Genomic DNA, 56,675 nt, shown 5'->3' with positions numbered 1-56,675 from the left:
GCCGGCCTCGGCAATCGCGATCTGGGCGAAATGGTCGGGCTCGACATTCCGGTCGAGCCGCTCAAGGGCCAGATCCTGGTGACGGAGCGCACCGCGCCGCTCTTCACCATGCCGACGCATGTCGTGCGCCAGACCGACGAAGGCTCCATCATGATCGGCGACAGCCATGAGGATGAGGGCTTCGACACCACCTCCAAGCCGCGTGTCATGGCGGATATCGCGGCCCGCGCGCTGCGCGCCTTCCCGTTTCTGAAAGATCTGCGCGTCGTGCGCTCATGGGCGGCGTTGCGGGTGATGAGCCCCGACGGCCATCCGATCTATCAGCAATCCGAAACCCATCCCGGCGCCTTCAGCGTCAATTGCCATTCCGGCGTCACGCTCGCCGGCGCCCATGCCATGGCGCTCGCCCCGATGATCGCCCGCGGACGGCTCGACGACGATATGGCCGCCTTTTCTGCAAGGAGATTCAATGTTCAAGCGCGCTGAGGAGACGGGCGCTCCCGCTCTCTCCTTCACCTTCGAAGGCAAGCCCCTGAAGGCCCGCAGCGGCGACACGATCGCAGCGGCCCTTCTCGCGGCCGACGAACGCATTTTCCGCACCACGCCGGTCACCGAGACGCCCCGCGGCCCCTTCTGCCTGATGGGCGTGTGCTTCGACTGCCTCGTCGAGATCGACGGCGTGCCGAACCGCCAGGCCTGCATGGTTCAGGTCGAAGAGGGCATGCAGGTGCGCCGCCAGTCGGGCAGCGCGGAGGTGATTTCCTGATGAGCGCGACGACGAAAAACCGCTACGACGTCGCCATCATCGGCGCCGGTCCCGCCGGCATGGCCGCGGCCGTCGAAGTCACCAAAGCCGGGCTTTCCGCAATCGTTCTCGACGAACAGCCGGCGCCCGGCGGCCAGATCTATCGCGGCATCGAGACGAGCGATGAGAAGCGCACCAAAATCCTTGGGCCCGATTATGCCGCCGGCCGCGACATCGCGAGGGCCTTCCGCGACAGCCGCGCCGAATATCTTCCCGGCGCCACCGTCTGGAACATCGACAGCGCCCTCGGCATCGACGTGTCGCTCGGCCAAGGCTCCAAACACATTCAGGCCGGCGCCATCGTGGTGGCAACGGGCGCCATCGAGCGGCCGACGCCGATGCCGGGCTGGACGCTTCCGGGCGTCACCACGGCCGGCGCTCTGCAGATCCTCTTGAAAGCGAACGGCGTCGTCTCCGACGATGTCGTCTTCGTCGGCTCCGGTCCGCTCCTGTCGCTGATCGCCGCGCAGATGCTGAAGGCCGGCGTCAAGCCGCGTGCGATCGTCGAGACGGTGCCGCAGAGCCGCTACGTGGCCGCGCTCAAGCATCTTCCGGCCGCCCTCGGCGCCGCATCCTATCTCCTGAAGGGGATGGCGATGATGCTGTCGCTGCGCCGTGCCGGCGTGCCGATCTACCGCGATGCGACCGGCATCCGCATCGAGGGCAATGGCAAGGCGGAGGCCGTGACTTTCACCAGCGGCGGCAAATCCCACCGTCTCGAAACCACCTCCGTCGCCCTCCACCAGGGCATCGTGCCGAACCAGCAGGTCACGCGCCTCCTGCGCTGCGAGCACGAATGGAACAAGAGCCAGCATTGCTTCGTGCCGAAGGTCGACGAGTATTTCGAGACGACCATGGCCGACGTCTATGTGGCAGGCGACGGTGCGGGCATCGGCGGCGCGGTTGCAGCCAGGCTGCGCGGGCGTCTCGCGGGCCTCAGGATCGCGGAAAAGGCCGGTCGCGGCAACGCCCAGGAGCGGCGCTCCGTCACCGATGCGCTCATGCGCGAGGCGAAGATCCGGCCGCTTCTGGAAACCCTTTATGCGCCCTCGCCGGAAATTCTCGCCCCCGCCGACGAGACGCTCGTCTGCCGCTGCGAGGAGGTGACGGCTGGCGACATCCGCAAGGCCGTCGATCTCGGCGCGCCGGGCCCCAACCAGGTGAAATCCTTCCTGAGAAGCGGCATGGGCCCCTGTCAGGGCCGCATGTGCGGGCTCGCCGTCAGCGAGATCATCGCCAGCCGGCGCGGCGAACCGATCTCGGAGATCGGCTATTACCGCATCCGCCCGCCGCTGAAGCCGCTCCTTTTGTCGGAGCTCGCAGCGCTCGAAAGCGAGGAAGCCGTTCCGGTCGATCTCGCCGACGAATCCGCAGCCCTACACTGAGGATATGACCGTGACCGGCACGCCTATGGCGGATCTCATCGTCGTCGGCGGCGGCCTCCACGGCTGCTCGGCCGCGCTGCACGCCGCCAAACGCGGCCTGTCGGTGATCGTCATCGAAAAGGACAATGCCGGCCGCCATGCCTCCGGCGTCAATGCCGGCGGCGTGCGCCGCCTTGGGCGGAATTATGCGGAGGTGCCGATCTCGGTGCGCTCGATGGAGATCTGGCACCGGATCGAGGATCTCGTCGACGACGATTGCGGCTTTCAGCGCTGCCCGCAGATCAAGGTGGCGGAGACCGAAGCGGAGCTCGAAACGCTCGCAAAACGTGCCGCCGATCTCCGCGAACTGGGCTTCACCCACGAAGTCATCGTCGATCAGCAGGAATTGCGGCGCCTCCTCCCCGCCGTCGCCCCGCATTGCGTCGGCGGCCTCGCAAGCCTCGATGACGGCTTCGCCATCCCCTACAACACGACCTTCGCCTTTCAGCGCAAGGCGCGCGCGCTCGGCGTCCAGTTCTTCGAGAAGACGCATGTCGAGAACGTGCGCCGCGACGGGAAGGACTGGCACGTCGACACCTCGGCCGGCACGTTTAAGGGACGCAATCTCCTCAACTGCGCCGGCGCCTGGGCGGGCGAAATCGCCAGACAGCTCGGCGAGCATGCCCCCATCGAGGCGATCGCCCCGATGATGATCGTGACGGCGCGCATGAAGCGCTTCTGCGATGCCGTCGTCGGCGGCTGTGGCCGCCCGCTGTCGTTCAAGCAGGCGGAAAACGGCACCGTCATCATCGGCGGCGGACGCCGCGGCTATCCCGATCCGAAGACCAACAAATCCGAGATGCGCTTCTCGCAACTGCGCTATTCGGCGGAGACGGCGATCGGCATTTTTCCGATCATGAAGAGTGCCACCATCGTCCGCTCCTGGGCCGGCATCGAGGGCCGCATGCCCGACGACATTCCCGTCATCGGTCCCTCCTCGACGCACGAAAACGCCTTCCACGCTTTCGGCTTTTCCGCCCATGGCTTCCAGCTCGGCCCGGCCGTGGGCGAACTCATGGCGGAACTGATCGCGACCGGCCATACCAACGCCCCGATCGCACCGTTCTCCATCACCCGCTTCGCCAATTCCTGAAGCGGGCCTCCCCCCCTCCAAAATCAAGCAAGGACACACAATGATCCAGCGTCACATCCAGACGAAGATCAACCACCGCGTCGTGGAGCATAACGGCGTTCTCTATTTCGGCGGCCTCGTCGCCGACGATATGAGCAAGGACATGAAGGGTCAGACGGAAGAGATCTGCAAGAAGATCGACGATCTTCTGGCCAAGGTCGGCTCCTCCAAGGAGAAGCTCCTGACGGCGATGATCTACATCTCCGACTTTTCCCAGAAGGACGGCATGAACGAGGCCTGGCTCGCCTGGCTGCCGGCCGAGCATCTGCCGACCCGCGCCACGATCGGCGTCGCCGAACTCGGCAAGGGCACGCTGATCGAGGTCGTCGTCTCCGCGGCGAAGTAAGCCAAGACCTGACGACGCGTGTCGCCGGCGACCGGCATCAGCCATCGCCTGGCGCCACGCTCTGCAACGGGTTTTCGCCTTCCCCCGGCGGGAACCCCGAGCGGCTCAGCCGCCGCTCCCTTCCTTTCTTCGAGAAATTCGCGCCTGCTCAGCGCTTGGCGGCCTGCGCCGCAGCCAGACGCAGAACCGAGGCGAGAAGGCTCCCTGAAGCCGACCGCCGCCCGCTTTTGGCATCTTTGGCGCTCTTGCCGGCCTTTTTCTCGCTCCGGCTCCGCTTCTCCGTCCCGCTTGCCTCGCGCGCGTCCCGCTTCGACGAATGCCGTCCGCTCTTCGCCGCCCGCCGTTTTGGCGGGGTGAGAAGGATGGCGATCAAAACGAACGGGATTCCGAGCGTGATCAGCTCGCCGAAGCTGAACGGTCGGTCGCGCCCGAGCGGCTGACGCGTGCCGAAGAGGTCGATGCCGGCCCCGCCGCCCGACCCGTCGAGCCCCTTGCCGACCGTATCGGCCATATGCGCACCGCGAAGCCCGATCGGTTTTTCCGGCGACAAGGTCGTGTCGCGGGCGGTCTGATGCTCCATCTCGGCGTTGAGCTCGGCGCCTGCGAGAAGCACGAAGACCGACACCCAGATCCACATCATGATGCCGATCACCGCCCCGAGCGATCCGTAGGTGGCGTTGTAATCGGCGAAATTCGCAATGTACCAGGAGAACAGGATCGAGGCTGCGATCCACACCATGGCGGTGATCGTTCCGCCCCAGGTCACCCAGCGCCAGCGCGACGGCCGTCGGCTCGGCCCGTAGCGATAGAGAATGCCGATCGAAAAGGCGGCAACGAGCAGCAGGATCGGCCACCGGATCGAGGCGATCAGCCAACCCTGATGCAAACCGAGATAGGCGAGCACGGCCGGCACCACGATCGTGGCACTCAAGAACAGGATGATGAGGATCAAAAAGCCGAGCGTGAAGGCGAGCGACACCATGTTGAGGACGAAGAAATTCCTTTTCTCCTTCTCCTCATAGGCGACGTTGAGCGCCTGAAACAGCGACTTCACGCCCTTATTGGCACTCCACAGCGACAAAGCGAGCGTGGTCAGAAACGCGAAGCTGAGCGAGGAGGATTTTGCCGTCACGAGCCGCGACAGCTCCTGCTGCAGGATATCCATGCCCGCCTGCGGCATCACCGCCTGCAGCGACTGCAGCTGTGAGGCGAGATTGGCGGGGTCGTTGTAGAGCCCGTAGATGGAGACGAGCGCGCCGAGCGCCGGGAAGGCGGCGAGGAGCAGATAGAAGGTGACGCCGCCCGCCACCAGCGAGACGCGGTCTTCGCCGATTTCCTGGCTCACACGCCAGAAAATGTCTTTCCAGCCCAGAAACGGTATCTGCGTCGGCTGGCGGGCATCGCGGCCGCGCGGATCGCGGGCATGCTGGTTGTGTGGTCTGTCGTTGTTCATGAATCCCTTGGCCGAATAATCGGCGGCCGGGGCGTTGGTTCCGCCCTATGGCCCGCTGGACAGGCAAGGGGACGGGGTGCGGGCGCCATGCGAGCGCCACAAATCGGCGCCCGGGCCGGCATCCCAAACAGACCCAAGACAAAATGGCGCTTTGCCAGTTTTCGCCTCGTCTGGCGTTCTGTCCTGGTTTCGCCCATATAGGCGCCCATGAACACGGCCTTTTTGAAAATGAACGGTCTCGCCAACGACTTCGTGGTCGTCGACACGCGTGCGGGAGGCGTGCGTCCGGCGCCTGAAATCATCAGGAAACTCGCCGACCGAAAAACGGGCGTCGGCTTCGACCAGTTCATCACTCTGGAGCGTTCGCCTTCAGGTGCCGACATCTTCATGCGCATCGACAATGCCGATGGCGGCGAGGTTGCGGCCTGCGGCAACGCCACGCGCTGCATCGCCTCCCTCGTCATGGCTGAGACGGGCAAGTCCCACGCCTCGATCGAAACCCGCGCCGGCCTCCTCCTCGCGGAAACGGCCGGAGAGGCGATTTCCGTCGATATGGGCGTGCCGAAATTCGACTGGCAATCGATCCCGCTCGCCGAGGAATTCCACGACACGCGTGCGATCGAACTGCAGATCGGCCCGGTCGACGCGCCGGTTCTGCACTCGCCCGCCGTCGTCAATGTCGGCAATCCGCACGCCGTCTTCTTCGTCGACGACGTCGACGCGCATCACATCGAGCGTTTCGGTCCGCTTCTGGAAAACCATCCGATCTTCCCGGAGCGGGCCAACATCACCGTCGCCCATGTGGAGACGCCGAACCGCATCCGCATCCGCACCTGGGAGCGCGGCGCCGGCCTCACGCGCGCCTGCGGCACCGGCGCCTGCGCCACGCTCGTCACCGCCGCCCGCACCGGCCGTTCGGCGCGCGAAGCGGTGATCGCCATGCCGGGCGGCGAACTCACCATCCGCTGGGACGAACGCGACCATATCTGGATGACCGGCCCGGCCGAAACGGAATTTGCCGGCACCTTCGATCCTGAGACGGGCGCCTGGCAGCGCGCCGAGGAGGCGGCCGAATGAGCCTCGACATCCTCACCTTCGGCTGCCGGCTCAACACCTATGAATCGGAAGTCATGCGCCGCGAGGCGGGCGAAGAGCTCTCCGACGCCATCATCGTCAACACCTGCGCCGTCACAGCTGAGGCCGTACGTCAGGCGCGCCAGGCGATCCGCAAGGCCAGGCGCGAAAATCCCGGCCGCCGCATCGTCGTCACCGGCTGCGCCGCACAGACCGATCCGGAAATGTTCGCCGAGATGGCGGAGGTCGATCTCGTCCTCGGCAACGCCGAAAAGACCGAGCGCTCCGCCTGGGCCCGCGTCGCGCGCTCGCCCATGGATCTGCCGCCGCCGGAAAAGATCGTCGTCTCCGATATCATGGCGATCCGCGAGACGGCGCCGCAATTCGTCGATGCCTTCGAAGGCCGCACCCGCGCCTTCGTGCAGGTCCAGAACGGCTGCGACCATCGCTGCACCTTCTGCATCATCCCCTATGGGCGCGGCAATTCCCGCTCCGTCGCCATGGGCCCGGTCGTGGAGGAAGTGCGCCGCCTCGTCGCCGCGGGCTATCCCGAAATCGTTCTGACCGGCGTCGATCTCACCTCCTGGGGTGCCGATCTGCCGGGCGCGCCGCGCCTTGGCCGTCTCGTGCGCACCATCCTGCGCCATGTGCCGGAGTTGGCCCGCCTGCGCCTCTCCTCCATCGATTCCATCGAGGCCGACCCCGACCTCATGCGCGCGATCGCCGAGGAAGAGCGGCTGATGCCGCATCTGCATCTCTCGCTGCAGGCCGGCGACGACATGATCTTGAAGCGTATGAAGCGCCGGCATCTGCGCGACGATGCGATCCGCTTCTGCGAGGAAGCGCGCCGGCTGCGGCCGGACATCGTCTTCGGCGCCGATCTCATCGCCGGCTTCCCGACGGAGACGGAGGAGATGTTCCAGAATTCTCTCCGCCTCATCGAGGATTGCGGCCTCACCTTCCTGCACGTCTTCCCCTTTTCGCCGCGCAAGGGCACGCCGGCGGCGCGTATGCCGATGCTCGAGCGCCAGGAGATCAAGGACCGCGCACGGCGGCTCAGGGAAGCGGGCGAAATCGCCGAGCGGCGGTTCCTCGAAAGCGAGCTCGGCCATGAGCGCCGAGTGCTCGTGGAGAAGGAAGGGTCCGCCCGCACGGAGCAGTTCGCACCGGTGCGTCTCGGTTCCGGAGGCACGGCCGGAGACATTTTGAACGTGCGCATCGCCGGCATCGAGGCCGGGATGTTGCAGGGCCAGCAGCTGGCGGAGGCCGCATAATGGCAAAAGAGAAGCGGGGCTTCTTCAAGCGCATCCTTTTCGGCGAAGGAAACGATGTCGCCGAGAAGGAAGCCGAGCGCGACGAGACAGAGCTGACGGACGCGGAGACCGCGGAAGAAAGCGAAGCGAGATCCGAAGAGGCACTTTCGCAAGAGGTGCTCGCGAAAGAAGACCTCCAGGAAAAGGACCTGCCGGAAGAGGACCACTCCGAGGACGAAGAGCGGCTCGCCAGCCACCAGCTCGAGACGGAAGACCGCGGGCCGCAGACGACCGAGACCGATATCGCCGTCGTCGAAGAGGCGGAGGCGCCGGATGCCGACCTCCACCGCCCTGCAGCCGCACCGGCCGATGCCGACGCGGAGGCGACGTCTTTCGCCGAGCATCCGGTCAAAGAGCCGGAGGTACCGGTCACCGAGAGCGACGGAGACGACCTCGCCGCGCGCAAGCCCGAAGCGCCGGAAGAGCCGGCAGAAAAGGCAGTCCCCGCCGACGAAGCTGCGTTTCAGGAGGCGACCACCGCAGAAGAACCTGCAGAGGACACATCTGCGCAGGACGAGGAGCGCGGCCTCCAGCCCGCCGCTTCGGCCCCTGCTTCTGCTTCGGCTGAGACGCCAACCGCAGAGCCTGAGCACGACACCCATCCCGCGGCTCACCAGCTCGAGACGAAGGATCGCGGCCCGCAGACGACGGAAACCGATATCGGCCTTGCGCCGGAGGGCGAGGACACCGCCGAAAAGCATCGTCCGGCCGCCGCCGAAACATCTGCCGACGAGGAAGCCGGGCTCGCCGCAGCTCCCGTGACCGAGGCCGGCGAAGACGCGGGTGAGGCAGAAGCCACTGGAACCGTACCGGCCGAAACCCTCCCCGTCGCTACCGAGCTGCCGCGTCAGAACTGGCTGCAGCGCCTGCGCGCCGGCCTGTCGAAATCCTCGAGCACCATCACCTCGCGGCTCACCGGCACCTTCACCAAGCGCCGGCTCGACGACGAGACCCTGGAGGATCTCGAAGACATCCTGATCCAGGCCGATCTCGGCGTGACGACGGCGACCGCGATCACCGAGCGACTCGCCCGCGAGCGCTACGACAAGACGGTCGGCGAAGACGAGATCCGCAACATCCTCGCCGAGGAAGTGGCGAAAGTCCTGGGCCCGGTCACCGAGCCGCTTGCGATCGATGCTGCTAAAAAGCCCTTCGTCATCCTCGTCGTCGGCGTCAACGGCTCCGGCAAGACGACGACGATCGGCAAGCTCGCCGCCAAGCTTCATGCCGAGGGGCGCAGCGTCATGCTCGCCGCCGGCGACACCTTCCGTGCCGCGGCCATCGAACAGCTGAAGATCTGGGGCGAGCGCACCAAGAGCACCGTCATTTCCCGCGAACAGGGCGCCGATGCGGCGGGCCTCGTCTTCGACGCCATGCAGGCGGCGAAGAAAGAGGGAAGCGACGTCCTCATCATCGACACGGCCGGGCGTCTACAAAACCGCGCCGAATTGATGGACGAGCTCGAAAAGGTCGTTCGCGTCATCAAGAAGCACGATCCGAGCGCACCGCACACGACGCTTCTGACGCTGGATGCGACGACCGGGCAGAACGCCCTCTCGCAGGTGGAGATTTTCGGTCAGCGCGCCGGCGTCACCGGCCTCGTCATGACCAAGCTCGACGGCACCGCCCGCGGCGGCATTCTGGTCGCGATCGCCGCAAAACACGCTTTGCCGGTGCATTTCATCGGCGTCGGCGAAGGCATCGACGATCTGCAGCCCTTCAAGGCGGAAGATTTCGCCCGGGCCATTGCCGGCATGTAAACGCCGCGAGGACGGCGCGATTGACACAAAGCGGCGCCCTCCGCACATAGAAGCGCAACGCTGACGAAGGACCGCCATGTCGATCTTCGAGCGCGAGCCGGGCGATCCCGGCCGCGATCACCTGCCGCCGCTTGTCAAGCTCCTGTTGGAGCTCGGCCCGCTGGTCGTCTTCTTTTTCGCCAATGCGCGCTTCGACATTTTCGTCGCCACCGCCTCCTTCATGGTGGCGATCGCGATCTCGCTCGGCGTCTCCTATTGGCTGACGAAGAAGCTCGCCATCATGCCGCTCGTCACCGGCATCGTCGTCCTCGTCTTCGGCACCTTGACGCTCATCCTGCATGACGACGTCTTCATCAAAATGAAGCCGACGATCGTCAACGCGCTCTTCGGCACCATCCTTCTGGGCGGCCTCGCCTTCAACCGCTCCTTCCTCGGCTATGTCTTCGACAGCGTCTTCCGGCTCGATGCCGAGGGCTGGCGCAAATTGACCTTCCGCTGGGGCCTGTTCTTCTTCGCGCTCGCGATCCTGAACGAAGTGGTGTGGCGCAATTTCTCCACCGACTTCTGGGTGAGCTTCAAGGTCTTCGGCATCATGCCGCTCACCATCGTCTTCACTCTGACGCAGATGCCGCTCATCACCCGGCATTCGCTGGAACCGCTCGGCGGCGACAAGTAGAGCGGCCGCGCGCGGTCCGCTAACGCCCCGTGATCCCGCACGAGATCACGCATACGTCATCGCCGTTGCGACGTAGACAGGCGATGACGATATCGGTCCCGGTCGGCCTTCGCCGACACCAGAACGAAAGGGACCGTTGATGATCGACGCGCAGAAGCTTCTCGACCAGTTTCTCGGCACGGGCCGGGGCGCACAACAGGGCGCCGGCGCGCCGGCGAGCCAGCGGCAGGCCTCCGGCGGCTCCATCCAGGATCAGATCGGCGGGTTTCTCGGCGGCCAGGGCAATTCGGCCATGAAGGGCGCGCTCGCCGGCGGTCTCGCCACCTATCTTCTCGGCTCCAAGCGCGGCCGGAAACTCGGCGGCAAGGCCGTGAAATATGGCGGCATGGCCCTCGTCGCGGGCCTCGCCTACAAGGCCTGGCAGAACCATCAGGCGAAGAATGACGGCAGCCTGCCCCCGCAACAGCAGCCTCAGCAGCAGCCGCAGATCGCCCATCAGCCGGCGCAGGAACTCCCCTCCCCCGAAGGCACTGCCTTTCAGCCGGAAGGAAGCGAGGCGGAGGACCGCGCCCGCCTCATCCTCTCCGCCATGATCGCCGCGGCAAAGGCCGACGGCTACATCGACCAGGAGGAGCAGGAGGCGATTTTCGGGCGCATCGAGGCGCTCGATCTCGACAGCGAGGACAAGGGCTTTCTCTTCGACGAGATGCGCCGGCCGCTCTCCATCGACGATCTCGTCGAGCGGACGCCGAACCAGGAAGTGGCGACGGAAGTCTACGCCGCCTCGCTGCTCGCGATCGATCCCGACCATCCGGCGGAAAAAGCCTATCTCGACATGCTGGCGGCAAGGCTCGGCCTGCCGGAAGCCCTGACGCAGGAAGTCAGGCGCGCCACCGATGAGATCCAGGAAGACGCCGTGCCGGCATAGAGGCAGGATCGGCCGGCATAGAAGGAAAGAGCGCCGGGGCTCGGCCCCGGCCCAGCCCCCGCTCAGCCCTGTCTCAATCCCGGCTCAGCTCTTTCTCAGCTCGTCGGCTGCTGGCCGCCGCTCTTCTCGGCCGCTTCCTCAGAGATCGCCTTCTCCAGCGCCGGCATGAAATCCGTCTGGAAGGCCTTGGTGTTGAGCGGGCCGACATTCTTGTAGACGATGACGCCGTCGCGCACGATGAACGTCTCCGGCACACCGTAGACGCCCCAGTCGATCGCCGTGCGGCCGGTCGAATCCGTCGCGATGCGATCGAAGGGATCGCCGAGCGTCCCGAGGAAGCGGCGGGCGTTTTCGCCCTCGTCCTTGTAATTGATGCTGGTGACGTCGAAGCGGTCGTCTTCCGACAATTGCATCAGCACCGGATGCTCGCCCCGGCACGGGCCGCACCAGGACGCCCAGATATTGACGAGATGCACACCCTCTTCGAGATCGGCGGTCTTGAGGCCCTTGCCGCCTTCATAAAGCGGCGGGAGATCGAAATCGGGCACTTCCTTGCCGATGAGAGCGGAGGGAACCTGCGAGGCGTCCTCGCCGAGCTGTTTCCAGAAGATGGCCACGAGAGCCATGAACAGAACGAGCAGCAAAACGAGCCAGACGCGCTTCATCGCGGGCGAATTGCGCCGTTTGCTCGTCGTCTTGATGGGAGGTTTCATAGGCCTTGTGTCGTCGAGCGGCGGCGCCTGGGGCCGGCCTTTTCCAATTCGTTGAGCCGACGCTTCTGAATGCGCGTATCGGCCACGACCCACACGATGAGGCCGATGAGAACGAGCGCGCTCGCACCATAGGCTGCGAGGATGAAGGGCAGATGCGTCATGGCGACCTCAATGCGCGGCGGCGGGTCTGACGGCCGTGCTCGGGCGGCGGGCCGCGATCAGGATCTCCGTCGTGCGCGCCCTGCGCCGATAGATCTCCGCACGCATCGCCGCAAGATGCAGAGCCACAAAAATAAGTGTGTAGGCAACGGCCATCACCACGAGCGGCCACAGCATCGAGGGAGCGATCGACGGCCCGTCGAGGCGGATGACGCTCGCCGACTGATGCAGCGTGTTCCACCAATCGACCGAGAACTTGATGATCGGGATGTTGACGAAGCCGACGAGGATGAGAACGGCCGCGACCTTCGCCGCCCGCGTCGGATCATCGAAGGCGCGCCACAGGGCCAAAAGCCCGAGATACATGATGAAGAGCACGAGAACCGAGGTGAGCCGCGCGTCCCAAACCCACCAGGTGCCCCACATCGGCTTGCCCCAGACGGAGCCGGTGAAGAGCGCGAGGAAGGTGAACGCCGCGCCGATCGGAGCTGCCGCCCGCGCCGAGACGTCGGCCAGCGGATGGCGCCAGACGAGCGTGCCGAGAGCCGCGCCCGCCATCACCAGGTAACAGAACATCGCAAGCCAGGAGGCCGGCACATGCACATACATGATGCGCACGCTGTCGCCCTGCTGATAATCCGGCGGCGAAGCCACCAGCGACAGGTAGAGGCCGATGCCGAGCGTCACCGCCGCAAGCACGGAGACGAAGGGCAGGATACGTGCCGACCACGACAGGAAGCGCGTCGGATTGGCGAGGCTGGAGATGGTACCCATGAGAAGACTTTAGGACCATTCTAGAGTGACAGCAAACACCACTTGACTTTCACGTCTGGGCTCAACCGGCCATGAGCTAGATCAATCGAGGCCGAGACGAAGTGCCGCTGCGCCCGCAATCGGCGCCAGAACCGCTGAAAACATCGTGAACGCGCACAAAATCAGGAAGGGCGCGAGGAACGGGTCCGGGTCGGCGATGGCCCCGTTGACGGCTGCGACCCCGAAAATCAGGACCGGGATCGACAGCGGCAGAACCAGGATCGCGGCGAGCATGCCCCCGCGCGCGAGCCCCGCCGTCAGCGCCCCGCCCACCGCGCCGATCATGGCGAGTGCCGGCGAACCGACGAGGAGCGTCGCCGTGACGGCGGCAAGCGACAGCGCGTCGAGATTGAGGATGAGGCCGAGGATCGGTGCGACGACGACGATCGGCAGCCCATGCGCCAGCCAGTAACCTGCCGCCCGCGCGAAAACGAAGAGCGCCAGGGGTTCGCCCGACACCATGATGAGTTCGAGCGCCCCGTCCTCGCGGTCCTGCCCGAAAAGCCGGTCGAGCCCGAGAAGCAGCGACAGAAGTACCCCGATCCACAAAACCGCCGGCCCGATGCGGGCGAGAAGGTTGAGATCCGGTCCGACGCCGAAGGGGAAGACGGTCACGACCGTCAGGAAGAACAGGAGGCCGGTCAACGCCCCGCCGCCGGCGCGGAAGCTCGCTTTGACCGTCTGTCCGATGATGGCGGAAAAGGCGCTCATGAAGGCTTTCTCATTGCAGCTCGAGCGTGCGGGTCGGCGGCACGGGAAGGGTGAGATGGGTGGCCGCGATAATGGCGCCGCCGGCATCGAGATGCGTCCGCATCAGCCCGCCGAGCACCGCCTCGCCGTCGCGGTCGAGCCCGGATGTCGGCTCGTCGAGAAGCCAGACGGGCCGCTTTGACAAAACGAGCCGCGCAAGGCCGGCGCGCCGCCGCTGCCCGGTCGAGAGCGCCCGCGCCGGCAGATGCATGGCATGCGCGAGGCCCACCTCTTCGAGCGCGTCGTAAATCGCCTCGCCGCCCGTCTCGCCGCCATAGATGCGCGACCACAGCTTCAGATTTTCTTCCACCGTGAAGACGCTTCTGAGCCCGTCGCCATAGGCGAGGAAGTGCAAAAACCCCTCCTCCTGCGTGCCGGCCTTGATCGTCACGGAGCCGGCGACCGGGAACAGAAGCCCCGCGATCATGCGCAACAGGCTCGATTTGCCGGTGCCGTTGGGGCCGATGATGGCGAGCACCTCGCCGCCTGACAGCGAAAAGCTGACGCCTTCGAAAATCGGCCGCCCCCCGCGTTCGCAGGCGAGATCTTCGGCGTTCACGGAAATTGGGCTGGGAAAGGAATTTTGGGCCAAGTGTCGTTCTCTGCGGCATCGGCCGCTTGCGCGGCTGGTCTCCGCTTTAAGAATATTCTATATGCCCGGCAACCGGCGGCGGCAGGCGCTCCTCTCCGCCGGCCTCCAAAAAATCAGCCGGAACCGCACCGGAGGAGAGGCATTGGCCCAGAAGCGGCCGGCCTCATTGTGCGATCAAAGGAGCCTCGCGTGACCAAATCTCTCGACAGTTTCAAGGCCCGAAAACAGCTCGAAGTCGACGGGCGGACCTATACCTATTTCTCTCTGACTGAAGCGGAAAAGAACGGGCTCGACGGCGTTTCCCGCCTGCCCTTCTCGCTCAAGGTGCTCTTGGAAAACCTCCTGCGCTTCGAAGACGGGCGCAGCGTCACCGCCGACGACATCAAGGCCGTCGCCGAATGGCTGAAGGAGCGACGCTCCTCGCGTGAGATCGCCTATCGTCCGGCGCGCGTTCTCATGCAGGACTTCACCGGCGTGCCCGCCGTCGTCGATCTCGCTGCCATGCGCGACGCCACGACGCATCTCGGCGGCGATCCCAACGTCATCAATCCGCTCGTTCCCGTCGACCTCGTCATCGACCATTCGGTGATGGTCGATTATTTCGGCACGCCGGAATCCTTCGAGAAAAACGTCGAGATGGAATACGAGCGCAATGGCGAGCGCTATCAGTTCCTGCGCTGGGGCCAGGAAGCCTTCGAGAATTTCCGCGTCGTTCCTCCCGGCACCGGCATCTGCCACCAGGTGAACCTCGAATATCTCGCCCAGACGGTGTGGACGCGTGAGGAAGACGGCGAAACCTACGCCTTCCCGGACACGCTCGTCGGCACCGATTCCCATACGACGATGGTCAACGGCCTCTCCGTTCTCGGCTGGGGCGTCGGCGGCATCGAGGCGGAGGCCGCCATGCTCGGCCAGCCGATCTCCATGCTCATCCCGGAAGTCATCGGCTTCGGCCTCACCGGCCGCCTGCCGGAGGGCACGACCGCGACCGATCTCGTTTTGACCGTCACCCAGATGCTCAGAAAGAAGGGTGTCGTCGGCAAGTTCGTGGAATTCTTCGGCGAGGGCCTGTCCAACCTCTCGCTCGAAGACCAGGCCACGATCGGCAACATGGCGCCGGAATATGGTGCCACCTGCGGCTTCTTCCCGATCGACAAGGACACGCTCAAATATCTGAAGGCGACCGGGCGCGATCCGCATCGCGTGGCGCTGGTGGAGGCCTATGCCAAGGCGCAGGGCATGTTCCGTTTCGACGACACGCCCGATCCCCATTTCACCGACACCTTGACGCTCGACCTCTCCACGGTGGTTCCCTCGCTCGCCGGCCCGAAGCGGCCGCAGGACCGGGTGCCGCTGACGGAGGCGGCGAGCACCTTCGAGGCCGCGCTCCATGATCTGCGCGGCGGCAAGAAGAGCTCGCAGGAGCCGCCGGAAAGCCGCGCTGAGGCCCGCTACATGGACGAGGGCGCCGAAGGCGTCATGGACGTCCCCGCCTATCCCGTCGAGGGCATGGAATATCACCTGCGTGACGGCGACGTGGTCATTGCCGCGATCACCTCGTGCACCAACACCTCCAATCCGAGCGTTCTGATCGCCGCCGGGCTTCTCGCTCGTAAGGCGCGCGAGAAGGGCCTCGACGTGAAGCCCTGGGTGAAAACCTCGCTCGCGCCGGGTTCGCAGGTCGTCACCGATTATCTTGAGAAATCGGGGCTGCAGGAGGATCTCAACGCCCTTGGCTTCGATCTCGTCGGCTACGGCTGCACCACCTGCATCGGCAATTCCGGGCCGCTGCCGGAGGCGATTTCCGCGACCATTGCCGAAAACGACCTCGTCGCCTGCTCCGTCCTGTCGGGCAACCGCAACTTCGAAGGCCGCGTCAATCCGGATGTGCGGGCGAATTACCTCGCCTCGCCGCCGCTCGTCGTCGCCTATGCGCTGGCCGGCTCCTTGCGCCTCAACATCACCGAGGAGCCGCTCGGCGAAGACAAGCAAGGCAACGCCGTTTACCTGAAAGACATCTGGCCGAGCTCGCAGGAAGTCGCCGAGATCGTCCGCCAGGTGATTTCGGAGGAGATGTTCCGCACCCGCTACGGCGACGTCTTCCGCGGCGACAAGCGCTGGCAGGGGATCAAGGTCGAAGGCGGCATGACCTATGCCTGGCCGCCGGCTTCCACCTACGTGCAGAACCCGCCCTTCTTCGACGGCATGGACAAGACGCCGAAGCCGGTGGAGGACGTGGAAAAGGCGCGCATTCTGGGCCTCTTCCTCGATTCCATCACCACCGACCACATCTCGCCCGCGGGCGCCATCAAGCGCGACAGCCCCGCCGGCGATTATCTGGTGTCACATCAGGTGCGGCCGATCGAGTTCAACTCCTATGGCTCGCGGCGCGGCAACCACGAAGTGATGATGCGCGGCACCTTCGCCAACATCCGCATCAAGAACCAGATGCTGGACGGCATCGAAGGCGGCATGACGCGCCATTACCCCTCCGGCGAGGAGCTGCCGATCTACACGGCGGCGATGCGCTACGAGGAAGAGGGCGTGCCGCTCGTCATCTTCGCCGGCAAGGAATACGGCACCGGGTCGTCGCGCGACTGGGCGGCCAAGGGCACCCGTCTTCTCGGCGTGCGCGCCGTCATCGCGGAGAGCTTTGAGCGCATCCACCGCTCGAACCTGATCGGCATGGGCGTCCTGCCGCTCGTCTTCAAGGACGACACCTCCTGGCAGTCGCTCGGCATCAAGGGCGACGAGGAAGTGTCGATCGCGGGCCTCACGGATATCCGTCCGCGCAGCGAGGTGACGGCCAAGATCACCTTCGCCGACGGCCGCACCGAGGAGGTGCCGCTCATGGTGCGCATCGACACGGAAGATGAGCTCGATTACTACCGCCACGGGGGAATTCTGCACTACGTGCTGCGCAACCTCGTGAGCGACAAAGAAGCCGCGTAAGGACCGTCCGGTCCGACCGGCTCAAGACATGTCACAAGGGTGTGCGCTCACCCCCTTGTGACACTCTTTTGGGGGAGGAGCAGGCATAGTGCGCCGCGTCATGCATCGCTATTTCCGCCTGTTCCCTTCCGCCCTTCCCGCCGCGCTTGCCCTAGCGCTCGGCGTCGCGCTCGCGATCGCACCCGCGCCGGCCAAGGCCGAAAGCGCGCAGGCCGCCACCCCCGGATCAGGGACGAAGGCCGTCATCGAGCTCTTCACGAGCCAGGGCTGTTCCGCCTGTCCCCCGGCCGACGCCTTTCTCAACGAATTGTCGACCCACGACGACCTCATCGTCCTGTCGCTGCCGGTCGATTACTGGGACTATCTCGGCTGGAAGGACACGCTCGCCCAGCCCGAAAACACCGCACGCCAGCGCGCCTATGCGGCGGTGCGCGGCGACGGCAAGGTCTACACCCCCCAGATGGTCGTCAACGGCCACGGCCATTATGTCGGCAGCAACCGCCACAAGATCTCCTCGCTGCTCGCCACGGCCCATCTCCCGGTTGCGGTCTCTCTCTCCCGCACCCACAAGCGCCTCAACGTCGAGATCGGCGCCGGCACGCTTCCGAAAGACGGCATGGTGACCGTGCGCCTCGTCACGTTTCTGAAGAAGGTCGAGGTCCCGATCCGCTCCGGCGAAAACCGCGGCCGCACCCTCACCTATCGCAACGTCGTCCTCGACAACGAGCCGATCGGCATGTGGGACGGCAAGGCGATGAAGCTCGCTCTTCCGACGGAAGCCGTCATGGAAGGGCCCGGCAAAGGCTGCGCCATCATCCTGCAGCTCGAAAGCGACAAAGGCCCCGGCCGCATCCTCGGCGCCGGCACGCTGCGCGCCGAAGCGCAGGGCTGAGGTTTACGAAGGACAGCGAAAAGAGAGGTGCGTGATGGCGCCCGCCCTCACTCCGGCGCCCGCTCCTCGCGCACCTCTGCGATCAGCTCCTTCACCTTAGGCAAGATATTGTCGACGATCACGGTCACACCCTCTTTCGTCGGATGCAGCCCGTCCGGCTGTTTGAGGCTGTCGTCGAGCGCGATGCCGTCGAGAAAGAACGGATAGAAGAGGACGCCCGTCTCCTTCGCGAGATCGGGATAGATCGCGTTGAAAGCCTCGCCATATTCGTCGCCGAGATTGGGCGGCGCGTACATGCCGGCGAGAAGCACCTTCTGGCCGCGCTCTTTCAGGCGCGTGACGATCTTGGTCAGCGCCGCGCGCGTCACCTTCGGGTCGACACCGCGGAGCGCATCATTGGCGCCGAGCTCGACGATGACGGCATCCGCGGTCTCCGGCACCGACCATTCGAGCCGCTGCTGCCCGCCGGTCGCCGTGTCGCCCGAGACGCCGGCATTGATCACCTTGGCCGCGATCCCCTCTTCGTCGAGGCGCGCCTGCAGCTGATCGGCAAAGCCCGCGCCGGAGGCAAGGCCATAGCCCGCCGTCAGGCTGTCGCCGAAGGCGACGATCTCGACGGGCTCGGCTGCCTGCGCCCGCCCGGTCATAAGTCCGCCGCCCATGATCCCAGCACTGATGACGAGAGCGAGCCCGATCGCCAGCGCCGGCCAGATTGTGTTCACACCAGCTTTCCTCAAAGGAACGTGACCCGGGCCAACCTTCCCCCGCCGGTCTTCGCCCCACCAAACTTTGAATATCATATGCGAAGCCCCATATGCGCAGCCGTGCTCGAAGGCGGATATAGGTTTTCATAAGCGTGCGTGAACCGGCCATTCTGATCGACGGTGCAGAGCTGACGCTCGGCGCCGGCCGCTCCCAAGTCCATGTTCTGAGACAGGCGAGCCTCGTCGCGGCCCCCGGCGAGATGATCGGCCTCATCGGCCCGTCGGGCTCCGGCAAGTCGACGCTTCTGATGGTGGTCGCAGGCCTTGAACGCGTCGATCGCGGCCGTGTCGCCGTGGCCGGGCGCGATTACTCGGAAATGGACGAAGACGCACTAGCCGCCTTCCGCGGCGACAAGATCGGCTTCGTCTTTCAGGCTTTTCATCTGATGCAGACGATGACGGCACTCGAAAACGTCGCCGTGCCGCTAGAACTCGCCGGAAAATCCGACGCCTTCGCCCGCGCCGAAAAAATGCTGGCGCGCGTCGGCCTCGGCGAGCGCCTGTCGCATTATCCCGCGGCGCTGTCGGGCGGCGAGCAGCAGCGCGTGGCGATCGCCCGCGCCCTCGTCACCGAGCCTGCGATCCTGATCGCCGACGAGCCGACCGGCAATCTCGACGAAGACACCGGCCGCGAAATCGCCGATCTCCTCTTCGAAACGGTGCGCGAGCACGCCACCACCCTTCTCCTCGTCACCCATGACCGGGCGCTCGCCGAGCGCTGCGACCGGACCGTGAGGATCGCGAGCGGCCATATCGAGCCGGTCAGCGGCACGCACACACCGCCGGCGCGCGAACGCGCCGTGGCAAGCCCGACCTGAGCGGCCGATGACAGCCTCTTCCTCCCCCGCCCCTCGCCGCGCCCCCGCAACCACCTCGCTGCGCTTTGCGCTGCGCGAGCTGAGAGGCGGTCTCGCCGGCTTCTACGTCTTCCTCGCCTGCATCGCGCTCGGCGTCGCCGCGATCGCCGGCGTCAACTCCGTCTCGCGCGCTCTGACGGAAGGGATCGCCCATGAGGGCCGTACCATCCTCGGCGGCGACATCTCCTTCTCGCTCATCCACCGTCAGGCGACCCCGGAGGAATACGCCTTCCTCACCGAGACGGCCGACCAATCCGGCGGCACAATCGCCCTCGTCTCCAATATGCGGGCGATGGCCCGCCGCCTCGACGGCTCCGACCAGACGCTCGTCGAACTGAAAGCGGTCGGGCCGGCCTATCCGCAGCTCGGCACCTTCGCCCTTGCCGGTGGCGGCGATGTTCAAGACGCGCTCTCCACTCAGAACGGCGTCGCGGGTGCCGTCGCCGCGCCGGAGCTGATGGAGAGGCTCAATCTCAGCGTCGGCGATGAGGTGGCGCTCGGCGCCACGAAAGTCGCCATCCGCGGCATCGCCGAGACGGAGCCAGATCGCCTCTCCGACGGCATCGGCTTCGGCCCCCGCCTTCTCGTCTCCGAAAAGACCCTTGAGGCCACAGGCCTCGTGCGCCCCGGCAGCCTGATCACCTACGAATACCGCCTCATCCTCCCCGGCGCATCGGATGAACGCCTCACCAGGATCCGCGAGACCGCCGATGAGCGCTTCCCGGAAGCCGGCTGGCGCATGCGCTCACGCGACAACGCCTCGCCGCGGCTTTCCGACAACATCGACCGGTTCGCCCAGTTCCTGACCCTCGTCGGCCTCACCGCCCTTGTCGTCGGTGGCGTCGGCGTCGGCAATGCGGTGGCAAGCTTCGTCGATCTGAAGCGGCCGTCGATCGCCACGTTGAAATGCCTCGGCGCCTCGCGCAGCTTCGTCTTCCGCACCTATCTGACGCAGATCCTCATTCTCGCCGCCCTCGGCATCGCCATCGGCCTCGCAGTCGGCGCCATCCTTCCCTTCGTGGCGCTCGCCGCCCTCTCCAACATCCTGCCGCTCTCGGCCGTGCCGGCGCTCTACCCGCGCGAACTGGCGCTTGCCGCCCTCTACGGGCTTCTCGTCGCCCTTTCTTTCTCGCTCTGGCCGCTCGGCCGCGCCCGCGATCTCAAGGCTGCGAGCCTTTTTGCCGACCGTTCGGCCCATTTTGCCGCAAAACCCGCTTTGTCGATCCGCCTCCTGCAGCTCGGCCTCCTCGCCGGCCTCGCGGCGATCGCCATCCTCCTCTCCGCCGACTGGCGCATCGCCGCCTGGTTCGTGGCGGGCGTCATCGTCGTCTTCTTCGTCCTGCGCCTCATCGCCTTCGCCATCGTCTGGGCGGCGGCGCATGCCGGCACCATCCGCAACACCACTTTGCGGCTCGCCATCCGCAACATCCAGCGCCCGGGTGCCTTGACCGGCAGCGTCGTTCTCTCGCTCGGTCTCGGCCTCACGCTCCTCGTCACGCTCGCTTTGATCGACACGAATATGCGTGCGCAACTGACCGGGCGTATCGCCGAAGAGGCGCCGGATTTCTTCTTCGTCGACATCCAGAATGCCGAGCGCGAACCTTTCGTCGCCCTCCTGCGCAAGGCGGCGCCCGACGGCACCATCCAGACCGTGCCGATGCTGCGCGGCCGCATCACCGAGGTGCACGGCACGCCGGCCTCCGAGATCGAGCCGGAAGAAGGCGCCGGCTGGGTGCTGCGCGGCGACCGCGGCATCACCTATTCGAGCGACCTTCCCGAAAACTCCCGCATCGAAGAGGGCAAATGGTGGCCTGAAAATTACACCGGCGAGCCCCTCGTCTCCTTTGATGGCGATCTCGCCCGCGGCCTCGGCCTCAAGCTCGGCGACACCGTCACCGTCAATGTGCTCGGCCGCTCCATCACCGCGAAGATCGCCAATTTCCGCTCCGTGGAATGGGAATCGCTCGCCATCAACTTCGTCATGGTGTTTTCGCCCAACACCTTTGCGGGCGCGCCGCATACCCATCTCGCCACCCTCGCTTTGCCCGAAGGAAGCCCGGAGAAAGTCTCCGCCGACGTCCTGCGCGAGGTCACCAACGCCTTTCCGGGCGTCACCTCCGTGCGGGTGAAGGACGCGATCGAGGCCGTCAATTCCGTGGTGCGGCAATTGGCACTCGCCGTCAGGATCGCGGCCTCCTTGGCGCTCGTCGTCTCCATGCTCGTTCTGGCCGGCGCGCTCGCCGCCGGCCATCGCCAGCGCCGCCAGGATGCCGTCATCCTGAAGGCGCTCGGGGCGACCAGGCGTCAGCTGATGACGGCCTTTGCCGTCGAATACGGGCTTCTCGGCCTCGCCACCGGCTTTTTCGCGCTTTTAGCCGGCGCCGGCGCCGCCTGGCTCGTCGTCTCCGCCCTCATGGATTTCCGCTTCACGCTCTTCCCCTGGGTCGCGGCGGCGGCCGCCATTATCGCCCTCGTCGTGACGATCGGGCTCGGCCTTGCCGGCACCTGGCGCATCCTTTCGGTGCGTCCCGCGCCCTTCCTCCGCAATCTGTGATCGGGGATAATGTTTCGCTTAACCTTGCGTGATGTTAATTTCTTCCCGGACGGACAGGTCTTGTGATGGACTTGTCCCATCGCCATATGCGGAGCGACGCCCATTTGTAGCTTAGGCGAAGCACCCCAACAGGAGGAATTCGATGGCTGAATTCGACCGGCAGTACCAGACTGTCGATCGCTCGAGCACAGTATCCGGGGCCGGCGCCCGCGCTGGCATCGATGAGGGCCTGCGCGCCTTCATGCTCGGCATCTACAACAACATGGCGATGGGCCTTGCCGTCACCGGCATTGCCGCCTTCGCGACGTTCTATTTCGCCGTCGATCAGACGGCGGGCGGCGCGATGCTGACGCCCTTCGGCCAGGCCGTTTATGCGAGCCCGCTGAAGTGGGTGATCATGTTCGCCCCGCTTCTCTTCGTGTTCGGCTTTTCGGCCGGCATCAACCGCATGCAGCCGTCAACGGCGCGGATTGTGTTCCTCGCCTTCGCGGCGGTGATGGGTCTGTCCCTTTCGACGATCTTCCTGGTCTTCACCGGCCAGTCGATCGTGCAGACGTTCTTCGTCACGGCAGCGGCCTTCGGTGGCCTCTCTTTGTGGGGTTACACCACCAAGAAGGATCTGTCGGGCTGGGGTTCGTTCCTGGTGATGGGCCTGATCGGCATCATCATCGCCTCGATCGTGAACATCTTCCTCGCCTCCTCGGCGCTGCAGTTTGCCGTCTCGGCGATCGGTGTCCTGCTCTTCGCAGGCCTTACCGCCTATGACACGCAGCGGCTGAAGTACACGTATGATTACGTGTCCGGCGACACGGTGGCCGCGGGCCGCGCCTCCATCATGGGCGCCCTGCAGCTCTACCTCGACTTCATCAACCTCTTCATGTTCCTGCTGCAGTTCATGGGCAACCGCAACTAAGCGGGCAACGAAACAGACTGAGGTTTTGAGAGCTTTCGAACGGCGCCTTCGGGCGCCGTTTTTGTGTGCGCTTTCTCCCATCGACGCTGATCGCGCAAAGCGCTATGGCGAAAGCCATGGACACGCCAGCCTCTCTCACCATTCGCCCCGCCGAAGCGGCCGATATCCCGGCCATCACCAAGATCTACGCCCATGCCGTCCTTCACGGCACGGCGAGCTACGAGCTCGATGCGCCCGACGAAGCGGAGATGCTGTCGCGTTTCGAGACGATCCTTTCGGGTGGCCATCCCTATCTCGTGGCAACCCGAGGCGATGAGATCCTGGGCTACGCCTATGCCGGCGCCTTTCGCGCCCGCCGCGCCTATCGCTACATGGTCGAGGACGCGATCTACATTCATCCCGAAGCGCACCGCCAGGGGATCGGCCGGCGCCTGCTTGAGGCGCTCATTCAGGAATCGGAACAGCGCGGCTTTCGTCAGATGGTCGCCGTCATCGGCGATGGCAGCCGCCATGTCGCCTCCGTCGGCCTGCATGCGGCCGTGGGCTTCCGCCATGCCGGCACGATCACCGCGTCCGGATACAAATTCGGCCGCTGGCTCGATACGGTGTGGATGCAAATAGAGCTCGGCGAGGGCGGCAGCACCCTGCCCGATCGCGATCCCGGCCTTCCGACCGACTAATCCCGTCTGACAGGCTTGGCCCTCCCGGGACGCCAGACGCTCAGCCGGAAACGAGCTTCAGCTTCGGCTTGTCGAGAATCTTCAGGACCTGCGCCAGATCGTGGCCGCGCTTGAGGATCGTGCCACCGGTCGCCACAACGCGGTAGGCGCCCTGCTTGCGGGCGAGGGCCGGCACCTTTTCGACTTTGTAGAGCGGCATTTCGCTGGCGCGCCGGAAGATCGAGAAAATCGCCCGATCCGCCATATGGTCGATGGCATAATCGCGCCATTCGCCTTCGGCCACGCGTCGTCCGTAAACTCTGAGGATGACGTCGAGCTCGGTGCGGTGGAAGGCGACAGGCGCTTTGTTGGCACCCGGCTTCCCGCCGGAATGCGTCCCAGAATGCGCCCCGGGATGCATCGACGAATGCCCGCTCGTCTTCTCGCTCGAATGCGCTGCGAAACCTGTCCGCAGCGCGGCCTTAGACCCGTCGTCTGTCTCGCTCAAGCAAGCCTCCTGATGGCCGTTCATTAAAGCGGCAATCACGCCAGGCAGGCAAGGCTAGATTGGTTGAACGTCGTGCTGCGGGAAAGAAATTTCATATTGTCGCCGGAATTCAGCCCTTCGCACGCCACTCTGGAAAGCGACTTTGACACTGCCTCAGATAATTCGACGGAGCCGGGGCGACGGTTCGCCCCCAGCCCCCGAACTCCGGTTCCGCCGAATATTGTTCCGAGTAGGTTCAATCCCCCAGAGGTAACACCTTCAAGGCCGGTCAGTCCGGCCTTTTTCTTGTCCGGGCCTTTTTCTTGTCCGGGCTTTGCCCTGTCCGTCTCTGAGATCGGGCATGGCGTCACGGACAGGTCTTTTCGGTCCTCTTCTTTCCTTTCCCCATCTGGCCCTAGAATAGGGAGCAGTCGCGGTGCCCATGCGTGATTCGCAAGGCGCTGCCGAACCGGCCCGAGGGCCCCGCATGGGAGACCGTCATGCCCCGCCTCTTCACGGCGCTCGAGCTTCCCTCCGACATCGCCTTCTCGCTGTCCCTGCTGCGCGGCGGCCTGCCCGGGGCGCGCTGGATCGATCCGGAGAACTACCACATCACGCTGCGCTTCATCGGTGATGTCGACCACCGCACCGCGAACGAGGTCGCGGGCACGCTGGCGCAGGTGAGCCGGCCGGGTTTCGAACTCTCCTTGTCGGGCCTCGGCACGTTTGGCGGGCGCAAGCCCCATTCGGTCTGGGCGGGCGTCTCCGCCGGCGACAAGCTTCGCGAATTGCAGGCGGACCTGGAACGCCGGCTGCAGCGTCTCGGCCTCGATCCAGACCGGCGCAAATTCAGCCCGCATGTGACGCTCGCGCGCCTCAAGACGGCGAGCCAGGGTGATGTGGCCGCCTATCTGGCGCTGCGCGGCGATTTCCGCACGCCGCCCTTCGAGGTCGGGCGTTTCGTGCTTCTCTCCTCGCGCGATTCCAGAGGCGGCGGACCCTACATCATGGAAGAAGCCTACCCGCTCGCGGCCTGAAGGCCTCCGGACGCGCAGGGCGGAGCACGCCCTCACCCCCCTCAATCGCGCATCGGATTGCGCGGCGCGTGCGCCCGCCCGTCGAGAAAGCCGAGATCGCGCAACCGCGCCTCCGGCATGTCGTCGAGATCGAGCAAGGCCTGCTTCTGCCGCCAAGCCATTAATTTTCGCATGAGCAAACCAACCCAGCGGACGCGCCGAACCGGGCGCCCGCCGGTGAGCGTTTGAACGGACATCGCCGGCATCTCCTGATGTGATGCCCATGTCTAGCGCTTGCTCCGCACCGCGATCCAACCAATAATCGGCGGTCCGTAATAAGGTGTCTTTATGCCTTTATCGCTTCCTCCCGTAACCGCGATCCGCGTTTTCGAAGCCGCCTCGAGGCATCTGAACTTCACGGCGGCCGCTGAAGAGCTCGCCATGACGCAGGCCGCCGTCAGCTATCAGATCAAGCTTCTGGAAGAGCGTCTCGGCACGCACCTCTTCGTGCGCCGGGCCCGTGGCGTCGAGCTGACGGAGGCGGGCGCACGGCTCGCGCCCGCCGTGCAGCGGGCCTTCGACGGTCTGCGCGAGAGCTTTTCCGCCCTTGCCACCTCCAACGAGGGCATTCTTTCGGTCAGCGCTGTCATCACCTTTGCCGCGACCTGGCTCGTACCCCGGCTCGGCATCTTCCAGCTCGCCCACCCTGAAATCGCGGTGCGCCTGGAGACGAGCAATCATTTCACGAATTTCGCCCGCGATGCCGTGGATGTCGGCGTCCGGGCAGGCCGCGGCGACTGGCCGGGCCTCACCAGCCACAAGCTGCGCGACATCGCCTTCTCGCCGATGATGAGCCCGGCGCTCGCCGCGCGTCTCGGCCCTGCGCCGAAGCCCGAAGACCTTCTCGATCTTCCCTTGATCGATCCGTCGGATTCCTGGTGGACGGACTGGTTCCGCCTCGCCGGTATCGAGGCCGGCGACATCGAGGAACGTTCGGGCCTGCATCTTCTGTCCCAGCATCTCGCCGCCCGCGCGGCCATTGCCGGCCAGGGCGTCGCGATTCTCGAACCGGCCTTTTTCCGCGAGGAGATGGCGGCGGGGCGCCTCGTTCAGCCTTTTCCCCTCGCCGCCTCCTCCAACTGGGCCTATTACCTCGTCTATCCCGAGACCCGCCGTCCGCCCCGCAAGGTGCGCGCCTTTCGCGATTGGATCGTGAGCCGTCTGCAGGAAGAGGCGGCGCTCCGCCCGGAGAGGGCGGCCGCAGACGCACCTGATCCCCGCATGAGCTGATGTCGCGATGCCGTCAGGCAGCGCCGGTCATTCGCGCCAGTCATCCTCACCGATCATGGGCGGCGTTGGCAGTCCGCCTCCCCGCTCCAGATAAAGGCGCACGGCCAGATAGGCGCACGCACGGACGCCTCGGCATCATCCCCGCATCAGCGACGCACGGAAAGGCTCGAACATGAAAATCGGCTTCATCGGATTGGGCCAGATGGGCACCGGCATGGCGAAAAACCTCATCGCCGCCGGTCACCAGGTCACGCTCTACAACCGCACGCGTTCCAAGGCGGAAGCCCTTGCCGGAGATAGTGCAACCGTCGCTGAGACGATCGCCGACGCCTGCCGCGGCGAAGCCGTCTTCACCATGCTGCCGGACGACAAGGCGCTCGCAGGAATCGTCGACGGCACCGACGGCATCCTGGAAAACCTCTCCAAGGGCGCGCTCCATATCTCGTCGAGCACGATCAGCGTCGCGATGGCGGAGCGCCTTGCCGCGTCCCATGCCGAAAAAGGCCAGGCGTTTCTTTCAGCGCCCGTCTTCGGGCGTCCGGAAATGGCCGCCGCCGGCAAGCTCTTCGTCGTCGCCGGCGGCGCCGAGGCCGCGATCGAAAAGGCCAAACCGCTCTTCGACGCGATCGGCCAGCGCACCTTCGCCATATCCGAGGTGCCGAAGGGCGCAAGCCTCGTAAAACTCTCCGGAAATTTCCTCATCGCCTCGGTGATTGAATCCCTCGGCGAGGCGATCGCCCTCGTCGACAAAGGCGGCATCGACAAGAAAGCCTATCTGGAGCTTCTCACCTCGACGATTTTCGGCGCCCCCGTCTACCAGACCTATGGCGGCCTCATCGTGGAGGAGAAGTTCGAGCCGGCCGGCTTCGCAGCACCCCTCGGCAAGAAGGACGTCGATCTCGCCTTACAGGCGGGCGATGCCCTGAACGTTCCCCTGCCGATCGCAAGCCTCTTGCACGACCGCTTCCTGCGGCTTCTCGCCCATGGCGGAGAAAACCTCGACTGGTCGGCCATGGGCGCGCTCGCGGCAAAGGATGCCGGCAGACAGAACTAGCCTCTCTCTCGACCTTCTTCGTGCGTCGCCTTCTGGCGCTGCGCACGCCATTCCTCGCGCGTGATTTCCCAGACCTCCGAGGGCAGCCGGCCGCTGACGAAATTGCGCTCCGTCACCGCGACGAGGCGCATGCCGCCGCGCGCAGAGATACGCCTGGAGCGTTGGTTCGCGACCGCCTTGGAAACACGCAGCACCGGCTCGCCGAGCGTTTCAAACCAGAACGCGCTGACGGCCTCGGCCGCCTCGTTCATCAAGCCCTGCCCTTGCCATTCGGGTGCCAGCCAGAAGCCGCGATGATCGTCGCCGCTGTCCCGCTTCAGACTGATCACGCCGATCAGCTCGTCCAGCCCCACTTTCGGGCGCAGCGTCCAGTGCCATTCGCGCCCGGCCTCGATCGCCGGCAGCGCCACGTCGCGGAGATAGGTGAGCGCCCCGTCCTCGGGATAGGGCCACGGCACCACCGCGTTCAGATAGCGGACGATTTCAAACTGCGGAAATCTGCTCTGAATGGCGCCAGCGTCATCGATCCGCAATGGTCGCAAGGTTAGGCGCGGCGTCGAGAGCTCGGGAATTTTCCGCATGGCCGCAGACACAACCGTCTTATTGCCCGCGCGCCAGGAGGATGCGGAAGGCGAAGGCGCCGAAAATGCTGGCACACAGCCAGTCGATCGCGCGCGAGATCTTGCGCGAACGGCGCAAAGTGCCGGAAACGCGGTCGGCCGCGAGCACCATTGCTGCGCAGGAAGGAACGCCGAGACAGATGAAATAAGATCCGAGAAACGCCAGCTTGGCAGAGGCGTGCGGGTCGTTTACCGAAATGAATTGCGGCAGGAAGGTCACGAAGAACAGAACGATCTTCGGATTGAGGAGATTGATGCCGAAACCTGCAAGCCAGCTCTTCACGAGCGGCTGTCTGGAGCGCAGGCTCGTATCGAGGGTCAAAGCCGAACCGTGGCGGATCGCCTGGAACGCGAGGTAGAGAAGATAGAGCGCTCCGACAATCTTCACCGCGAGGAAGGCCTTTGGCGAGGCGGCGAGGAGCGCCGACAACCCGAAGGCCGCGAGCATCGTGTGCACCACGAGGCCCGAAGTCGCGCCCAGCATGGCGGCAAGTCCGGCCGCGCGTCCCTGCGTCAGCGTGCGGCTGAGAAACAGCGTCATATCGGGGCCGGGCGTAATGATGAGCACGGCGGCCGCGAAGGTGAAGGTGGCGATGACCGCCAGCGAAGGAAGAAAGTCCATACGCGTCTCCTGAGGACCGCATTCATGCCTCTTGCCGTTGTCACGCGCCACCCGTTTTTTGCGCCGGTTTTGCGGCTGATGCCCGCGGCCGGCGCCATCGACTTCGTGAAAAGCCGCCCGACGATGACGGCGCTCATCGCGCTTCTTGCGATCCTTCTCGTCTTCGCCGCCTTTCCCGCCATCGATCTCGCCGTCGCCAGGCTCTTCTTCGATAGCGGCCATGGGTTCACGGTGACGGGCGCACCGCCCTTCTGGCGCAATGTCGGCCGCGGCCTCGAAATCTTTATCGGCATCGCCATCGGGCTGCCCTTCCTCGCCAGACTTCTATGGCCGGACAGGCCGATGCTCGTGCGCCCGCACAAGCCGGTCTTCCTCTATCTCGTCCTGGCGATTGGGCCGGGGCTTCTCGTCAACGGCCTTCTCAAGACCTTCTCGGCGCGCCCGCGCCCGCGCCACCTCTTCGAATTCGGCGGCGAAGAGGTGTTCGCCCGGGTCGGCGATCTCTCCGGCACCTGTCATTCCAACTGCTCTTTCGCCTCCGGCGAAGCCGCCTCCGCCTTCTGGCTGATCGCGCTCGTCTTCGTCGTGCCGAGGGCCTGGCGCCTGCCCGTCTTCCTCGCGACTTTCGCGCTTCTCCTCATCGTCTCGTGGACGCGCCTCGCCATGGGCGGGCATTTCTTGAGCGACATCCTCGTCGCCTGGCTCGTCACCTTCCTCGTCATGATCGTTTTGCGCCTGCCGGTGCTCTACCGGTTCCAACCCGAGATCGATCGCGGGGTCACCGCCGCCCTCACCACTCTCGGGCGCAGGCTCAACGCGGCGGCGCGGTTCGTCTTCTCCACCCGCACATAAGGCCGCAGGCCGCGTCTTCATCGACATCAAGCCGGCGCCTCACGTCTTGCACCGCACCGCACCCGGCCTATAGTGCGCGGCCGATCATAACCCTGCGCAACAAGCGGATTTCCATGGCTTCCGACGTCAAGAAAGTGGTGCTCGCCTATTCCGGCGGCCTCGACACCTCCATCATCCTGAAATGGCTGAAAGTCACCTATGACTGCGAGGTGGTGACCTTCACCGCCGATCTCGGTCAGGGCGACGAGCTCGAGCCGGCCCGCAAGAAGGCGGAGATGCTCGGCATCAAGGAAATCTACATCGAGGACCTGCGCGAGGAATTCGTCCGCGACTTCGTCTTCCCGATGTTCCGCATGAACGCCGTCTATGAAGGCGTCTATCTTCTCGGCACCTCGATCGCCCGCCCGCTCATCTCCAAGCGGCTCGTGGAAATCGCCCACGAGACCGGCGCCGATGCGATCGCCCATGGCGCCACCGGCAAGGGCAACGACCAGGTGCGCTTCGAGCTCAGCGCCTATGCGCTCGACCCCGACATCAAGGTGATCGCCCCCTGGCGCGAATGGGACTTCAAGTCACGCACCGACTTGATCGAGTTCGCCGAGAAGAACCAGATCCCCGTGCCGAAGGACAAGCGCGGCGAGGCGCCCTTCTCCGTCGATGCGAACCTCCTGCATTCCTCATCGGAAGGCAAAGTCCTGGAAGATCCGAACGAGGAGCCGCCGGCCTACGTCTTCCAGCGCTCCGTCTCCCCTGAGGAAGCGCCCGACAAGGCGACCATCATCGAGATCGCCTTCAAGAACGGCGACGCCGTTGCGATCGACGGCAAGGCGATGAAGCCGCATGAGCTTCTGGCGGCCCTCAACGATCTCGGCCGCGACAACGGCATCGGCCGCGTCGATCTCGTCGAAAACCGCTTCGTCGGCATGAAGAGCCGCGGCATCTACGAGACGCCGGGCGGCACCGTTCTTCTCGAAGCCCACCGGGCGATGGAATCGATCACGCTCGACCGCGGCGCCGCCCATCTCAAGGACGAGTTGATGCCGAAATACGCCGAGCTCGTCTACAACGGCTTCTGGTACGCACCGGAGCGCGAGATGATCCAGGCGCTCGCCGACAAGAGCCAGGAGAAGGTCGAAGGCACCGTCCGCCTGAAACTCTACAAGGGCAATGTCATCGTCATCGGCCGGGCGAGCCCGCAATCGCTCTACAATGACGAACTCGTCACCTTCGAGGACGATCGCGGCGCCTACGACCAGCGCGATGCGGCGGGCTTCATCCGCCTGAACGCCCTGCGCCTGAGAACGCTCGGTATGCGCGACCGCCTGAAAGGCTGACGGAAAGCCCGCATTTCTTTGCAATTTGAAGGGACCGGGACCATCTATTCGTCATGTCCTGGTCCTTCCCCATCGGCCGGCTCTTCGGCTCGGAAATCCGCATCCACGCCACCTTCTTTCTTCTGTTGGCGTGGATCGGCTTTGCGCATTACCAGATGGGCGGGGCTGCCGCCGCCATCGGCGGCGTGCTCTTCATCCTGGCAATCTTCGCCTGCGTGGTGGCGCATGAATTCGGCCACGCGCTGACGGCGCGCCGTTACGGCATCAAGACGCCCGACATCACGCTTCTGCCGATCGGCGGGCTCGCCCGCCTTGAACGCATGCCGGAAAATCCGCGCGAGGAAATCCTCGTCGCGCTCGCCGGCCCGGCCGTCAACATCGTCATCGCCGCCATCTTGATCCTTGCGCTCGGCGGCGCCGTCGATACGGCCTCGCTCGCCTCGCTCGACAATCCGCAGGTGAGCTTTTTGGCACGCCTTGCCGGCGTCAATCTCTTCCTCGCCCTCTTCAATCTCATTCCGGCCTTCCCGATGGATGGCGGGCGCGTCCTGCGCGCGGCCCTCTCCTTCAGGCTGAGCCGCCCGGCCGCCACCACGATGGCGGCGCGCATCGGCCAGGGCATTGCGGTCGGCTTCGGCTTTCTCGCCCTTTACGGCAATCCGATCCTCCTCCTCATCGCCGCCTTCATCTTCTTCGCCGGCAATGCGGAAGCGCGCTCCGTCGGCCTCGAAGATGCCGCCCGCGGGCTCAGAGTGCGCGATGCCATGATCAGCGAGTTCGAATCCCTCGCCCCTTCCGCCACCTTGGGCGACGCGGCGGAACTCCTTCTGCGCACGACACAGCACGAATTCCCGGTCGTCGATGGCAGCGGCCGTCTGCGCGGCATCCTCACGCGCGCGACGCTGATCGAAAAGCTGGCAGCGGAAGGGCCGGACGCCCCCGTCCTGCATGTCATGACGACCGATATTCCGGTGATTGCCGCGCGCGCCCGCCTGAGCGATGCGCTGAAACGTCTCCAGGCCGGCATGGCGCCGGCGGTCGGCGTCGTGGAGGGCGGCATCAGCCTGGCCGGCCGCACCGAAGGCGGCCGCTTCATCGGCTATATCACCGTCGACAACATCGACGAGCTGATGATGATCCGCGGCGCCACCGGGCCCGCCTCACCACCAAGCCGCGGCCCCGGCCCCGCCGTGCCGCAATAGGTCGTTGCGAAGACTTTCTGCGGGGCGCACCCAACCGCCCCGGCAGCAGCGACTCGAAATCCCGCGGGCGGAGCCGAACGAACCCCGATCAACGACTGACACGAAGTTCGGAAAGGGAGTCGCCGATCTGTTTGAACGCAGTGGTGAGTTCCGAGCTCGATGGAGAATCAAAGAAGTATTCAGACTGGGTGGCACAACGCCGCATCATTGACTTGGTTGAGTTGTCGACATCACTACCAAAAGCAATAGTATAAACCAAAATACCAGCGTTCTTCATCGAAGTACATACGGCTTCGAGACGATCGTCCAGCTCGCCTGCGGCCGCATTGGCGTCCCAGGTTGTGCCTAACATGTCATCGGGCAACGTTTTATAAGCCGAATAAAAATAAACATCGGGATTTGAATTCTGTTTTCCATATTCGGTATTCTGGCCATCTGTCATGATAATAACGGCCTTATCCATCAGCTCGTTATCATAGTCGAGCGGTAAGCCATGGGCAGCCATGTCACCTCCCCAGAGACCACGCCAGCTTGGGGAAAGCATTCTCCAACCCCACACCGCGCCGAGATTGATATGAGTACCGCCCACAGCCTTCATTGAATTAATAGCTCCGAGTATCGACTGTTTAGAAGAGGTCATAGGCGTAAGCTCCTGAGGACAGTTTTTGTTTGGTCCAAAATCTTCATTAAAAGGAGTATTGTAGATAACATCTACATCATCAGGTTCGCACGTCTCTTCATATTTAGTACAAATAAACCAAAAATATTCTACGCAACGGCGGGTACATGCCCCTGGCGTGGTTATAGATCGCGCCCAATTGTTCACAGTTTCATTGCGTTTGGTAGACGAATAATTCGTTGGATAAGGCCACCAATAAGGTGCGAATAGGTACTCATTGCCGCGCGTGGGCGGAGTATCAGTCACATCTTCTCCGTCGGGGCGAGCCTCAACACATCCGTTCCAATGATATCCTTCGGATTGAGCAAAGTCTTTCGTGCTCGGATCAGGGCTAAGCCATGATGAATTGGCCGGACCAATGTTGACGGCCTGCGAGAAGGGCACCAAACCAACATAAAGATTTTGGCCGACTGAATCGTCTCCAAACAATATATTAATCAGTTCGTTAGCGGCATTTTTCAAAGACGAAAGCTTCGTACCCAACATCGAGCCCGTATTGTCGAGCACCATCACGACTTCGAGCCCGCCCATCTCGCGCGTGACCTCCGAATAGGCGCTCACCGTCAGCGACTTGAAGCCGAGGAGGCGCATGAACGTGGTCGGCACCTTCGCCGAGGCATTCACGGTGATCGTGGTCTGCGCCGCATTCACCGAGGCCTTGACGTCGACGATATGGGCATCCGCATAGCCGTCGGGAAAGTTCGCCCGGACGAACTGCTCCACCTCTTCCTGCACATTGGTCGAGTTGATCCGCGATCCGGCCGCAAGCCCGCCGGCATCGGCGGCATTCAGGAGCTTCGCCTGAACGAACTGCGCGCGCCCGACATCGACGGCAAAGCCCATCAGGGCGATCAGCCCGAGCGCCGAGAACCCGATCAGCGGCGCAACGGAACCGTCTTCCCGGCGCAGATAGCGGTGAAAGAGGCGACGGAGAGAACACAACATCACGAACATCCCGCTGTCGTCGTCAGCTGCCCCAGACGGGGGCGGAACATGGCGTATTTGTAGATACCGTGGTCACCGAAGAAGTAGCTGCCGAACGTCGGCGTCCACTCGTAGAACACCTCGGTGATGATGAGATAATCCTTGGGATCGAGCGTGAGGTCGCCCGGCACGTCGGCGATGTCGCCGATATCGCCGATGCGGCTCGCCACATCGAGTGTCCCGCCGCCCTTGCACTGCCATTTGACCCGGATCTTGGTCTCATCGCTGTCTCGGGCGACGGCGCTCAGGATGACGAGGCCGTGGTCGCTGAAATCGAGCGGCTTCATCAACTCGGTCGACGCCTGGAACAGCTGGTCGGCCATCGAATAGGTGAGGGTCTTGTCGCGGGCCACGGCGTCGGCGACGGTGAAGGCCATCTTGTCGGCCTTCTGCTGCACCAGGATATAGCGGCTCATTTCAAAGCCGCCGAGCGTCAGGATCACAAGGAAGGGCGCCGAAAGCGCGAATTCGAGCGCGGCCACACCCGCCTCGTTGCGCCGGAGGGCGCGCAAACGCGCAGATACTCGGCGTGCCACCCGCCGTGATATCCCACATGCCAGATTCAGGATCGGTCGCATCAGAAAGGCTCGTTCTTCACCACCGCATGCACGGTGATATCGAGGGTGTTGTCGCTGCCGCCGAGGATTGAGCCGATCATCGGCGTGATGAACTTCCAGGGATAGGTGATGGTGTAGACGACGACCTTCTTGCCTCCGCCGTAACCCGGCGTGCCGGCATTGTCGTCGTATTTGCCGTTGCCGTTGAGGTCGGTGTAGTTCTCGCCATCATCGCGCACGCCATTGCCGTTGGCGTCGATGAACGGCTCTGGGCCTGCGGTCATTTCGTCGAAATCGGTGAAGGAGCGGCTGCTGATCTTGACCCTGGCCGGGTCGATCAGAACGCTTGCATCGCCCTCGAGGGCAGCACGGATCGTCTGCTCGCGGGAGCGCTTGTTCTCTTCATCGGTGTAGCCCGTGCGCCCCAGCCGGGTCGCGGTATAGCTCGCATGCTCCAGCACGCTTTCCGCCGAAAGATAAAGCCCGAGCTCGACGATCCCCATCATCATGAAGATCAGGAGGGGCGAAATCAGCGCGAATTCCACCGCCGTCGCGCCGTCTTCGTCGCGACGCCACCGCGAGCCTCTTGTTCGATGTCGTCCGAGCATAGTTAACGCCTTACGATGACGTTTTCTTTTGTCGCTTTGAGCCGTCATGTGGCTTGCATCTTCGCTCCAAAAAAGCACGAAGCGATTAAAATGCGCTGCATTTTTCGGGAAACCTGCAAGAAGCCTCAATGAGGTGTTAAGCGGCGCGTGAAAAATCCGAAAAAATGTGTCAAAGGGCCTTTCTGAGGCGCCTTTTCAGCGCTTCGGACGATGTTTGCGCCACAACCCCTGTCTTCCATGACTGGAATGGAGTATGGGCGGCGCACATATAAAGGCCCTCATGACAAAGACTCTTCGTAACATCGCCATCATCGCGCATGTCGATCATGGCAAGACGACGCTCATCGACGTGCTCCTCAAGAGCTCGGGCTCCTTTCGCGAGGGGCTGCGTGTCGCCGAGCGCGCCATGGATTCCAACGCGCTGGAGCGCGAGCGTGGCATCACCATTCTCGCCAAGGTGACGTCGCTCGTCTGGAACGACGCGCGCATCAACATTGTGGATACGCCAGGCCATGCCGATTTCGGCGGCGAGGTGGAGCGCATCCTCAATATGGTCGACGGCGCCCTCCTCCTGGTGGACGCGGCCGAAGGCCCGATGCCGCAGACGAAATTCGTGCTCACCAAGGCGCTCGCCGCCGGGCTGAAGCCGATCGTCGTCATCAACAAGGTCGACAAGGGCGATGCCCGCCCCGACTATGTCCTCAACGAGGTCTTCGATCTCTTCGCCGCCCTCGGCGCCTCCGAAGAGCAGCTCGACTTCCCCGTGCTTTATGGCTCCGCCAAGCAGGGCTGGATGGCGGAGACGCCGCAAGGCCAGCATCAGGGCATCGATGCGCTCCTCGATCTCGTCGTGCGTCACGTCAACGCGCCGACCACCGAGGAAGGCCCGTTCCGGATGCTGGCGACGACGCTCGAAGCCGATCCCTTCTTGGGCCGCATCCTCACCGGTCGCGTGCGCTCCGGCGAGATAAAGCCCGGCCAGACAGTGAAGGCGCTGTCGCGCAAGGGCGACGTCGTGGAAAACTTCCGCGTCTCCAAGGTTCTCGCCTTCCGCGGCCTGGAACGTCAGCCGATCGACAAGGGCGAGGCCGGCGACATCGTCGCTCTCGCCGGCATGAGCGAGGCGACCGTCGCCGATACGCTCGCCGATCCGGAGGTGACGACGCCGATCGCCGCTCATCCGATCGATCCCCCGACGCTCTCCATGTCGTTTCGCATCAATGACGGGCCGCTTGCCGGGCGCGAGGGCTCCAAGGTGCAAAGCCGCGTGATCCGCGAGCGCCTTTTGCGTGAAGCGGAAGGCAACGTTGCGCTGAAGATCACGGAATCGACCGACAAGGACGCCTTCGAGGTCGCCGGTCGCGGTGAATTGCAGCTCGCCATCTTGATCGAGACCATGCGCCGCGAAGGCTTCGAGCTGACCATCGGCAAGCCGCGCGTCGTCAACAGGACGGACGAGAATGGCGAGGCGCTGGAACCGATCGAAGAGGTCACGGTCGACGTCGACGACGAGTTTTCCGGCGTCGTCATCGACAAATTGTCGACCCGCCGCGGCGAGATGGTGCAGATGCAGCCTTCGGGCGGCGGCCGCACCCGCATCGTCTTCTATGTCCCGACCCGCGGGCTTATCGGCTATCAGCCGGAGCTTTTATCCGACACGCGCGGCACGGCGATCATGAACCGCGTCTTCCATGAATGGCAGCCCTGGCGCGGCGAGATTCCGAGCCGCCAGCGCGGCGTCTTGATCTCCAACGGCACCGGCGCCGCCGTGCCTTACGCGCTGTTCAATCTTCAGGACCGCGGTTCGATGATGATCGGCCCGGGCGAGGCCGTCTATCCGGGCATGATCGTGGGCGAACATTCGCGCGGCAACGATCTCGAGGTGAACGTCCTCAAAGGCAAGCAGCTCACCAACATCCGCTCCGCGGGCAAGGATGATGCCGTGCTGTTGACGCCGCCCTTGAAGCTCAGCCTGGAACAGGCGCTGTCCTACATCGCCGAAGACGAACTGGTTGAAATCACGCCGCAATCGATCCGTCTGCGCAAGGCGATCCTCGATCCGAACGATCGCAAACGGGCCGAGCGCAACAAAAAAGATGCCGCTTGACGTATCGAGAGTGATTGCTCGAAAGGGGCGAAGCGGCTTACGCTTCGCCCATGAGCGCTGTCGTTATCGATATCCGCTATGCGGAACATTCCGACGCAACCGCCATCGCGGATGTGCATGAGCGTTCCTGGAGCGAGGCCTATGCCGGCATCCTCCCGGCCGTCGCGCTTCGCCAGATGGTCGCCCGCCACGGACCCCGCCACTGGGTGGAGGTGATCGGCCGCAGGCGCAATGTCCTCGTTCTGGAAGTGGGCGGCGTGATCGCCGGCTATGCCACCTTCGGCGTCGCCAGACAGCGCTCTCATGCCCGTACGGCCGAGATCTACGAGCTCTATCTCCTGCCGGAATATCAGGGCATCGGCGGCGGACGCCTGCTCTTCGAAGAGACCTGCCGCACCTTGAAGGAGCGCGGCTTCACCCGCCTCATCGTCCGCGCTTTGACGGAAAACGCCCGCGCGCTCGAATTCTACGAGCGCCGCGGCGGCGAAATCCGCTCCATGGCGCAGACGCTTTTCGGCGAGCGGCGCATGCCCGTCGCGGTTTTTTCGTTCAAGCTCTAAGAGCGGTCGAGCGTTCAGACGACACTCTGAAGCTTCTTCTTAAGCGCGTCCGCATCGCCGGCGAGAAGCAGCACCTTCACGCGGCTCGTCCCCCCGCTTGCGACCGACACCGAACTCTTCGGCACACCGAGCGCCTTCGCCACCAGATTTTCGAGCGCCTTGTTGGCCGCGCCCTTTTCCGGCACGGCCCGCACGCGCGCCTTTATGACGGCGCGCCCGTCGGCAAGCTCTTCCACCCCTTCGAGCGCATCCTTGGCGGCCTTCGGCGTCAGACGCACCGAAAGCAGGAGCCCCTCGGAGGTCGCCCTAAACGGATCGCTCAAAAGATAATGGAAATTCTGACACTATTTAGCACGCGCTGCATGAATAATATCATCACCATTCCTAGATCGCCGAACGCGCGGATATATCAACGAATTCTGGTGTGACACCCTTCATGCAAATTAGCCGTACGATCGTTGCCACGCTCGGGAGCATGCGCGATCGTATGCTCAGCTTGGTGTCGGAATGCGTCTTCAAGAAACCCAATAACATCATCCCGCGCCTGCTCAAATTGCACGCGATCCAAATCTCCAACAAACCGTGAATTGGACATGACGAATGCCATTTTGGTCATTCCAAGCCTCCTATCTAGCGCCGCACCTTCTTAGAAAGGCGATACATCACATCGAGACATCGAGAAGTTGAGAATGTGAGTATTAGATAACTAATTCTATTGTTAAAATAAGCTTTTTTGCTGTCAATGCACGCAAAGCCAAATGTATTTTTTGTATTAATTTCATTTATAGATTGCGCCGAAGTTATCGGGGTCACCACACAAGCGCGGTAATAACGGCGCCAATTTCTATTAGCATTCACGTAACGCCGACAGATCCACCTTAAAATAAGATGATTGCTATAAAAATAGTATTTTTTCTTCTCTATTATCTCGAAAAATGCTGTATTCTTTCTGTAATCAAACGAACACAAATCAGAATCGACGCGATCTCGTGCATTGGAAGAATCCCATTGGCTTCGCGCCGCCGTTCCTATGGAGCCATTTCCAGAGAGGGTCTTCAGAGAAAAATGGCAGTCGTGTCCCGTCAAATCTCGGAACACAACCGAATTAATATTAGCTATATGCGTAAGCTCGGAAACGATGTGTTCCTTAAGTTCAGATGTATTATTTCCATTTTCGGCAAGGACACCCTCAAGCGAATCAAATTTCGCCTTCAGCGACAAGATGTTTTCAAGCGTTTTATAGAATTTTCTGCGTTCGTGAATCAATTTTATATTAAACCATATTATGAGCATTGTTAGGCACACAAATACAATAATATAACGATGCTCATAAGCCCATAACGCATAGGGATCTGAAATGATATAACTATATATATTCCGGAATCGCCCATCGTGATCATTGGAGTTGACATAAGAAAGAGCCAACACCAAGGCGCCAGAAGTGCCCATCACCCAATAAAATATATAAACTGGGTATGATATAATTTTGCCGAACATGCCATGATCGCTCAAGGTGCGCTCCAGCGATTCGAATAGAAATATACAACTACTAAACGAAGCGCAAACTCGCAACCACCTCTGCCTGCGGCCATTTTTCTAAATGCACAGGTAGAGCTCACCGCTTTCATTCGTATCGAAATGAACGGCTCGCTCAAAAGACGACGGGATAGATGTAATAGACGATGATCCGCTGCAGCAGAAAGATGAGAAGGATCGCAATGATCGGCGAGATGTCGAGACCGCCGAAGGCCGGCACGAAGCGCCGGATCGGCCGCAGCACCGGCTCCGTCAGCTGATACAGCATGCGCCCGATCGTCGAGACCACCTGATTGCGCGGATTGACGACGTTGAAGGCATAAAGCCACGAGAAGATCGCGCTGGCGATGATCACCCAGGTATAAAGATTGAGGATCAGAAGGATAACGTCGAGAATGGCGCGCATGGAGGTCCGAGGTGTCTGTGGTGGCAGGACGCTCGCCCATGTAGCTGCCAAGCCGGCGCCTTACAAGGCGTGATCCCGCCGCGCCCCGGCCGTCGAAGCGCACCCTTCAACACACCGGCGTCGATCTTACGCGACGAGCCGGCAAAGCCGCCGCACCTCTTCGGCCCCATGGGCGCCGGAGCTGAGGGCCACTTCGCGGGCGATCCGGTCTTCCTCGCGGCACAGGTCGCGCTTGGCGCGCAGGGCGCGGATGAGGGCGTTGGCGGCGCAGCTGCGTGCCGGATCTCCCGGCTGATAGACTTCCTGCATCAGGAGTATGATCTTGGCATCTTCGCCCATGGCAAAGTCCCTCCTTCGCAGATGACAACGCCCTTTGATTCAAAAGCGTTTCAACTCCGCGACAGTAAGTGCGCGTTATGCTTAACCGTTGGTTACGCCCCCGCGCAACGAGCGCGGCCCCACCTGTGGAAAGCGCCTGCGAACTCTCCTTTACCGGCTCAAGCTTGCGCCGACGATGCTTCGAAATGCAGGGCAGCATCTCTTCGTTCATCGCCGCTTTGCGCGCCACCGCGCCACGCCCGTCAGGCGGCGAGATCGTGATGCGGCAGCTTGCTGCGCTGGCTCACCGCCCAGCCGGAGACGGTCACCGGCTCGCGCTCGAAACGCGGCAGAAGGCTGCGCCCCAGAATATGGTCGGCGGCCTTCTCGCCCACCATCAGCGAGGGCGCGTTGAGATTGCCGTTGGTGATCTGCGGGAAGATGGAGGAATCGGCCACTCTGAGCCCGTCGACCCCGATCACCCGGCATTGCGGATCGACGACGGCGCCGACATCATCGGCGGCCCCCATGCGACAGGTGCCGCAAGGGTGATAGGCGCTTTCGACCTCGCCTCGTACGAAATCGTCGAGTGCCGCATCGCTCATCACCTCCGGCCCGGGCGCAAGCTCTTCGCCTGAGAACTCGCCGAAGGCCGGCTGCGCAAAGATCTCGCGGGCAAGCCGGATCGCCGCCCGGAAATCCCGCCAATCCTGCTCGTGGCTCATGTAATTGAAGCGGATCGCAGGCGCCGTAGGAGCGTCCGGCCCCTTCAGCCGCACAGAGCCGCGCGAGGGTGAGCGCATCGGCCCGATATGGATCTGATAGCCATGCGCGCTCGCCGCCGCACTGCCGTCATAGCGCACCGCCGCCGGCAGGAAATGCATCTGCAGATCGGGATATTCGACGCCCGGCGCGGAGCGGATGAAGGCGCAGGCCTCGAAATGGTTGGTGGCGCCGAAACCGGTGCGCGTCAAAAGCCAGCGCGTACCGATTCGCCCGCGGCCGACGAGCCCGAGATGCGGGTTGAGCGTGACCGGCTTGCGGCATTCCTGCTGCACATAGACTTCGAGATGGTCCTGCAGATTGCCGCCGACGCCCGGCCTGTCGGCAACGACATCGATGCCCTGTTCCCGCAAATGCTCGGCCGGCCCGATGCCGGAGAGCATCAAGAGCTTCGGCGAATTGATCGACGAGGCGGAGACGATGATTTCCCGCCTTGCCCGGATCGTCTCGCGGGCACCGCCGCGGGAGACGACGAGCCCGACGGCCCGACGATCCTCAAACAGGATGCGCTCCGCCAGCGTATTGCTCATGAGCTCGACATTCGCCCGCTTCAAGGCCGGGCGCAGATAGGCCTGGGCCGACGACCAGCGCTGGCCGCGCCACACCGTCATCTCCATCGGCCCGAAGCCTTCCTGAGCCGAGCCGTTGTAATCGAAGGTGAGCGGATAACCCGCCTCAGAACCCGCCCGGATGAAGGCCGAATAAAGTGGATTGCGCATCATGCCGCGCGTCACATGCATCGGCCCGTCGCTGCCGCGCCAGCCGGCCTCGCCGCCATGGCTCGTCTCCAGCCGCTGGAAATACGGCGCGACGTCGGCATAGCCCCAGCCGCCTGCTCCCATCTCCTGCCAGGTATCGAAATCCTGAGGATGGCCGCGCACATAGACCATGCCGTTGATCGATGAGGAGCCGCCGATCACCTTGCCGCGCGGGCAGGCGAGCGACCGGCCGCCAAGATGCGGCTCGGGCTCGCTGCGATAACCCCAATCGTAGCGGCTCGTATTCATCGGGATCGAGAAGGCCGCGGGCATCTGGATGAAGGGCGAGACATCGCTGCCGCCATATTCCACCACGAGCACGCTGTTCTGCCCGTCCTCTGACAGCCGGTTGGCGAGCACGCAGCCGGCGGAGCCGGCGCCGATGATGATGAAGTCGACTTCACGCATGAGGGTGTTTCCGCAACAAAAGAGCATCGACGGCGTCTTCGAGGAGCGCGGCTGCGCCGTCCGGATCGGCCGGGCCGGCCAGCGAACGGCGGATCCACACCCCATCGATGAGCGAGGCGACCGTCTCCGCAATCCGCACGGCCTCCTCGCGCGCCACCAATTCCTGCAGCGCGTGCAGGAGATTGCTTTCAAGCCGCCGCGTATAGACGCGCAGGAGACGCCGCGCTTCGGGCTCCGTCTGCGCCGCTTCGTAGAAGGCGAGCCAGGCGGAAATGACGGCCGGACGAAACTGGGCCGCCGAAAAATTCCCGGCGATGATGGCGCTGATGCGGGCCCGCGGCGTCGCCGCGTTTTTCAGGCATCTCTGCATCTCCTCGCCGAGTTCGGAGAGGAGATGGCGCATGGTGGCGAGCAGGAGCTTGTCCTTGCCGCCGAAATAATGATGCGCGAGCCCGGCCGACACGCCGGCCCGCTTGGCGATCGTGCCCATGGTGATATGCGCCATGCCTTCCTGATGGATGGCTTCGATGGCGGCGTCGATGAGCGCCTTGCGGCGCACGGGTTCCATTCCGATGCGGGGCATTGTCGTCTCCTGCCGCTCTTCTGCTTTTTTTTGATTGATCAGTCAATCAAGCAAACATTGCCATTCCGCAGCGATGGTGTTTCGATGCCGCCGCCGCGTCGCCGGCCGCCTGAGAACCAGCCGCACCGGCGGGCCTGGCGCCGTAAGCCGCGCGGCACGCGTTCAAAAACCAAGACGGAGACACCGAATGACGCCCATCGCCCGACAGCTTCTTGCCGCCCTCTCCGGCGGCATCTTCGCTTTGTCGCTTGCAGGCCCGGCGCTCTCGCAAAGCGCCCCCGACGCCTGCAAGACCGTGCGCTTTTCCGATGTCGGCTGGACCGATATCACGACGACGACGGCGCTTGCCTCGGTGGTGCTGGAAAGCCTCGGCTACAAGCCGGACGTGAAAGTCCTGTCTCTGCCGGTCACTTACGCGTCGCTGAAGAACAAGGACATCGACGTCTTCCTCGGCACCTGGCTGCCGACGATGGAGGCCGACATCGCGCCCTATCGCGAGGACGGTTCGGTGGAAACGTTGGAGCCCGCCAACCTCACCGGCGCCAAATATACGCTCGCCGTACCCGCCTACACCTACGACCAGGGCCTGAAGAGCTTTGACGACATCGCCGAGTTCAAGGACGAGCTCGGCGGCAAGATCTACGGCATCGAACCCGGCAATGACGGCAACCGTCTCATCTTGAGCATGATCGAGGACGACCAGTTCGGCCTTGGCGATTTCGAGCTCGTGGAATCCTCAGAGCAGGGCATGCTCGCCCAGGTCGGGAGAGCCATCAAGCGCGACGAGCCGATCGTCTTCCTCGGCTGGGAGCCGCATCCGATGAACGCCAATTATGACATGAAATATCTCTCCGGCGGCGACGATGTCTTCGGCCCCGATTACGGCGGCGCCACGATCTACACGAATGTCCGCGAAGGCTATCTCGACGAATGCCCGAATGTCGGCCAGTTCCTGAAGAACCTGAAGTTCACGCTGCCGATGGAAAACGAAATCATGGGCGCGATCCTGGACGACAACAAGGAAGCCCGTGCGGCCGCCAAGGAATGGCTCGAAGCCCATCCCGACACGCTCGACAAATGGCTTGAGGGCGTAAAAACCTTCTCCGGCGAGGACGGCCTGCCGGTGGTCAAGGAAAGCCTCGGCGGCTGACGCCGCGGCGGACACGTAAAATTCCGGGCCGGCGAAGATCTCCGCCGGCCCACCGCAACCCAGGACGGGGATCAGCCGTTCACCGCAAGAAGGCAGCGGATGTTCCGCCGTCAGAAGCGGTTGGGAATGCACAAAAAAAACCTGAGATCGCCGACGGCGGACCGGCTTGAAGACCTGAAGCGGGAGAACGCCGAACTGAGGGCGCGGCTCGCGGCCTTGGGCGCGGGCGAGAGCGCCACTCCCGCGGAGAAAGACGACGCCCGCGCCCGCCTGTTGCGGCGCGAAGAGCAGCAGGCGATCGTCGCCGCTCTCGGCAATCACGCGCTCGTCGGAGCTCCTCTCGACGAGCTCTTGGACGAGGCGGTCTCCGGTGTCGGCAAGGCGCTCGGCTGCGACCACACCGCCATCCTGCGGCTCCTGCCCGATAAAGAGAACTTTCTTCTGACCGCCGGCTCCGGCTGGCGGACGGGCCTCGTCGGCACGCATCTCGTCAGCGCCCGCACAGGCTCCAAAGCGTCCTTCGCCCTGTCCTCCGGGCAACCTGTCGTCACCAGCGATATGGCCCACGAATCCCGCTTCGAAGAGAGCAACATCTTTCTCGAACACGGCATCAAGAGCGGCGTGACCGTCCTCATCGGCAAGAAGGACAATCCCTGGGGCGCGCTCGGCGTGCATGCCTGCGAGACCGAGCGCTTCGTCGCCGAGGACATCGGCTTCGTCCAGGCCGTCGCCAACATTCTCGCCGTGGCGATCGAACGGCAGCGTGCCGAAACGAGGCTGCAGGCGCAGGAGCGGCGCCTGCGTCTGGCGCTCGACAGTGCCCATATCGGCACCTGGGTCCGGCACAGGGATGAGGATCTTTCCTATTGGGACGAGACCACCTTCGAGATCTTCGGCGTTCGGGAGCGAAGCGATCCGCTCACCCATGACGAAGCCCTCGCCTTCGTCCATCCCGCCGATCGCGAGCGCGTGTCGCGCGAGGTGACGGCCCTCATCGAGGAGGGCCGGCCTTTATCGATCGAGTTCCGCATCACCCGCCCGGAGGGCGAAATCCGCTGGCTCGCTTCGGCCGCCGAATGCCATGGCAGCGACCAGGGAACGCACGCCTATGGCGTCATTTACGACATCAGCGCCGCCAAGAAGGCGCAGGCCGAGCTTGCCGACAACGCCGCCCGGTACCGTCTTTCCCTGCGCGCCGTGGCAGGCGTCGTCTACCAGCGCGACATGGCGACGGGGCAGGTGACGGCGAGCGAAGGCCTGGAGAGGCTCGTCGGCGAAAGCCATGGCGGCACCTCGTTCCTGCCCTGGTGGATCGAACGTGTTCATCCCGACGACCGCGACAGGCTGCGGGCCCTCGGCACCGAGCTGAGACGCGGCGAACGCGACAGTTTTGAGGCGACATACCGCGTCCGCCATGCGGATGGTCATTGGATCGACGTCTGGGACCGTGCCTATCTCGTCTTCGACAAGGAAGGGCGCCCGAGCCGCCTCTTCGGCTTCGCCTCCGACGTGAGCGAGCTTCTCGAAATCCAGCGGCGTCAAACGGTGCTCCTGGCCGAGCTCGATCACCGTGTGAAGAACATGCTCGCCAATATCAGCGCCATTGCCACGCAAAGCCGCAGCGAGACGCATTCCATCGATTCCTTCATCCGCTCCCTGCGGGGGCGCATTCAGGCGCTCGCGGATGCGCACGAGCTTTTGAGCCGATCCGGCTGGGACGGGGCGCTGTTGCGCGATCTGGTCGAAGGGGCCTTGAGGGCCGCCGGCGGCCGCGCCAATGCCCGCGTCCAAATCGATGGGCCCGATGTGATCTTGACCCCGCGCCTCACGCAGAGCCTCGCCTTGAGCCTGCACGAACTCGCCGCCAACGCCGCCCGTTTCGGAGCGCTCTCCGCTCCGGGAGGCCATCTCAAGATCAGCTGGGAACGCGACGATCTGCGCAACGGTCATCTGTTTTCCTGGGACGAGACCGCCCCGGAGGCCCTGCAGCCGCCCGCCAATGAGGGCTTCGGCAGCTTTGTCATCCGCTCGATGATGGAAACCGAGCTACGTGAAAAGGTGCGCTTGGAATTCCGCCCCCAGGGTGTTCTGTGCACCTTCCGCATTCCGCAGATGAAGGAGGCGCCGCAGCACGTTTTGCCGGCGGCCGCACGCAGCGGGCAAAACGGCAAGGATGGGGCGGAGCCCGCTTTGCCAAAAGGCTCGATCCTGATCGTCGAGGATTCCCCGCTCCTCGCCTCCGTCATGCAGGAAGCCGTGGAATCGGCCGGATGGCCGGTCGTCGGTCTCGCCGCCGACGTCGCCGAGGCGCGTCGCATGGTGGCGGAGAAGAATTTCGCGGTCGCCCTCCTCGACCTCAACCTGCAGGACGAGATTTCGACGGAAGTGGCGCGCGATCTGCGCCGCAAGGGCGTGCCCTATGTCATCGCCAGCGCCTATCGCCCGCAGGATCTTCTGGAACCGGACTTGGCCGATGCCCCCTATCTGCCGAAACCGATCGATCAGAGAGCGCTCGTTGAAATCGTGCGCCTGTTGATGTCGAGCCCGCTTGAAAGCTTCGCGTCGGTGTGAGAGGCGATGGCCTTGTCGAGATCGACGGAGCTCGGGATCAGACGGCGGCCGACAGGGGCGAATGCCTGCGGCCTTCCCAACGGCCTTCCCAACGGCCTTCCCAGCGGCTTTCTATGACAGCGCCGTCAGGACACCATTTCAAGTCCGGCGAGCTGGCGCACCGCGGCCTCGACGGCAACGCGCTCGAAAGGCTTGCGCACGATCAGGGCATCGCGCTCGCCCACCGAGCGCAGAACTTCGCCCGGGAAAGCCGTCAGATACATGACCCGCGCCTCGTGAAAGCGGCGGATGGTGTTGACGGCGTTGAGCCCGTTGCCCTCGGCGAGGCGGACGTCGGCGAGGATGAGATGCGGCCGCTTCTCCGCGGCCTTGAAGACCGCTTCGCTCTCCTTGCTGGCCATGCCGACGACCTCGATGCCCATCCCCGACACGATGCCGGAAATGTCGCGCGCCAGCAGCGGCTCATCCTCGATGATCAACGCCGACAAGCTCGGCGAGGTGAGCATCCGGTAGCCTTCGGCAACGAGATGCTGCGCCCGATCCGGACTGATGCCGAGGATCGTCGCCACCTCGTCCGCCCGAAAGCCGCACACGGATTTTAGGGCAACGGCCTCGCGTTCTTTCAAAGGCAGACGCAGGAGACCGCCATGAAGCACTTCCTGCCCGATGGCGCGGCCGTTGCTGACCCACAAAGGCGAGATCTCGGACGCGCCCAGCTCGTGGAAATGGCGAAAGAGGATGATGAGTGGATCGCCCTGCCCGTCGAGGCGGGCCGGATCGAACCGGCGCAGGCAGCGTTCGATGACCTCGTCGGCCTGCGGCAGCGAGCCGAACAGGCAGAAGGCGTAGCGGCGAAGACGAGCCACCGCGTGTTTCACGTCGTCGGAAACCTGCGTGTTCATATTCTCCCCCGATCCGGACGAAGCTGCCCGTCCGACCGACACCCGAAGGATCAGCCTATACGAACCCAGCCGCGCCGACATTAACCTGAGCAAACTTAGTATTCAAACGCGGCTCCAGGTATCAAAAACACGTAGCCGCCTAACGACCTTAGGCGTGAAACCCCGGTAAAATATGGCAGGCTTCGCCGCCGCGGGTGATTCTTGCGCGGAACCGGGCGTTGGGGAAGAGAGCGGGCAAACGGTGCAATGACGACCGGTGACGACCGGAATGACAAGGTCCGTCGCGAGATCGCTGAGCTGATCCCGCATCTGCGCCGCTTTGCCAGATATCTCGTCCAGAACCCGGAATGGGCGGACGATCTGGTGCAGGAATGCCTGGTGCGCGCCGTCGCCTCGTTGGGGCGCTATGAAGACGGCACCAATCTGAAAGCCTGGCTCTTCACCATCCTGCGCAACATCTACAAGAACGATCTGCGCAAGAGTGCCAACCGGCGTCGGGTGGAAGAGGATCTGACGCACGAGGCGAGCACCCACAGCAAGCCCGGCCAGGAATCTGCCGTGGCTCTCCAGGAGGTGCGGCAGGCCTTCGCCCATCTCTCGCCGGAGCATCGCGAGATCCTGCTTTTGACGGCGGTCGAAGGCGTCGGCTACGAGGAAGCGGGCGAGATGCTCGATATCCCGATCGGCACGGTGCGCTCGCGCGTCTCGCGCGCCCGTGCCCGCCTCACCGAGCTCCTCGGTCGGGTAAGCGACGACGAGACGGCAGCCGAAGACGCCCGCAGCACCGAGACCGAAACCCCCGCCAAACACGGATAAGACCCGTTTCGAGGGAGCCGCAGTGGGTGGAAGCGACGCAAAAGAGCGCCTGGGTACAAACGACCCGCCGACCCAGGTCTCGGCCGCTGCTCTCGGCTGCTGATCTGCGGACGGATCCCCCGCAACGCTCTGCTGCCGCGCGGTCGCAATGCCGGCCGGTCACGCCGAGCCGACCGCCGCCCCGGGAAAATCCCCCGGCGCAATCTCTCGGCATAACGCTCGACTTAAATGCGAGACTTAATCGTCGTTTTTCGTCGACTTGAGAGAATAAAGCTCGGCCGAAGCCCCGGCCCCTTTCTCCGACGCCTCTCCGGCCGCCGCGTCAGACGCCTCTTCCGGCGTCTGCGCTGCCCCCGTAAGCGCCTGAAGCAGGCGCTCCGGCACGTCCTCTACTAGGACTTCCTCGCCGAGCTTCGCGAGCTGCCTTTGCAGGTCGTTGTCAGGCAGATTGTGGTCGGCCTGCGCGACGGGGGGCGAAGATACCATGGGATTGCCGCCGGATTGAGCTCGCGGTCTGATCATCTCAACTGCCTTGAACCAGCTGCCTTGCAACAGCGCCTAACCGGGCGATGTTGCGCAACCGCCGGTCCGCTGTCAAACGGCCGGCGACCGCACCGAAAGCGCATTTGAATCCTCGCGCGCGCCCGCTCCCGCGCTCGAAGAGGCCGCGCCGGCGGCGGTCTTGCGAACCGGGTTGCTCGGTGCTTTCCAGCGCCCCGCCTTGCGGTAGAGGCTCGTCTCCAGATCGGCGAGCGCTTCATCGAGGAAGGCGCGCATCATCGGCGAGACCGACTGCATCACATCCTCGTCGGCGCGCTGCCACAGCGCCTCGATCTCGGCGACTTTGTCCTCACCCTTCTCGGTGAGCTCGATCATGCATTTGCGCTGATCCTGCGGGGCCGTACGCCGGCGGATATAGCCGTTGCGCTCCAGACGCACCGTCATCTTCGTCACTGTCGGCGGCTGGATGGCGAGCAGGAGCCCGACATCGGAAAGGCACATCGCGCCTTTTTCCTTGAGCAGCATCAGAACGCCGTCCTGGCCCGGATGCAGATCGATTTCGCGCAATTTCGCCGCCACGAAAACGCGCTGGGCCTTGCCGGCCTGCGAGAGTTTGTAAAGCAGTGTGTCTTGGACCAACACCGTATCCTTCCTCCTCGGTGACGCGCCGATTTCTTCAAGCACGTCAGTGCATTCGGTGGCAGGAAACACGGCAGTCGGAGGCTGGTTCCGCTCCAGGTTGCACGAAACGCGCTTTTGTCGCGCGTTCCGCAGGGTCGAGCGAAAAGATCGCCGAACGAGAGGCGGCGCCCCTTATCCGGCGATATCGCTCTCCGCCGAGACATCGTTCCGCTCACGCCGCCTCGACGCGTTCGACCGCTCGCGGCCCTTCGTCTTGGAGCGCGCAGCGGCGGCTTTCTGGGCTTCCGCGGTCAGTTTCATGGTCGACACATAGGCGTTTTCGAGATGCGCTCGCATCCGCTGCGCCGCCCGCTCGCGGTCGTTCGCACACAGCGCATCCATGATCTCCATATGCTCCTTCACCCAGGTCACGATTCGTTGAACGGGCTGAACGCCTTGATATTCGAGGAGCCGCCGCATCCGGTTCTGGTGCTGGATCGCCTGCACGAAGAAGCTGTTGTTGGAGAACCCCGCCATCATTTCGTGGAACTGCGCGTCGATGGCGAACAATTCCAGGCTGCTCGGCGCCAGCATCTCGCCCTGTTCCAGGAGCCACAGATGCCGGGCGCGGGCACGATCGAGCGCCACCATGTCGATCTCGAATGTCTCCAGCATCAAAGCGGCGGGCTCCACCATGATGCGGAAATCGTAGCTGTTGCGCATCGCCACCGAGGTGTCGATCGCCGGCTGGAAGGTCCAGCCGCGCCCCTTGTTCTTGGTCACGATGCCTTCTTCGGCCATGCGCGACAGCGTGCGCAAAAGCACGGCCCGGCTCGTCTTGAAGCGGTCGAGCAGCATCGTCTGGGTGACGGTATTGGGAATGTCGCCCTGCAGGCGCTCGCGAATGAGATCGAGATAAAGCTCGTCGTCGCTGCTGCTCGGCGCCGCCAGGATCGTGCTCTTCAGGGCCGTCCAGCCCTTGAGGAGAACATATCCCTGGTTCGGACGCGCCCGCACGATCTCTTCCTGAGCGAGGAGAGAGAGGGCAGCACGCACCGGCGTCCGCGACACGCCGAGCTGGGTGGCCAGCGCCACCTCCGCCAGGCGATCGCCTTCTTCAAGCCGCCGATCTCGCACGATATCCAGGATTTGGTTGGCGAGAGCATATTGGCTCCTGGAACCGCGTTGCCCGTTGGTTTCCTCTCGTCTGGCGCGCATTCGTCTCCCCCTGTGACCTCTGCTTCGATAGATTTGGGTAAACGCTTCGGCGTTCAACGGCAATTCACCGTTGGACGCAGTAACCGGCACGTAAGTCTCACCTAATCGCGACAGATATGTCGCCAGCCCCCAGTATTTTCGCAGCCGCGTCCTAGCGCAGCGCGATCTGTGCCGGCCCCCATAAACACCGCATCACATTGCACAAATATGTGCATTTCGTCCATTGGCGACTCAATTATAAAACTTGCCGGGGAATTCCAGCAATAAGAAATCACCGAAGGTTGAAAATGCTTACGCGACAACAGTGACGCTCCAAGCGCCGCGCCGACGCCAGCAAAGAGCGCACATCTTCAGCGCTTTGTCTTTAACCTGTACAAATTAGCTAAAATAAGACGCAACCGGATCGCCCCTGCCGAAAAGCCGCCCCGGCGCGAGCTTCACAATTTCTGCGACAGCCGGCAGAAACCTGTTTCGCCGTCTAATTTTCCTCTGACACCATTGCGTGAGGAAGGTCGCGTGCCACGTATTTCGGCTCGCCCGGCGGCAGAAACGGCGCCGGGCGCCTCTGCAGCCGCATCAGAAAACCTTCAAGCCTGTAGGCCTCCCGCCGCAGCTTTCCGAAACGTCCGCTGACAAGGCACACGGCCATGCTGCCGGTCATCCGCAGAACGGCGAGCGCCCGGCTCCCCCGCGCCGCCCCTCGCCCGGTTTTCTCCATCACATAGGCGTGCGACCAGCCGAAAGAGATGTCTTTGACGCGGTTCGATTTCGCCGGCCGCCCCGATGAGCGCCCGGATGACCGGTTGCCGAGATGCACCGCCTCCGCCTCGGCCACATAGATGATCGGGCGCCGCGCGGCCCGGTAGCGAAAGGCGAGCTCGTCGTCTTCGAAATAGAGAAAGATCGCCGGATCGAAGCCGCCGAAGGCAAGAAATGGCGCCACGCGGACGAGCATCACCGCCCCCGACAGCATCGCGATGCAGGCATCGCCCTCCGGCGGACGACGGTGCTTCTGGCGCGGCTCCAGCGCCGAGGAGACCCGGAAGAACACCTTGCCCGTCTCGTTGACGATGCGCGGCACGAAGAGCGCGCAATCCGGATAGCGCTCCGCCGCGGCAAGAAGCGCCGTGACGGCCTCCTCCGACATCGCCGCATCCGGATTGATGACGAGCGCGAATTCCGTCGTGACGGCGGAAAGGCCGGCCATGACGCCGCGCCCGAACCCCCAATTCTGATCGAACGCCAGGAGGCCGAGGCCGCGCTCCCCCGCCACCTCCCGCGTTGCGTCCGAGCTGCCATTGTCGACGACGACGCCCGGCAGCCTTGCCGAATGCGCGCCCTGCCAGCGCAGCGCCTCGGCCGAATTGTAGGCGACGGTGACGAGCGTGACGTGTCGGGCGAAATCTGCACGGCTCGGCGCATCACCCCCTGCCCCGAGGCTGCCGTCGGCACCGCCGTCCACCCGCTCCATCCCCTTGCTCGTCACGCCGCGCTCCTGAAATCGGATGAAGCCGGCCTTGCCCCACCGCCGGCCCCTTGTCGAGACCACCTCTTGAGAACTCCTGCCGACAGCCGGCCATCATTGGTCTTTCACATCGATGATGCACACTCGGCCCTGGCGAAGAACCCGTTTCGCGCTACCATTCGCCACATCGCTCGCACGGCTCACGCCAGAAGCGCAAAGCTCGGCAGCCGGTCGAATGGAGCCGGCATCCGGCCGGCAGCAAGAAAAAAAGGGGGCGTGCGTTGAACACACCATCTGAAAACAGAAACACGGTCGGCCTTTGGCTTGCCCGGCTTCTCGGCCTCGTTCTGGCTCTCATCGGGCTCGTTCTGGTCGGCGGCGGCGGCTGGCTCGCGAGCCTCGGCGGCTCCTTCTATTACGTTCTCGCCGGCCTCGGCCTTCTGGCCTCCGGCATCTTGATCATGGCCGGCCGCGCCAGCGGCGCCTGGCTCTACATCTTCGTGTTCTTCGCCACGCTTCTCTGGGCCTATTGGGAAGTCGGCCTCCATGGCTGGGCCCTCGTGCCCCGCGTCGTGGCGCCAACCGTGCTTCTCGTCCTCGTCATTGCCGCCATGCCGCCGCTCGCGCCCTGGGATTATTCCTGGCGCTCGGCCTTTGCCGGCATCGCCGCCGTTCTCGTTCTGATGGTCGGCGGCGGGATCTATATCGCCACCGTCAACGCCCCGGAGGTCGAGGGCCCTCTGCCGGCCGCCGGGCGTCTCGCCATGGCCGACCCCTCCTTGAAGGATGTCGGCAGCGACTGGCCGGCCTATGGCGGCACCTATTCGGCGCGGCGCTATTCCCCGCTTGCTGAAATAAATCGCGACAATGTCGGCAAGCTTGAGCGCGCCTGGGTCTACCATACCGGCGACCTGCCCGACAGCGAGCTCGCCAAGGGCAAATACGGCGCGGAAACGACGCCGCTCAAGGTCGGCAACACGCTCTATCTCTGCTCGGCCATGAACATCATGATCGCCGTCGATCCGGAAACCGGCAAGGAGCGCTGGCGCTACGACCCGAAAGTGTCCGATGATTGGATCCCCTACACCGCCGCCTGCCGCGGCGTGACCTATTTCGAGGTGCCTGACGCAACCCCCGATCAGGTCTGCCCGACGCGCGTCATCGAAGGCACGCTCGACGGTCGCCTCATCGCCGTCGACGCCGAAACCGGCGAGCCCTGTTCCGATTTCGGCGACAACGGCTCCGTCGACTTCAAACGCGGCATGGGCGAGGTCGTCCCCGGCATGGTGTCCATGACCTCCGCACCCACCATCGTGCGCGGTGTCATCGTCACCGGTCATCAGGTGCTCGACGGCCAGAAACGTTCAGCCCCCTCGGGCGTCATCCAGGGCTTTGATGCCGTCACCGGCGAACAGCGCTGGGCCTGGGACATGACGCAGCCGGAGATCACCGGCCAGCCGCCGGAAGGCGAGACCTACACCCGCGGCACGCCGAATATGTGGACGACGGCGAGCGGCGATGAAGAGCTCGGCCTCGTTTATCTGCCGATGGGAAATTCCGCTGTCGATTACTGGTCGGGCGACCGCACCGACGCGGAGAGCGAATATTCGACCTCGCTCGTCGCCATCGATGTGGAGACCGGCAAGCCCGCCTGGCACTTTCAGACGGTGCACAAGGATGTGTGGGATTACGATCTCGGCGCGCAGGCGACGCTCGTCGATTTCCCGGTCGGCGACGGCACCGTGCCGGCGCTCATCCTGCCCTCCAAGCAGGGCGACATGTACGTTCTCAACCGCGAGACCGGCGAGCCGATCACCGGCGTCGAGGAACGCCCGGTGCCGACCGGCGGGGTGGAGCCGGAAGAGCGCTCGCCGACCCAGCCCTTCTCGCTCTATCACACGCTTCGCAAGCCGGAGCTGACGGAAGCCTCCATGTGGGGCATGTCGCCGATCGACCAGATGGTGTGCCGGATCCAGTTCCGCCGCTCCTCCTATGAGGGCTTCTACACGGCACCGACCTCCGACCAGCACTGGATCGAATATCCGGGCTACAACGGCGGCACCGATTGGGGCGGCATCGCGGTCGATCCCTCGCGCGGCGTCATCGTCGCCAATTACAACGACATGCCGAACTACAACCGCCTCGTGCCGCGCGCCGAGGCCGAGCGCAAAGGCTGGGCCCCGCGCAGCCAGGAGCGTGGCGCCATCGGCGGGGCTGAAGGCGCCGGCGATCCGCAGGCCGGCACGCCCTATGCCATCAACGTCAATGCCGGCTGGCGCCTGCCCGTCACCGGCCTCCTTTGCAAGGAGCCGCCCTATGGCGGCATCCGCGCCATCGACATGGAGACGGGCAAGACCATCTGGGACCGGCCCTTCGGCGAGGCGCGCACCAACGGGCCTTTCGGCATCCCCTCCATGCTGCCGATCACCATCGGCACGCCCAACAATGGCGGCGCGGTGGTGACCGCCGGCGGCATCATCTTCGTCGCCGCGGCGACGGACAATCTCATCCGCGCCATCGATATGGAGACGGGAGAGACCTTGTGGAGCGATGTTCTGCCAGCAGGCGGCCAGGCGACGCCGATGACCTATGAGGCGAACGGCCGGCAATATCTTGTCATCATGGCGGGCGGCCACCACTTCATGGAAACGCCGATCGGCGACGCGCTCGTAGCCTACGCCCTGCCGCAGCAGCAGTAGGTCACCGCGCCTTCAAAAAGCACCGCCCGGGGCATGGCCCCCGGGCGTTTTCGTTTTCGCACCTGCGGAAACCGGGCGCGGGCTCTATCCCGGCATCGTCAGCGGCGGAAACCCCTCGTACCATTCCCCATGACGGCCTTCGTGATTGTCCATACCGGGCCGCGTCAGATAGCCTCTCGGGGGAATGTAGCTTGAGATCGTGCGCGCCGGGCGCTCCGACCAGGTCAGGTTGAAGGCGGCGAGTTTCGGAAAGAACTCCATCGCCGAATAGGGCAGATGGTCGTGCACCCACCACGCCATCGCGCGCCAGTCGGCGCCGGCGGCATAACGGTCGGCAAACCACGGGATGACGATGCAGGCCGTAGCCCCCATCTCGCCTTGAGGCCCGCGCCGGTCCCAGATATGCCCGGCATAGCTCGTCTCGTTGCGCGCGCAATTGAGCTTGTTCTCATTGCCGAAGGCGTTGAGCGCAGGCGCCCGATAGGCCGAGCGGATGGCGATCCGTCCGAACGTCGCCTCGATCGGTTCAAGAAGCTCCTCGCAAAGCCGCCGCCCCGCCGCGATCATCAGATCGGGATCGTCGGGCACGTTCGGCCGTCCGTAAAAGCCGGAGATTTCCGAATAGAGAAAATCGCGCAGGAAGAAATTCTGCGACAGCCGCACCCGCCCGAGCTCTTCGAGCGCTTTCATGCTGGCAGGTTTCTTCCTCATCGCACCCTCACCGAGATCGTCCTCCATTGAACGACAACGCGATGCGGCGACCAAGGCAACCTCATGCGCGGCAAAGCTGCGCGCCGAGAGGTCATTAAAGAGGAGAGACGGGAAGAAAATTGGTGGAGCCGAGGGGAATCGAACCCCTGACCTCTGCAGTGCGATTGCAGCGCTCTCCCATCTGAGCTACGGCCCCGCCGCGATCCGAAAACGGTCGCAAGCGACGCGCATTTAGGGTGTGGCCCCGGAGGGTGTCAAGCGCACTTCCGCATGGGGGGACGTTCGGCGCGCTAATCTTTGGGCGCACGCGCCGCATCGCCCTTGAGGAAGGTGATCCGCCCCTCCGGCCGGGGCGCCACCTCGCCCGCGGAACGCACGAAGGCCATGACGTCATTGGCGATCAGCCGGCCGTCGCGCCCGTTGATGAGGGCGTGCCCCTTCGTCAACGCCACATAGCCGTCGCCGCCATCCGCCATGAAATCGTTGGTGGCGAGCGTATAGACCGCGCCCGGATCGAGCGGCCTGCCGCCGATCTCCACGGCCTCGACGCGTTCGCCCGCGGGTTTCGTGAGATCGGCCGTGACGCGCATGCCGGAAATCTGCGGAAAGCGGCCGCTGGCATTTTCCACGTCACCCAATCCGTGTTCGAGCGCCTCCAAGATCGCCGCGCCGGAAATCTCGAGCTTCACCGTGACATTGCCGAAAGGCAGCTCGGTCAGGATATCGCGCCGCGTGATCGTGGCGCCCGGCTCATAGGTCCGGTTGCCGCGAATGCCGCCGCCATTGGTGATCGCGACATCGGCCGCGGTGCCGGCCCGCATCGCGTCGGCGACGAGATTGCCGATTGCCGCCTCCTCGGTGCGCAATGTGGCGCGGCGGCTGTCGAGCCCGGTCTTGGTCTTGCCGACGGCGACGTCGAGCTCCTTGGAGAGATCGGCCTGGAACTCGTCGATCTTCGCCTGCACGGCGCTGTCGCCGATGACGCCCGCAGTATCGATCGGGCGAAATTCCGGCCACCACGAAAGCGTGCGCGTGCCGTCCTTCTCCTCGATCCCCATGCGCACATCGACGGCGGTGACGTATTCGCCCTGCTCCTTGGATTCCGCCATCGCCGTCTTGCCGTCGAAGAAAACCATCAAATCGTGGTCGTCGCCGGAGAGGATGAGATCGAAGGCGCGGCTTTGGAAAAGCGCCCGGTCGACTTCGCGGCCCGCATGCGCGACGGCGACCACGAAATCGGCGCCCTTGGCACGCAAAGCCTCGGCCGCGTCTTCGCCGGTCGCAAGCGCCGGCGCGATTTCGAGCGTGCCGGGGCTCGACTTCTGATAGGAATCCTCCGCCGTGAGCCCGACGATGCCGATCTTGACGCCGTCCGCCTCGATCATGCGCGTATCGGCGATCGCGCCGATCCTGTTGCCGTCCTCATCGCGCAGATTGGCGGCGAGCACGGGAAACTCCGCCTCCCCCATGCGCCTGGCAAAGACCTCCGGGCCGAAATCGTGTTCGTGGTTTCCCGGCACGAAGACGTCCGGCTTGATGATGTTGAGGAGCGTGATGATATGCGCGCCCTCGTCGAAGCCCGCCATCAGCGAGGGCGAAATCGCGTCGCCCGCATGCGCGAAGATGACGTGATCGCGTTCAGCGCGTTCGCGTGCCACCACGGCGCCGATCCGGGCATAGCCGCCGCGCATCTCGCTCGATCCGGCCATCTGGTCGGCATCGTTGACG

At 64.1% G+C, this 56,675-nt stretch carries 55 protein-coding genes and 1 tRNA gene (2 of these 56 only partly in view); 28 read left to right on the top strand and 28 right to left on the bottom strand.

From position 1 onward, the window contains the following. The 5 genes in view from BLP76_RS12380 to BLP76_RS12360 are tightly spaced (at most 40 nt apart) and all read left to right on the top strand, a layout consistent with a single transcriptional unit that may run on beyond the window. Window positions 1-486, top strand: partial view of an NAD(P)/FAD-dependent oxidoreductase gene (locus BLP76_RS12380; RefSeq protein WP_092813468.1) — the end only. Its footprint begins 624 nt before the window's first position; the window shows 486 of its 1,110 coding nt (coding positions 625-1,110); its start codon lies beyond the left edge, outside the window; it ends in the stop codon at window positions 484-486. Beyond that, window positions 470-766: a (2Fe-2S)-binding protein gene (locus tag BLP76_RS12375; RefSeq protein WP_092813465.1), complete on the top strand. Its 297-nt coding sequence runs from the start codon at window positions 470-472 to the stop codon at window positions 764-766. Before BLP76_RS12380 ends, BLP76_RS12375 begins: the two co-directional genes overlap by 17 nt. Further along, window positions 766-2,190: an FAD/NAD(P)-dependent oxidoreductase gene (locus tag BLP76_RS12370; protein ID WP_092813462.1), complete on the top strand. Its 1,425-nt coding sequence runs from the start codon at window positions 766-768 to the stop codon at window positions 2,188-2,190. Before BLP76_RS12375 ends, BLP76_RS12370 begins: the two co-directional genes overlap by 1 nt. Window positions 2,191-2,200: 10 nt before the next feature. Further along, window positions 2,201-3,322, top strand: a complete 1,122-nt coding sequence (locus BLP76_RS12365; protein WP_338081427.1) for an NAD(P)/FAD-dependent oxidoreductase — start codon at window positions 2,201-2,203, stop codon at window positions 3,320-3,322. A 40-nt stretch (window positions 3,323-3,362) separates the two neighbouring features. Then, window positions 3,363-3,707 carry a RidA family protein gene (locus BLP76_RS12360; RefSeq protein ID WP_092813456.1) on the top strand — a complete coding sequence of 115 codons (345 nt, stop codon included), beginning with the start codon at window positions 3,363-3,365 and terminating at the stop codon, window positions 3,705-3,707. A 148-nt stretch (window positions 3,708-3,855) separates the two neighbouring features. Here BLP76_RS12360 and BLP76_RS12355 read toward each other — a convergent pair whose 3' ends face one another. Beyond that, window positions 3,856-5,160, bottom strand: coding sequence for a YihY/virulence factor BrkB family protein (locus BLP76_RS12355; protein WP_092813453.1), 1,305 nt, complete (start codon window positions 5,158-5,160; stop codon window positions 3,856-3,858). Between the two features lie 207 nt (window positions 5,161-5,367). Here BLP76_RS12355 and dapF point away from each other — a divergent pair, with 207 nt between their 5' ends. The 5 genes from dapF (at window position 5,368) to BLP76_RS12330 (ending at window position 10,911) form a co-directional block, all read left to right on the top strand. Beyond that, window positions 5,368-6,237: a diaminopimelate epimerase gene (gene dapF / locus BLP76_RS12350; RefSeq protein ID WP_092813450.1), complete on the top strand. Its 870-nt coding sequence runs from the start codon at window positions 5,368-5,370 to the stop codon at window positions 6,235-6,237. Then, complete coding sequence (gene mtaB, locus BLP76_RS12345; RefSeq protein ID WP_092813447.1) at window positions 6,234-7,508, top strand: tRNA (N(6)-L-threonylcarbamoyladenosine(37)-C(2))-methylthiotransferase MtaB; 1,275 nt, start codon at window positions 6,234-6,236, stop codon at window positions 7,506-7,508. The genes dapF and mtaB overlap by 4 nt, the downstream gene beginning before the upstream one ends. Next, window positions 7,508-9,307, top strand: a complete 1,800-nt coding sequence (ftsY, locus tag BLP76_RS12340; protein WP_092813444.1) for a signal recognition particle-docking protein FtsY — start codon at window positions 7,508-7,510, stop codon at window positions 9,305-9,307. The genes mtaB and ftsY overlap by 1 nt, the downstream gene beginning before the upstream one ends. 76 nt (window positions 9,308-9,383) lie before the next feature. After that, window positions 9,384-9,983, top strand: coding sequence for a septation protein A (locus tag BLP76_RS12335; RefSeq protein WP_092813441.1), 600 nt, complete (start codon window positions 9,384-9,386; stop codon window positions 9,981-9,983). 139 nt (window positions 9,984-10,122) lie between these two features. Next, window positions 10,123-10,911: a tellurite resistance TerB family protein gene (locus tag BLP76_RS12330; protein WP_092813438.1), complete on the top strand. Its 789-nt coding sequence runs from the start codon at window positions 10,123-10,125 to the stop codon at window positions 10,909-10,911. A 95-nt stretch (window positions 10,912-11,006) separates the two neighbouring features. Here BLP76_RS12330 and BLP76_RS12325 read toward each other — a convergent pair whose 3' ends face one another. The 5 genes from BLP76_RS12325 to ccmA form a co-directional block, all read right to left on the bottom strand. Then, window positions 11,007-11,624, bottom strand: a complete 618-nt coding sequence (locus BLP76_RS12325; protein ID WP_092813435.1) for a DsbE family thiol:disulfide interchange protein — start codon at window positions 11,622-11,624, stop codon at window positions 11,007-11,009. After that, window positions 11,621-11,785 (bottom strand): heme exporter protein CcmD, encoded by a 165-nt coding sequence (gene ccmD, locus BLP76_RS12320; RefSeq protein WP_092813432.1) that lies wholly within the window; start codon window positions 11,783-11,785, stop codon window positions 11,621-11,623. Before ccmD ends, BLP76_RS12325 begins: the two co-directional genes overlap by 4 nt. 7 nt (window positions 11,786-11,792) lie before the next feature. Then, window positions 11,793-12,557 (bottom strand): heme ABC transporter permease, encoded by a 765-nt coding sequence (locus tag BLP76_RS12315; RefSeq protein WP_092813429.1) that lies wholly within the window; start codon window positions 12,555-12,557, stop codon window positions 11,793-11,795. A gap of 81 nt (window positions 12,558-12,638) precedes the next feature. After that, window positions 12,639-13,307, bottom strand: a complete 669-nt coding sequence (ccmB, locus tag BLP76_RS12310) for a heme exporter protein CcmB (protein ID WP_092813426.1) — start codon at window positions 13,305-13,307, stop codon at window positions 12,639-12,641. Window positions 13,308-13,317: 10 nt separating this feature from the next. Next, entirely contained in the window at window positions 13,318-13,911 is a 594-nt protein-coding gene (gene ccmA, locus BLP76_RS12305; RefSeq protein ID WP_092813785.1) for a heme ABC exporter ATP-binding protein CcmA, read from the bottom strand. Between the two features lie 216 nt (window positions 13,912-14,127). Here ccmA and acnA point away from each other — a divergent pair, with 216 nt between their 5' ends. Both acnA and BLP76_RS12295 read left to right on the top strand, forming a co-directional pair. Beyond that, window positions 14,128-16,890, top strand: a complete 2,763-nt coding sequence (gene acnA / locus BLP76_RS12300; RefSeq protein WP_092813423.1) for an aconitate hydratase AcnA — start codon at window positions 14,128-14,130, stop codon at window positions 16,888-16,890. An 88-nt stretch (window positions 16,891-16,978) separates the two neighbouring features. After that, window positions 16,979-17,782, top strand: coding sequence for a DUF1223 domain-containing protein (locus tag BLP76_RS12295; protein WP_200170550.1), 804 nt, complete (start codon window positions 16,979-16,981; stop codon window positions 17,780-17,782). A gap of 47 nt (window positions 17,783-17,829) precedes the next feature. On the opposite strand, the gene BLP76_RS12290 is transcribed toward BLP76_RS12295, so the two are convergent. Further along, a complete protein-coding gene (locus BLP76_RS12290; protein WP_092813779.1) occupies window positions 17,830-18,444 on the bottom strand; it encodes an arylesterase in 615 nt (204 codons plus the stop codon). Between the two features lie 194 nt (window positions 18,445-18,638). Here BLP76_RS12290 and BLP76_RS12285 point away from each other — a divergent pair, with 194 nt between their 5' ends. From BLP76_RS12285 to BLP76_RS12270, 4 genes are all read left to right on the top strand, one after another. Continuing rightward, window positions 18,639-19,364: an ABC transporter ATP-binding protein gene (locus tag BLP76_RS12285; RefSeq protein ID WP_244514568.1), complete on the top strand. Its 726-nt coding sequence runs from the start codon at window positions 18,639-18,641 to the stop codon at window positions 19,362-19,364. A 7-nt stretch (window positions 19,365-19,371) separates the two neighbouring features. Continuing rightward, window positions 19,372-21,957 (top strand): ABC transporter permease, encoded by a 2,586-nt coding sequence (locus BLP76_RS12280; RefSeq protein ID WP_092813417.1) that lies wholly within the window; start codon window positions 19,372-19,374, stop codon window positions 21,955-21,957. Between the two features lie 142 nt (window positions 21,958-22,099). Then, window positions 22,100-22,870, top strand: a complete 771-nt coding sequence (locus BLP76_RS12275) for a Bax inhibitor-1/YccA family protein (RefSeq protein ID WP_092813414.1) — start codon at window positions 22,100-22,102, stop codon at window positions 22,868-22,870. A gap of 116 nt (window positions 22,871-22,986) precedes the next feature. Further along, on the top strand, window positions 22,987-23,550 hold the full coding sequence (locus BLP76_RS12270; protein WP_092813773.1) for a GNAT family N-acetyltransferase: 564 nt from the start codon (window positions 22,987-22,989) through the stop codon (window positions 23,548-23,550). A 40-nt stretch (window positions 23,551-23,590) separates the two neighbouring features. Here BLP76_RS12270 and BLP76_RS12265 read toward each other — a convergent pair whose 3' ends face one another. Then, window positions 23,591-23,950 (bottom strand): DUF2794 domain-containing protein, encoded by a 360-nt coding sequence (locus BLP76_RS12265; RefSeq protein WP_092813776.1) that lies wholly within the window; start codon window positions 23,948-23,950, stop codon window positions 23,591-23,593. 566 nt (window positions 23,951-24,516) lie between these two features. Here BLP76_RS12265 and thpR point away from each other — a divergent pair. From thpR to BLP76_RS12250, 3 genes are all read left to right on the top strand, one after another. Further along, on the top strand, window positions 24,517-25,053 hold the full coding sequence (gene thpR, locus BLP76_RS12260; RefSeq protein WP_092813770.1) for an RNA 2',3'-cyclic phosphodiesterase: 537 nt from the start codon (window positions 24,517-24,519) through the stop codon (window positions 25,051-25,053). A 327-nt stretch (window positions 25,054-25,380) separates the two neighbouring features. Next, window positions 25,381-26,322 (top strand): transcriptional regulator GcvA, encoded by a 942-nt coding sequence (gene gcvA / locus BLP76_RS12255; protein WP_092813343.1) that lies wholly within the window; start codon window positions 25,381-25,383, stop codon window positions 26,320-26,322. Window positions 26,323-26,494: 172 nt separating this feature from the next. Next, complete coding sequence (locus tag BLP76_RS12250) at window positions 26,495-27,376, top strand: NAD(P)-dependent oxidoreductase (protein ID WP_092813340.1); 882 nt, start codon at window positions 26,495-26,497, stop codon at window positions 27,374-27,376. Here the strand turns inward: BLP76_RS12250 and BLP76_RS12245 are convergent. Together BLP76_RS12245 and BLP76_RS12240 are read right to left on the bottom strand one after the other, a co-directional pair. After that, window positions 27,373-27,957, bottom strand: coding sequence for a GNAT family N-acetyltransferase (locus BLP76_RS12245; protein ID WP_092813337.1), 585 nt, complete (start codon window positions 27,955-27,957; stop codon window positions 27,373-27,375). The two genes, BLP76_RS12250 and BLP76_RS12245, sit on opposite strands and share 4 nt — an antisense overlap. 19 nt (window positions 27,958-27,976) lie before the next feature. Then, complete coding sequence (locus tag BLP76_RS12240; RefSeq protein ID WP_092813334.1) at window positions 27,977-28,618, bottom strand: LysE family translocator; 642 nt, start codon at window positions 28,616-28,618, stop codon at window positions 27,977-27,979. A gap of 24 nt (window positions 28,619-28,642) precedes the next feature. On the opposite strand from BLP76_RS12240, the gene BLP76_RS12235 reads away from it, so the two are divergent. The 3 genes from BLP76_RS12235 to BLP76_RS12225 all read left to right on the top strand — a co-directional run bounded on the left by BLP76_RS12235 (window position 28,643) and on the right by BLP76_RS12225 (window position 32,006). Beyond that, on the top strand, window positions 28,643-29,470 hold the full coding sequence (locus BLP76_RS12235; protein ID WP_092813331.1) for a phosphatase PAP2 family protein: 828 nt from the start codon (window positions 28,643-28,645) through the stop codon (window positions 29,468-29,470). A 113-nt stretch (window positions 29,471-29,583) separates the two neighbouring features. Further along, window positions 29,584-30,804: an argininosuccinate synthase gene (locus tag BLP76_RS12230; RefSeq protein WP_092813329.1), complete on the top strand. Its 1,221-nt coding sequence runs from the start codon at window positions 29,584-29,586 to the stop codon at window positions 30,802-30,804. Between the two features lie 53 nt (window positions 30,805-30,857). Continuing rightward, a complete protein-coding gene (locus BLP76_RS12225; protein ID WP_092813326.1) occupies window positions 30,858-32,006 on the top strand; it encodes a site-2 protease family protein in 1,149 nt (382 codons plus the stop codon). Window positions 32,007-32,094: 88 nt separating this feature from the next. Here BLP76_RS12225 and BLP76_RS12220 read toward each other — a convergent pair whose 3' ends face one another. The 3 genes from BLP76_RS12220 to BLP76_RS12210 form a co-directional block, all read right to left on the bottom strand. Beyond that, window positions 32,095-33,639: a pilus assembly protein TadG-related protein gene (locus BLP76_RS12220; RefSeq protein WP_092813323.1), complete on the bottom strand. Its 1,545-nt coding sequence runs from the start codon at window positions 33,637-33,639 to the stop codon at window positions 32,095-32,097. After that, window positions 33,630-34,151, bottom strand: a complete 522-nt coding sequence (locus BLP76_RS12215) for a TadE/TadG family type IV pilus assembly protein (protein ID WP_170130474.1) — start codon at window positions 34,149-34,151, stop codon at window positions 33,630-33,632. Before BLP76_RS12215 ends, BLP76_RS12220 begins: the two co-directional genes overlap by 10 nt. A gap of 95 nt (window positions 34,152-34,246) precedes the next feature. After that, complete coding sequence (locus tag BLP76_RS12210; protein ID WP_170130475.1) at window positions 34,247-34,771, bottom strand: TadE/TadG family type IV pilus assembly protein; 525 nt, start codon at window positions 34,769-34,771, stop codon at window positions 34,247-34,249. 343 nt (window positions 34,772-35,114) lie between these two features. On the opposite strand from BLP76_RS12210, the gene typA reads away from it, so the two are divergent. Next, window positions 35,115-36,941, top strand: coding sequence for a translational GTPase TypA (gene typA / locus BLP76_RS12205; protein ID WP_092813315.1), 1,827 nt, complete (start codon window positions 35,115-35,117; stop codon window positions 36,939-36,941). Window positions 36,942-36,991: 50 nt separating this feature from the next. Further along, window positions 36,992-37,501 (top strand): GNAT family N-acetyltransferase, encoded by a 510-nt coding sequence (locus tag BLP76_RS12200; protein ID WP_139163744.1) that lies wholly within the window; start codon window positions 36,992-36,994, stop codon window positions 37,499-37,501. Between the two features lie 14 nt (window positions 37,502-37,515). On the opposite strand, the gene BLP76_RS12195 is transcribed toward BLP76_RS12200, so the two are convergent. The 7 genes from BLP76_RS12195 to betI all read right to left on the bottom strand — a co-directional run bounded on the left by BLP76_RS12195 (window position 37,516) and on the right by betI (window position 42,293). Continuing rightward, the gene (locus BLP76_RS12195) at window positions 37,516-37,824 is read right to left on the bottom strand and encodes a DUF167 family protein (protein WP_092813309.1); all 309 of its coding nucleotides are present in this window, start codon (window positions 37,822-37,824) and stop codon (window positions 37,516-37,518) included. 86 nt (window positions 37,825-37,910) lie between these two features. Further along, window positions 37,911-38,117 (bottom strand): hypothetical protein, encoded by a 207-nt coding sequence (locus tag BLP76_RS18625; RefSeq protein ID WP_139163743.1) that lies wholly within the window; start codon window positions 38,115-38,117, stop codon window positions 37,911-37,913. A gap of 14 nt (window positions 38,118-38,131) precedes the next feature. After that, a complete protein-coding gene (locus BLP76_RS18620; RefSeq protein ID WP_139163742.1) occupies window positions 38,132-39,013 on the bottom strand; it encodes a hypothetical protein in 882 nt (293 codons plus the stop codon). 139 nt (window positions 39,014-39,152) lie between these two features. Then, window positions 39,153-39,443 (bottom strand): YggT family protein, encoded by a 291-nt coding sequence (locus tag BLP76_RS12190; protein WP_092813306.1) that lies wholly within the window; start codon window positions 39,441-39,443, stop codon window positions 39,153-39,155. A gap of 126 nt (window positions 39,444-39,569) precedes the next feature. Further along, complete coding sequence (locus tag BLP76_RS12185) at window positions 39,570-39,782, bottom strand: hypothetical protein (protein ID WP_092813303.1); 213 nt, start codon at window positions 39,780-39,782, stop codon at window positions 39,570-39,572. Between the two features lie 242 nt (window positions 39,783-40,024). Continuing rightward, on the bottom strand, window positions 40,025-41,710 hold the full coding sequence (gene betA / locus BLP76_RS12180; RefSeq protein WP_092813300.1) for a choline dehydrogenase: 1,686 nt from the start codon (window positions 41,708-41,710) through the stop codon (window positions 40,025-40,027). After that, window positions 41,703-42,293 carry a transcriptional regulator BetI gene (gene betI, locus BLP76_RS12175; RefSeq protein WP_092813297.1) on the bottom strand — a complete coding sequence of 197 codons (591 nt, stop codon included), beginning with the start codon at window positions 42,291-42,293 and terminating at the stop codon, window positions 41,703-41,705. The genes betA and betI overlap by 8 nt, the downstream gene beginning before the upstream one ends. A 187-nt stretch (window positions 42,294-42,480) precedes the next feature. Here betI and BLP76_RS12170 point away from each other — a divergent pair, with 187 nt between their 5' ends. Together BLP76_RS12170 and BLP76_RS12165 are read left to right on the top strand one after the other, a co-directional pair. After that, the gene (locus BLP76_RS12170; protein WP_092813294.1) at window positions 42,481-43,443 is read left to right on the top strand and encodes a choline ABC transporter substrate-binding protein; all 963 of its coding nucleotides are present in this window, start codon (window positions 42,481-42,483) and stop codon (window positions 43,441-43,443) included. 126 nt (window positions 43,444-43,569) lie between these two features. Next, complete coding sequence (locus BLP76_RS12165; RefSeq protein ID WP_170130476.1) at window positions 43,570-46,014, top strand: PAS domain-containing protein; 2,445 nt, start codon at window positions 43,570-43,572, stop codon at window positions 46,012-46,014. Between the two features lie 125 nt (window positions 46,015-46,139). On the opposite strand, the gene BLP76_RS12160 is transcribed toward BLP76_RS12165, so the two are convergent. Beyond that, the gene (locus BLP76_RS12160) at window positions 46,140-46,916 is read right to left on the bottom strand and encodes a response regulator (protein ID WP_170130477.1); all 777 of its coding nucleotides are present in this window, start codon (window positions 46,914-46,916) and stop codon (window positions 46,140-46,142) included. Window positions 46,917-47,162: 246 nt separating this feature from the next. On the opposite strand from BLP76_RS12160, the gene BLP76_RS12155 reads away from it, so the two are divergent. Further along, the gene (locus tag BLP76_RS12155; RefSeq protein ID WP_200170551.1) at window positions 47,163-47,732 is read left to right on the top strand and encodes a sigma-70 family RNA polymerase sigma factor; all 570 of its coding nucleotides are present in this window, start codon (window positions 47,163-47,165) and stop codon (window positions 47,730-47,732) included. A 237-nt stretch (window positions 47,733-47,969) separates the two neighbouring features. Here BLP76_RS12155 and BLP76_RS12150 read toward each other — a convergent pair whose 3' ends face one another. The 4 genes from BLP76_RS12150 to BLP76_RS12135 all read right to left on the bottom strand — a co-directional run bounded on the left by BLP76_RS12150 (window position 47,970) and on the right by BLP76_RS12135 (window position 51,558). Then, the gene (locus BLP76_RS12150) at window positions 47,970-48,218 is read right to left on the bottom strand and encodes a hypothetical protein (protein ID WP_092813285.1); all 249 of its coding nucleotides are present in this window, start codon (window positions 48,216-48,218) and stop codon (window positions 47,970-47,972) included. Window positions 48,219-48,326: 108 nt separating this feature from the next. Continuing rightward, a complete protein-coding gene (locus BLP76_RS12145) occupies window positions 48,327-48,872 on the bottom strand; it encodes a MarR family winged helix-turn-helix transcriptional regulator (protein ID WP_092813282.1) in 546 nt (181 codons plus the stop codon). A 174-nt stretch (window positions 48,873-49,046) separates the two neighbouring features. Then, a complete protein-coding gene (locus tag BLP76_RS12140; RefSeq protein WP_092813279.1) occupies window positions 49,047-50,072 on the bottom strand; it encodes a GntR family transcriptional regulator in 1,026 nt (341 codons plus the stop codon). Between the two features lie 478 nt (window positions 50,073-50,550). Further along, the gene (locus BLP76_RS12135; protein ID WP_139163741.1) at window positions 50,551-51,558 is read right to left on the bottom strand and encodes a glycosyltransferase; all 1,008 of its coding nucleotides are present in this window, start codon (window positions 51,556-51,558) and stop codon (window positions 50,551-50,553) included. Between the two features lie 260 nt (window positions 51,559-51,818). Between BLP76_RS12135 and BLP76_RS12130 the strand changes: the two genes are divergently transcribed. Further along, window positions 51,819-54,236, top strand: coding sequence for a membrane-bound PQQ-dependent dehydrogenase, glucose/quinate/shikimate family (locus tag BLP76_RS12130; protein WP_207145366.1), 2,418 nt, complete (start codon window positions 51,819-51,821; stop codon window positions 54,234-54,236). An 84-nt stretch (window positions 54,237-54,320) separates the two neighbouring features. Here the strand turns inward: BLP76_RS12130 and BLP76_RS12125 are convergent, their stop codons facing one another. The 3 genes from BLP76_RS12125 to BLP76_RS12115 all read right to left on the bottom strand — a co-directional run. Next, a complete protein-coding gene (locus BLP76_RS12125; RefSeq protein ID WP_092813761.1) occupies window positions 54,321-54,947 on the bottom strand; it encodes a hypothetical protein in 627 nt (208 codons plus the stop codon). 120 nt (window positions 54,948-55,067) lie between these two features. Next, window positions 55,068-55,143: transfer RNA gene (locus BLP76_RS12120), tRNA-Ala, on the bottom strand. Window positions 55,144-55,237: 94 nt separating this feature from the next. After that, a protein-coding gene (locus tag BLP76_RS12115) for a bifunctional metallophosphatase/5'-nucleotidase (RefSeq protein ID WP_092813273.1) crosses the window boundary here: on the bottom strand, window positions 55,238-56,675 show its 3' portion. It continues 98 nt past the right edge of the window; the window shows 1,438 of its 1,536 coding nt (coding positions 99-1,536); its start codon lies off the right edge, out of view; its stop codon occupies window positions 55,238-55,240.

This window comes from Afifella marina DSM 2698, from assembly GCF_900102695.1.
GTDB lineage: Bacteria > Pseudomonadota > Alphaproteobacteria > Rhizobiales > Afifellaceae > Afifella > Afifella marina.
Note: the sequence above shows the minus strand (reverse complement) of the source record. Positions and strands in the feature narration are given on the sequence as shown.

Coding starts and splice junctions, on each gene's coding strand:
- BLP76_RS12370 (WP_092813462.1), top strand. CDS start 766: ATGAGCGCGACGACGAAAAACCGCTACGACGTCGCCATCATCGGCGCC.
- BLP76_RS12125 (WP_092813761.1), bottom strand. CDS start 54,947: ATGAGGAAGAAACCTGCCAGCATGAAAGCGCTCGAAGAGCTCGGGCGG.
- betA (WP_092813300.1), bottom strand. CDS start 41,710: ATGCGTGAAGTCGACTTCATCATCATCGGCGCCGGCTCCGCCGGCTGC.
- typA (WP_092813315.1), top strand. CDS start 35,115: ATGACAAAGACTCTTCGTAACATCGCCATCATCGCGCATGTCGATCAT.
- dapF (WP_092813450.1), top strand. CDS start 5,368: ATGAACACGGCCTTTTTGAAAATGAACGGTCTCGCCAACGACTTCGTG.
- thpR (WP_092813770.1), top strand. CDS start 24,517: ATGCCCCGCCTCTTCACGGCGCTCGAGCTTCCCTCCGACATCGCCTTC.
- ftsY (WP_092813444.1), top strand. CDS start 7,508: ATGGCAAAAGAGAAGCGGGGCTTCTTCAAGCGCATCCTTTTCGGCGAA.
- BLP76_RS12225 (WP_092813326.1), top strand. CDS start 30,858: ATGTCCTGGTCCTTCCCCATCGGCCGGCTCTTCGGCTCGGAAATCCGC.
- betI (WP_092813297.1), bottom strand. CDS start 42,293: ATGCCCCGCATCGGAATGGAACCCGTGCGCCGCAAGGCGCTCATCGAC.
- BLP76_RS12265 (WP_092813776.1), bottom strand. CDS start 23,950: ATGCATCCCGGGGCGCATTCTGGGACGCATTCCGGCGGGAAGCCGGGT.
- BLP76_RS12275 (WP_092813414.1), top strand. CDS start 22,100: ATGGCTGAATTCGACCGGCAGTACCAGACTGTCGATCGCTCGAGCACA.
- BLP76_RS12290 (WP_092813779.1), bottom strand. CDS start 18,444: ATGGGCGGCGGACTTATGACCGGGCGGGCGCAGGCAGCCGAGCCCGTC.
- gcvA (WP_092813343.1), top strand. CDS start 25,381: ATGCCTTTATCGCTTCCTCCCGTAACCGCGATCCGCGTTTTCGAAGCC.
- BLP76_RS12155 (WP_200170551.1), top strand. CDS start 47,163: ATGACGACCGGTGACGACCGGAATGACAAGGTCCGTCGCGAGATCGCT.
- BLP76_RS12200 (WP_139163744.1), top strand. CDS start 36,992: ATGAGCGCTGTCGTTATCGATATCCGCTATGCGGAACATTCCGACGCA.
- BLP76_RS12150 (WP_092813285.1), bottom strand. CDS start 48,218: ATGGTATCTTCGCCCCCCGTCGCGCAGGCCGACCACAATCTGCCTGAC.
- BLP76_RS12270 (WP_092813773.1), top strand. CDS start 22,987: ATGGACACGCCAGCCTCTCTCACCATTCGCCCCGCCGAAGCGGCCGAT.
- BLP76_RS12170 (WP_092813294.1), top strand. CDS start 42,481: ATGACGCCCATCGCCCGACAGCTTCTTGCCGCCCTCTCCGGCGGCATC.
- mtaB (WP_092813447.1), top strand. CDS start 6,234: ATGAGCCTCGACATCCTCACCTTCGGCTGCCGGCTCAACACCTATGAA.
- BLP76_RS12220 (WP_092813323.1), bottom strand. CDS start 33,639: ATGTTCGTGATGTTGTGTTCTCTCCGTCGCCTCTTTCACCGCTATCTG.
- BLP76_RS12280 (WP_092813417.1), top strand. CDS start 19,372: ATGACAGCCTCTTCCTCCCCCGCCCCTCGCCGCGCCCCCGCAACCACC.
- BLP76_RS12250 (WP_092813340.1), top strand. CDS start 26,495: ATGAAAATCGGCTTCATCGGATTGGGCCAGATGGGCACCGGCATGGCG.
- BLP76_RS12315 (WP_092813429.1), bottom strand. CDS start 12,557: ATGGGTACCATCTCCAGCCTCGCCAATCCGACGCGCTTCCTGTCGTGG.
- ccmB (WP_092813426.1), bottom strand. CDS start 13,307: ATGAGCGCCTTTTCCGCCATCATCGGACAGACGGTCAAAGCGAGCTTC.
- BLP76_RS12240 (WP_092813334.1), bottom strand. CDS start 28,618: ATGGACTTTCTTCCTTCGCTGGCGGTCATCGCCACCTTCACCTTCGCG.
- BLP76_RS18625 (WP_139163743.1), bottom strand. CDS start 38,117: ATGACCAAAATGGCATTCGTCATGTCCAATTCACGGTTTGTTGGAGAT.
- ccmD (WP_092813432.1), bottom strand. CDS start 11,785: ATGACGCATCTGCCCTTCATCCTCGCAGCCTATGGTGCGAGCGCGCTC.
- BLP76_RS12330 (WP_092813438.1), top strand. CDS start 10,123: ATGATCGACGCGCAGAAGCTTCTCGACCAGTTTCTCGGCACGGGCCGG.
- BLP76_RS12335 (WP_092813441.1), top strand. CDS start 9,384: ATGTCGATCTTCGAGCGCGAGCCGGGCGATCCCGGCCGCGATCACCTG.
- BLP76_RS12375 (WP_092813465.1), top strand. CDS start 470: ATGTTCAAGCGCGCTGAGGAGACGGGCGCTCCCGCTCTCTCCTTCACC.
- BLP76_RS12185 (WP_092813303.1), bottom strand. CDS start 39,782: ATGGGCGAAGATGCCAAGATCATACTCCTGATGCAGGAAGTCTATCAG.
- BLP76_RS12230 (WP_092813329.1), top strand. CDS start 29,584: ATGGCTTCCGACGTCAAGAAAGTGGTGCTCGCCTATTCCGGCGGCCTC.
- BLP76_RS12360 (WP_092813456.1), top strand. CDS start 3,363: ATGATCCAGCGTCACATCCAGACGAAGATCAACCACCGCGTCGTGGAG.
- BLP76_RS12140 (WP_092813279.1), bottom strand. CDS start 50,072: ATGCGCGCCAGACGAGAGGAAACCAACGGGCAACGCGGTTCCAGGAGC.
- BLP76_RS12245 (WP_092813337.1), bottom strand. CDS start 27,957: ATGCGGAAAATTCCCGAGCTCTCGACGCCGCGCCTAACCTTGCGACCA.
- BLP76_RS12165 (WP_170130476.1), top strand. CDS start 43,570: ATGCACAAAAAAAACCTGAGATCGCCGACGGCGGACCGGCTTGAAGAC.
- BLP76_RS12235 (WP_092813331.1), top strand. CDS start 28,643: ATGCCTCTTGCCGTTGTCACGCGCCACCCGTTTTTTGCGCCGGTTTTG.
- BLP76_RS12160 (WP_170130477.1), bottom strand. CDS start 46,916: ATGAACACGCAGGTTTCCGACGACGTGAAACACGCGGTGGCTCGTCTT.
- BLP76_RS12355 (WP_092813453.1), bottom strand. CDS start 5,160: ATGAACAACGACAGACCACACAACCAGCATGCCCGCGATCCGCGCGGC.
- BLP76_RS12325 (WP_092813435.1), bottom strand. CDS start 11,624: ATGAAACCTCCCATCAAGACGACGAGCAAACGGCGCAATTCGCCCGCG.
- BLP76_RS12190 (WP_092813306.1), bottom strand. CDS start 39,443: ATGCGCGCCATTCTCGACGTTATCCTTCTGATCCTCAATCTTTATACC.